Raw genomic sequence first — 54,362 nt, 5'->3', positions numbered from 1 at the left:
AGGTGTCCCTCCTTTACTAAGATGGTAAAAGAATAAGGTTGCGCAACAAATGTACAACTCAATAAATATAAAATGTATATTTATACGAAACGTATTTTAAAACCTAAAAACGTCGTTTGTATATGAGATAGGGTTTTCGACAAAAAAAGCAAATGTGGACAACTATTTACCCACATGTGATTAAAACTGTCCACATGTTATACACAAATTGTGGATAAGATAAAGGTGTGGAAAACTTATTCAAAGTGAAAACACAACTATAATATCAAAAAAAAGTGGCTATAGCAATGAATTTAAGAAAGTTATCCACAAAATCAATACCTTGTGGAATAAACTTGTCCACAACACGATATACTGTGTAAAAGTGTGAAAAAAGTTTGTGGATATAAAAAACGTGAAAAAACATTTATCCACAAGGAAATATAGATGCTGTGAAAAAGTATGTGAATAGGTTCAAAATGAATATTTGATGAAAATTTCTAGAACCATTGACATTTTCCTAGTTGATTAACTATAATTTATAGGACTGTCTTTAACAGATATTCCTCAGGGAGGTGTCATATAATGAAAAGAACTTACCAACCAAATAAACGTAAGCGCAGCAAAGTACATGGTTTCCGCAGCCGTATGAGCACAGCGAACGGACGTAAAGTGCTAGCAGCTCGTCGTCGTAAAGGAAGAAAAGTATTATCTGCGTAGACCACTGATCGTTCAGTGGTCTTTTTTTCTAATAATAGTGAATTTCCGCTGATGAAATACAGGAGTGTCAATTGATATGAAGAAAAAACATCGTATAAAGAAGAATGATGAATTCCAGGCGGTTTTTCAAAAAGGAAAATCAAATGCGAATCGTCAGTTTGTTGTATACCAATTAGATAAAGAAGAACAGCCAAACTTTCGCATCGGCCTTTCTGTTAGCAAGAAAATAGGAAATGCAGTAGTTCGTAATCGAATTAAGCGCATGGTCCGTCAGGCTATTACAGAGTTAAAAGATGAGATAGATTCTGGAAAAGATTTTGTTATAATAGCAAGGAAGCCTTGTGCAGAGATGACATATGAAGAAGTAAAGAAAAGCTTAATTCATGTCTTTAAACGCTCTGGTATGAAAAGAATAAAAAAGTAGCGTAAGGAAATGAATTACACTATATACATACCGATACAAGGAGGAGTAGGCTTTGAAAAAGAAATTAGGTTTACTAGCCATGGTCGTTGCATTAATGGCGATTGCCACCGGTTGTAGTGAAACGGGTCAGCCGATTACATCGAAAAGTACTGGGATTTGGAATGAATATTTCGTATATCCGCTTTCTCAGTTAATCACGTATTTTGCCGACTTATTTAACAGTAATTACGGTTTAGCAATTGTTATTACAACTCTTATCATTCGTTTTGCATTATTACCATTAATGATTAAACAAACAAAGAGTACAAAGGCAATGCAAGCGTTACAACCAGAAATGGTGAAGTTAAAAGAGAAATATAGTTCTAAAGATCAAGCAACACAGCAAAAACTACAACAAGAAATGATGCAGTTATATCAAAAGAATGGTGTAAATCCATTGGCAGGATGTTTACCGATATTTGTTCAGATGCCTATTTTATTCGCGTTTTATCATGCGATTATGAGAACAACAGCAATTAGTGAACATACATTTTTATGGTTTGATTTAGGACAGGCAGATCCGTTCTATATCTTACCGGTTGTTGCAGCAATTACGACATTTATTCAGCAAAAGCTTGCAATGGCAGGAACAGCTGGTCAAAATCCGCAAATGGCAATGATGCTTTGGCTTATGCCGATTATGATTTTAATCTTTGCAATTAACTTCCCAGCTGCATTATCACTTTACTGGGTTGTTGGTAATATCTTTGGTATTGCTCAAATGTACTTTATCAAAGGGCCAGAGATTAAGGCTAGCAAAGCTGGAGGCTCAAGCAAGTGAGTATAATTACTGCTAAAGGACAAACAGTCGAGCTGGCAGTAGAGGATGCTTTAAGGCAATTAAATACATCAAAAGATCGAGTAGATATAAATATTGTCGATGAGGGTAAAAGAGGGTTCTTAGGTTTATTTGGGAATCGTCCTGCAGTAGTAGAAGTTGTATTGAAGAAAGATCCAATTCAGGAATGTGAAGAATATTTAAGAAATGTTATTCACAATATGGGTGTGGAAGTTGAAATTAGTAAAGTTGTAAAAGGACGCGAGATCGAATTTACAATTTCTGGTGATGATGTAGGAGTTTTAATTGGAAAAAGAGGTAATACATTAAACTCTTTACAGTATTTAACAAAACTTGTTGCAAATCGTAACACGAAGCAGTATATCGGTATTACACTAGATGCTGAAAATTATCGTAGTAAAAGAAAAAGTACGCTAGAATCACTTTCTTATCGATTAGCGAAACAAGTATCTAATACGAAAAAAAGAGTTATTTTAGAACCGATGCCATCTTTTGAACGAAAAATTATTCATCAGGCATTATCAAATCATCAAGGTATCAAAACAACTTCTGAAGGAAATGAACCACATCGGCATGTTGTAATATCTCCTAAATGACCGGTTGCTCAAATGAGTGCCGGTTTTTTTTGAGCGAAAAATAGATGTGGATAACTAAAAAACACTAAACTTATCCACTGTGAATAAGTTTAGTGTTTTTTACATGGGGATATAATAAAATGAGTTATTCTTCTTTTGTAGATAGGTTCGTTATGGTATCCTAATAATTTAGTGAAAGAAATAATCATGTTGAAATAGAGATAAATAAGCAAGTGAGGTGAAAGGACATGGAATTTGATACAATTGCTGCGATTTCCACAGCGCTTGGAGAGGGTGCAATTGCCATTGTTCGAGTAAGTGGGGATGATGCGGTTGAGAAAGTTGACCGTATTTTTAAAGGGAAGGATTTAACAGAGGTTCCTTCTCACACTATTCATTATGGTCATATCGTTGATTTAGATACAAATCAAGTTATTGAAGAAGTTATGGTGTCTATTATGCGCGCACCAAGGACTTTTACACGTGAAAATATAGTGGAAATTAACTGTCATGGCGGACTTGTTTCAGTAAATAAAGTATTGCAACTTATTCTAGCGCAAGGAGTACGATTGGCAGAACCGGGCGAATTTACAAAACGTGCTTTTTTAAATGGACGTATCGATTTATCACAAGCAGAAGCTGTTATGGATTTGATTCGAGCAAAAACAGATCGTGCGATGAATGTAGCAATTAATCAAATGGAAGGGCGATTATCTAAATTAATTGGTCTTTTGCGTCAAGAAATATTAGAAACATTAGCTCATGTTGAGGTAAATATAGATTATCCAGAATACGATGATGTAGAAGAGATGACACATAATATTTTAATTGAGAAAGCGACGCATGTTCGTTCGGAAATCGAAAAAATATTAGAAACATCAAAACAAGGGAAAATTTTACGTGAAGGTATTGCTACAGCAATTATCGGTAGACCTAATGTTGGGAAATCATCGTTATTAAATAGTCTTGTTCAGGAGAAAAAAGCAATTGTAACTGATATTGCAGGAACAACTCGTGATGTTATTGAAGAGTACGTTAATGTGCGTGGTGTACCTCTTAAACTTATAGATACAGCCGGTATTCGTGAGACAGAAGATGTTGTTGAACGAATTGGTGTGGAGCGTTCAAAAGAAATGATGAGCCAAGCAGATTTAGTATTAGTTGTTGTCAACTATAGCGAGGCTTTAACAAATGAGGATGAAGATCTATTCCATGCGGTACAAGGAAAAGACTTTATTGTTATTGTGAATAAGACTGATTTACCGCAAGCGATTGATATGGAACGTGTTACAGAGTTAGCCGCGGGAAATCGTGTTATTACAACATCCTTAATTGAGGAACAAGGAATAGATGAACTCGAAAAGGCAATAGCTGATTTATTCTTTGAAGGAACAATCGATTCTGCAGATATGACATATGTTTCTAATGCGAGACATATTGGATTATTAACACAAGCGGGACAAACAATCGGTGATGCAATTGAGGCAATAGAAAATGGTGTACCAATTGATATGGTGCAAATTGATTTAACAAGAACGTGGGAAATACTTGGTGAAATTACTGGTGACACAGTCCATGAAAGCCTAATTGACCAGTTATTCTCTCAATTTTGTTTAGGAAAATAATATAGTGATGTTTTAGAAAGATAGAGATTATTAGGAGGAATAAACAATGGGATACAATGCCGGTTCATACGATGTCATAGTAATCGGTGCAGGTCATGCAGGATGTGAAGCTGGTCTTGCGGCAGCACGAATGGGCTCAAAAACATTAATGTTAACAATTAACTTAGATATGGTAGCATTCATGCCATGTAACCCTTCTGTTGGTGGACCAGCAAAAGGGATTGTTGTTCGTGAAATTGATGCATTAGGCGGAGAAATGGGACGTAATATTGATAAAACTCATATTCAAATGCGTATGCTAAATACAGGTAAGGGGCCAGCTGTACGTGCACTTCGAGCGCAAGCTGATAAATTCTCTTACCAACATGAATTGAAGAAAACAATTGAAGAAACACCAAACTTAACGTTATTCCAAGGAATGGTAGAGCGTTTAATCGTTGAAGATGGTATATGTAAAGGGGTAGTTACACAAGCTGGTGCAGAATATACAGCAAAAACCGTTGTAATTACGACTGGAACATTTTTACGTGGCGAGATTATCATGGGCGACTTAAAATATTCAAGCGGTCCAAATAATCAGCAACCGTCTATTACATTATCTGAGCATTTAGAGGAGCTTGGGTTTGATCTAGTTAGATTTAAAACAGGGACACCTCCGCGTGTAAACAGTAATACAATTGACTACAGTAAAACAGAAATTCAACCAGGTGATGATAAGCCACGTTCGTTCTCTTTTGAAACAACGAAATTTATTATGGATCAAATTCCATGTTGGTTGACATATACAAGTACAGAAACACACCGTTTAATAGATGAAAATTTACATCGTTCAGCTATGTATTCTGGTATGATTAAAGGAACAGGCCCTAGATACTGTCCTTCTATTGAAGACAAAGTAGTAAGATTTAATGATAAACCACGTCATCAAATTTTCTTAGAGCCAGAAGGGCGTAATACACAAGAAGTATATGTACAAGGTTTATCCACAAGCCTACCAGAAGATGTACAACGTGACATGCTTAGAACAATTCCAGGCCTAGAAAATGTTGAAATGATGCGCACAGGTTATGCAATTGAATATGATGCGATTGTGCCAACGCAACTATGGCCAACACTTGAAACGAAAAAGATTAAAAATTTATATACAGCAGGACAAATTAATGGAACTTCTGGTTACGAAGAGGCGGCAGGACAAGGGCTTATGGCTGGGATTAATGCAGCATGCCGTTCTTTAGGTAAAAAAGAAGTTGTTTTAGGTCGTGAGGATGCTTATATTGGTGTCTTAATTGATGATCTTGTAACGAAAGGTACAAATGAACCATATCGTTTATTAACATCTCGTGCAGAATACCGTCTATTATTACGCCACGATAATGCTGATCTTCGTTTAACTGAAGTTGGTCGTGAAATTGGATTAATTAAAGAAGAGCGCTATGAGCGATTTACAAATAAAAAATTACAAATTGAACAGGAAAAGGAACGTTTAAGCAGCATTATTATTAAACCACGTCCTGAAGTTCAAGAATTAATTCGCAATATTGGTGGAAGTGAATTGAAAGATGGAATACGTGCAAGTGACTTATTACGTCGTCCAGAGATGACATATGAGCATATTCATCTTTTAGTACCAAGTGAAGTAGAATTAAGTGATGAAGTTACAGAACAAGTTGAAATTCAGATTAAGTACGAAGGATACATTGAAAAATCTTTACAGCAAGTAGAGCGTATGAAGAAAATGGAGAGTAAAAAAATACCTGTAGATATTGATTATGATGCGATTTCTAGCCTTGCCTCAGAAGCTAGACAGAAATTGAAAGATGTTCGTCCACTTTCAATGGGGCAGGCTTCACGTATTTCTGGCGTAAATCCAGCGGATATTTCCATTTTACTTGTTTATATAGAACAAGGAAAAATTGCGCGCGTATCGAACCAATAAATAGTAAGGAGATATTGCTAGATGAACATAGAACAATTTCAATCTATGCTAGAAGAGAAGGGAATCCCCCTCTCTTCTAGACAGTTAGAGCAGTTCAAAATCTACTTTGAAACATTAGTAGAGTGGAATGAGAAAATGAACTTAACGGCTATTACAGAAAAAGAAGAAGTATACTTAAAACACTTTTTTGATTCTATTACAGCTGCTTTTTATTATGATTTTTCAAAACCGTTCTCAATTTGTGATGTTGGTGCAGGGGCTGGATTCCCAAGTATTCCTTTAAAAATCTGTTTCCCGCACTTAAAAGTAACAATTGTAGATTCATTGCAAAAACGTATTAATTTCTTAAATCACTTAGCACAAAAGTTAGAATTAAGTGATGTTGCATTTTGTCATGATCGTGCTGAAACATTTGGGAAAAAAGAAGGTGTACGTGAATCATACGATATTGTAATGGCACGTGCAGTTGCACGTCTTTCTGTATTAAGTGAGCTATGTTTACCACTTGTAAAAGTTGGAGGAACATTCATTGCAATGAAAGGTGCAGCAGCAAACGAAGAAATCGAAAATGGTAAGTATGCTTTAGAGGTGCTAGGCGGAGAGTTAAAAGAGATGTCTACGTTCCAATTACCGTTTGAAGAGAGTGAACGTAATATTTTATTAATCGAGAAAAAGCGCAAGACACCAAAGAAATATCCACGCAAACCGGGAACGCCCAATAAATTACCTATTGAAAAATAAATCTTATTAGACGTAAGATTAAATTATATAAATGAAAACGTAAATGTTTCATAGGAAACATTTTATGGAGAATAGTCAATAGGCCTAAAAGGTGGTGGAATATGTATGAAAAATACGTTTTCTCGTTTATTTGGCTTTGGAGATAAAGAGAGCGAATTCGAATTACAAGACGAAAGCCATGAAGAAATAGATAAAAAGGTATATGAAGAAATACAAGAAATTCCGATAGTAAATATTACCCCTAACCGTTATCAACCAAGAACAGTTTTTGATGATGCGCGTATTGATGAGCTAGCATTAACGATTCGTACACATGGACTTATTCAACCGATTGTTGTAAGGCAATATGAGGATGATAAGTACGAGATTATTGCTGGAGAAAGACGCTTTCGCGCAGCAACAAAGTTAGGTTGGGAAAAGGTTCCTGCAATTATAAAGAACTTAAATGATACAGAGACAGCTTCTGTAGCTTTAATTGAAAACTTGCAACGTGAGGAACTAACGGCAATCGAGGAAGCTGTGGCATATCAAAAGCTGATTGAGTTACATAATTTAACACAAGAAGCATTGGCACAACGACTTGGAAAAGGACAATCTACAATCGCAAATAAGTTACGATTGTTAAAGTTGCCTGAAGAAATAAAAAGTGCATTATTAGAGAAAAGCATTACAGAACGTCACGCCCGCGCTCTCATTCCTTTAAAAAATGAGGAATTACAACTGAAGGTTTTACAGGAAATTGTGGAGAAACAACTGAATGTAAAGCAAACAGAAGAACGAATTGCGAAGTTACTAGAGGAAGCAAAACCGAAGCGTAAGGCAAAGCAAAAAGCAGTAAGTCGAGATACGAGGATTGCTATGAATACAATTAGACAATCTTTACAAATGGTTACTGAAAGTGGTTTGAATGTTAATTCTGAGGAAGAAGAATTTGATGAGTACTATCAAATTACAATTAAAATTCCAAAGAAAAAATAATAATGACGTGTTAGAGACCTTATCCTATTGGAGAGGTCTCTTTTACTATATTTTCTTGTTAAATGAAGAAGGAGTTTAGAAATAAATTTTGAAGTTTAATAAAGGACGTAAAAGAAAAAGTTTTATTTCATGTTACAATAAACGTAATTGTTACTAGAATAAGATAGAAAGGTTGAAAGTAGGTGACATCATGGGAAAAATCATTGCTATTGCTAATCAAAAAGGCGGTGTTGGAAAAACCACAACATCTGTTAATTTAGGGGCTGGATTGGCGCAAGTAGGTAAAAAAGTCCTTCTTGTAGATATTGATGCTCAAGGAAATGCAACGACTGGTGTGGGAATTGAAAAATCTGAATTAGATCAATGTATTTACAACGTTCTTGTGGAAGATGCAGATGTTCAAGGGGTTATACAGAAAACCGCAACGGAAAACTTAGATGTTCTACCCGCTACAATTCAATTGGCTGGTGCTGAAATTGAATTGGTACCGACTATTTCCCGGGAAGTACGTTTACAAAGAGCATTACAGCCAGTCCGTGATGAATATGATTATATTATTATCGACTGTCCCCCGTCTTTAGGGTTATTAACGATTAATGCATTAACAGCAGCAGATTCTGTTATTATTCCTGTACAGTGTGAATATTACGCACTAGAAGGGTTAAGTCAGCTATTAAATACAGTTCGACTTGTACAAAAACATTTAAATAAAAATTTAGCAATTCAAGGTGTATTGTTAACGATGTTGGATGCCCGTACAAATTTAGGGATCCAAGTTATAGATGAAGTGAAAAAGTATTTTAGGGATAAAGTATATCGCTCGATTATTCCGCGTAATGTACGCTTGAGCGAGGCTCCAAGTCATGGGAAACCTATTATGCAGTATGACGCTAAATCAAGAGGAGCAGAAGTATATATAGATTTAGCAGAGGAAGTGATTGCAGGTGGCTAAAGGATTAGGAAGAGGAATTAATGTGTTTTTTCCTGATTTAGATGTGAAAGAAGAGGAAACAATTCAGGAGATTCTTGTAACTGAATTAAGGCCGAATCCATATCAACCGCGTAAACACTTTAATAAAGAGGCGATTCAGGAATTAGCAATTTCGATTAAGGAACACGGTATTCTACAACCATTAATTGCTAGGAAGAGTATTAAAGGATATGAAATTGTTGCAGGTGAAAGACGATTTCGTGCTGCAAAAGAGGCTGGTTTAGAAAAAGTACCTGCGGTTGTAAGACAATTAACTGAACAGCAAATGATGGAATTTGCTTTGTTAGAAAACTTACAACGAGAAGATTTAAATCCTATGGAAGAGGCAATGGCATACCAGATGTTAATGAATGAGCTAAATGTAACGCAAGAACAATTAGCGAAACGTCTTGGTAAAAGCAGACCTTACATTGCAAATTATACTAGGTTATTAAGCCTACCTTCTTTCGTACAAGATATGATTGCAAATGGTCAACTTTCAATGGCTCACGGGAGAACTTTACTTACGATAAAAGATGAAGAACAATTGAAGTCCTTATTGAAACGCATTGAAAAAGAAGGATTAAATGTTCGTCAATTAGAGAAAATCGTCCAAGAGATTAATCAACACGTTTCACGTGAAACAAAAAAAGTGAAAAAAGAGCGAAATATATTTTTCGTAGAACGTGAAACGTTCTTAAGAGAAAAGTTTGGCACAGATGTGAAAATTAAAGAGACGAAAAAAGAAAAAGGTAAAATCGAAATTGAATTTTTTAACAAAGAAGATTTAAATCGTATTTTAGAACTATTAGCACAGAAAAATTAAAGAGCAAACCATCTTATTATTTATAGATGGTTTGCTTTTTTTAATGCGGATAATTTTTGATCCGTCTCTTTTATACTTTGTGCGATTACATCAGCCATTTTCATGACTAAACTTAATCTTGTATTTTGAAGAACGAAAAACTCCATAAACCCATTTAGATTGACGATACCGTGTATGTGCAAATCACCAACTGCAGGTAATTTCTTATTCATAGCAGCTCCAGGTTTACTAGGTCCCTTTCCAGTAGTGATTGATCCGATATTTTGGGACTTTCCTAAACATGCATCAACAGCAATTATAAATGCAGTAGGATGTTCTTTCTGTATATTCCGAATTTTCTCTTCTAAATTTAGCGCATGTACTGGCTCATCTAGTGTACCGAATACTTGGAGGTTTTGGATGTCTATTTGTTCAAGTTTTGTACCAACTAACGGGCCGAGTGCGTCACCTGTAGAGCGATCTGTTCCGATACAAACGAGAATGAGTGGTATATTAGTTTTAATAGGAATATGGGTAAGTAAGAAATTACTGATTATCTCAGAGGCTTCTAGATCTTGGTGCATAACGTTTTGAGTTTCTTTCTCAAAAAATGGTAAGCGAAAACTTCCAATATTCATGAAGCACCCATCCTTTTAATAAATTTTCAATATATGTTATATGGTGAGGAAAATGGAAAGTTATAAGTGCGTAATTTTTGCAAAATGTGAATGAAAACGGAAATAATAGTACTAGTATATATATATTCGTTCCATTTTATACCTGGATGTCGGGGATAAAATAGGATTAAAATCATAAAATTTTTTCAGCAATTAGGGGACTTCTGATACAATAATAAGGGTAACTAAAAAGAAATTTTAGCTAGAGAGGTAGAGGTACATGGATTTATTAGCGAAGTGGTTTAATTCTATGAAACAGTATTTATTAGATGCTGATCGTTGGGCTCATATTGGAGTTGCGACATTAAAAATATGTATTATTTTAACAATTGGTGCAGTTGTTGTGCGAATTGCAAGGGCGGTTGTACGAAATGCGTTTCGCATGGGGAGTCGTTCTCCAATTCAAATTTCAGAACGTCGTACAGTTACAGTAGCGAAATTACTTGAAAATATTGTAGCGTACGTTGTTATGTTCATTATGCTAATTGCGATTTTAGGTGTGTTTGATATTAATGCATCAGGTTTATTAGCGGGTGCTGGGGTAATTGGTTTAGCAGTCGGATTTGGTGCTCAAAGTTTAGTGAAAGACGTTATTACAGGTTTATTTATTTTGTTAGAAGATCAGTTTTCAGTTGGCGATTATGTTAAAATCGGTCAATTTGAAGGAGTCGTTTTAGAAATTGGACTTCGTACAACGAAAGTAAAGAGTTGGACAGGTGAAATTCATACTTTACCAAACGGAAGTATTATTCAAGTTACTAACTACTCAGTTAGTAATAGTGTAGCGTTTGTTGATGTATCTATTTCATATGAGGCTGATATTGCGAAAGCAGAGCAGGTTATTGAAGATTTATTAGTAGAGTTACCTTCAAAGTACGAAAAAATGGTAACAACACCTCAATTATTAGGTGTGCAAACGTTAGCTGCATCAGAAGTTATATTACGTGTTATTGCTGAAGTAGAGCCGATGCAACATGCAGTTATTGCAAGAGCACTTCGTAAAGAGATTAAAAATCGTCTTGATTTACATGGAATTGAAATTCCATATCCACGTATGGTTTTATATAATCGTGAAGAATTGGTTAGTGGAAAAGCAATTTAGTATGGAGAGGAGGAGTTTGAAGAGTGGAGCAAAAGGAATATAACTTGTACGATGTTGTGGAAATGAAGAAAGCACATCCGTGTGGCGAGAATCGTTGGAAAATTATTCGTATGGGAATGGATATCCGCATTAAGTGCGAGGGATGTGACCATTCAGTAATGATTACTCGAAGAGAGTTTGATCGTAAGGTAAAAAAAATACTTGTGAAGCACGAAGAATAGAGGGAGAGTAACAGTTACAGTAGGTAACTGTTACTTTTTTTCGTTTGGCGGAAACTTGTCATTTTTTTCGTTACTATCTATAATGATGAAAGATTGAGACATAGGAGTGAAAAATATGGGATTAACGGCTGGGATTGTTGGATTACCTAACGTAGGGAAGTCCACTTTATTTAATGCAATTACACAAGCAGGAGCAGAATCTGCGAACTATCCATTCTGTACAATTGATCCAAACGTAGGGATTGTAGAAGTACCAGATGAGCGTTTAAATAAATTAACGGAATTAGTAGAACCGAAAAAGACTGTTCCGACTGTATTCGAGTTTACTGATATTGCAGGTATCGTAAAAGGTGCTAGTAAAGGTGAAGGTTTAGGAAATAAATTCTTATCTCACATTCGTCAAGTAGATGCAATTTGCCAAGTTGTTCGTTGTTTTGAAGACGAAAATATTACGCACGTTTCAGGGAAAGTAGATCCAATTGATGATATCGAAACAATCAACTTAGAGCTAATTTTAGCGGACTTAGAGTCTGTTGATAAGCGTATCGAGCGTGTTGCGAAATTAGCAAGACAAAAAGATAAAGAAGCTGTATATGAGCATGAAATTTTAGTTCGTTTAAAAGAGGCTTTTGAAGAGGGGAAACCGGCTCGTACTGTTGAATTTACAGAAGAGCAGATGAAGATTGTTAAAGGCCTTCATTTACTTACAACAAAAGAAATGTTATACGTAGCGAACGTAAGTGAAGACGATATTATCGATCCTTCGGAAAATAAATACGTACAAATGGTAAAAGAATTTGCAGAAAATGAAAATTCTCAAGTAATCGTTGTATGTGCAAAAATCGAATCAGAAATCGCTGAATTAGACGAGGAAGAGAAAAAAGTATTCCTTGAGGAACTAGGTATTGAAGAGTCTGGTTTAGATCAATTAATTCGTGCAGCATATGACCTATTAGGACTTGCTACTTACTTCACAGCAGGTGTGCAAGAAGTGCGTGCATGGACGTTTAAACAAGGTATGAAAGCACCACAATGTGCTGGTGTTATTCATACAGACTTTGAGCGTGGATTTATTCGTGCAGAAACAGTTTCTTACGATGACTTAATGACAAACGGTTCTATGACAGCTGCAAAAGAAGCTGGAAAAGTACGTTTAGAAGGAAAAGAGTATATCGTAAAAGATGGAGATGTTATGCACTTCCGTTTTAACGTTTAATTTAATATTTCCTAGGAAAAATAAAGATATGAGCTTGGCGAATATATTATATGTTTGCCAAGTTTTTTATGTATTGGTGAGTTGATTCATATAACTTACTATGATATAATCTAAACTCGTGAGTAATTACTATAAATTAATTGCTCCTTGCCCATTATGGGCCGTTTAGACCAAAAGGAGGTGAAAGTGTAATGAGAAAGTACGAAATTATGTACATCATTCGTCCTGGCGTTGAAGAAGAAGCTCAAAAAGCTTTAGTTGAACGTTTTGCAGGTGTTTTAACAAACAATGGTGCAGAAATCATTAACACGAAAGAGTGGGGTAAGCGTCGTTTAGCTTACGAAATCAACGACTTACGTGAAGGTTTCTACATGATCTTAAACGTGAACTCTAACGCAGAAGCGATTAACGAATTCGACCGTTTAGCTAAGATCAACGAAGACATCCTTCGTCATATCGTTGTTAAAGAAGAAGAAAAATAATTGATATATAAGGGAGAGTGGTTCGATTGATGAATCGTGTTATCCTCGTTGGTCGTTTAACTAAGGACCCTGACTTACGTTACACGCCCAATGGTGTTGCAGTAGCTACTTTTACGTTAGCTGTGAATCGCGCATTTGCGAATCAACAAGGTGAGCGTGAAGCTGACTTTATTAATTGTGTAATATGGCGTAAACAAGCAGAAAACGTAGCAAATTATTTGAAAAAAGGAAGCTTAGCAGGCGTAGATGGACGTCTTCAAACTCGTAATTACGATGGACAAGACGGTAAACGTGTGTATGTAACAGAAGTTCTTGCGGAAAGCGTACAATTTTTAGAGCCGCGTAATGGCGGTGGGGAGCAACGTGGTTCATTCAATCAGCAACCATCAGGAGCTGGTTTCGGTAACCAAAGCTCTAACCCATTTGGTCAATCTAGTAATTCAGGTAACCAAGGTAATCAAGGGAACTCTGGATTTACGAAGAATGACGATCCATTTTCAAATGTAGGTCAACCGATCGACATTTCCGACGACGATTTACCGTTCTAATACAGTAAATTTGTTAGTTTTAACAAAGAATGGAGGGAAATAGACATGGCAGGACGCAAAGGTGGACGTGCGAAACGTCGTAAGGTGTGTTTCTTCACAGCTAACGGCATCACTCGCATTGACTATAAAGATGTTGATTTATTAAAACGTTTCGTTTCTGAGCGTGGTAAAATTTTACCTCGTCGTGTAACAGGGACAAGCGCAAAATACCAACGCAAACTTACAGTTGCAATTAAACGTGCTCGTCAAATGGCACTTTTACCATATGTTGGTGAATAATAGCGTATGAAATGCACAGTAGAGTCGGACTCTACTGTGCATTTTGCTATGCTTTTCTTTTTTGAAAGAGAGGTTAAAATGTGAAACAAACAAAGTTTATTACAGAAGGTGCAGCGTTATTAGCTATATATGTAATTTTATTGCTTATATCTATGTATGTTCCGATTTTGGGTACTGTTGTAACTTTTGCGTTGCCGTTACCATTTATACTATTAACGATAAGGCATAAACTATCTAATGTGCTCATGATTTTTGTAGCGGCACTTTTTGTTACTATTATTGTGAGTCAACCCATGAATTTAGTGAAGACAATTATGTTTGGATTGATAGGGATTGTTTTAGGATATATGTATAAAACAAGAAAAAAGCCAGTAGAAATCTTAATAGCGGGGACGCTTGCATACTTAATTGGTTTTGTACTTATTTATGTTGCGAGTATAAAGTTTTTCAACATAGATATAATGAAGCAAATGCAAAGTATGTTTAGTGAAAGTATGGTGCAAAGTGAAAAGATAGTAAGTGCTACAGGTATGCCGATTAGTAAGGAACAAAAAGAGTTACTTACACAAATGAATGATATATTACAATCGTTATTTCCGAGTATACTTGTTCTAGTTTCAGTATGTTTTTCTTGGATTACAGTGATAATATCAGGTAGTGTTTTGAAAAAGTTAAAACATGACATTATATCTTGGCCTAAATTTAAAGATATACAATTACCAAAGAGTATTGTTTGGTATTACGTTATATTTATTTTGTTAGCAACTTTTATAAAAGTAGAACCAACATCATATTTACATATGGTATTTTCTAACCTATATGTCATATTTGCACTATTGCTTGTACTGCAAGGTCTGACATTCATTTCCTTTTTAGCGTATAGAAAAGGTTTTACTAAAGGGGTTCCTATTATTAGTTTTATTGTATGCATGTTTATTCCGATGCTGTTTCCTCTTGTGACAATCTTAGGTATAATTGACTTAGGGATTTCATTGCGTTCTAAAATAGGGGAATAAAATAATATTCCTTATACTATTTTAATCTGTTTAACTAACTGGAAGGTGAGTTAGTTTTACTTTATAGGAGTTGTATACATGCCTGAATTTGATAAGAAACAGTGGTTTTTATATCCTGTTTATGTATTGGCATTTTTTGTGTTTGTGCTCATTTTAATTCTCTGTTATTTTCATTTAATTATGGGGATAGCTGCTTTTGTCATTTTTTGTATCGTATTCTTTATCGTTATACGATTTGAACTTAATTTTCAAAGGAATTTCGAAAAGCATACGACAGATATGATTACGAGGGTAAAGAAAGTAAGTAATGAAGCATTTAACCAAATGCCGATTGGTATTTTGTTATACAATAAGGATTATGGGATTGATTGGGCAAATCCTTATTTATCTTCATGTCTGGGACAGCATGCATTAGCTGGATGGCACCTTTACGATGTATCAGAAACATTACTTCTTTTCATTAAAGGAGAAACTTCTGATGATATAGTCTCTTTAAATAATCGAAAGTTTCGCGTTTTTGTAAGGAAAGAAGAAAAGTTAATTTATTTCTTTGATGTAACGGAACAAACAGAAATCGAAAAGATGTATGAGGATCAACGCACTGTTTTAGCTGTAATTTATTTGGATAATTATGATGAAGTTACACAAGGATTAGATGATCAATTACGTACGAATATAACAAGTCTTGTGACATCGCGACTAAATGAATGGGCACTTAAGTATGGTGCGTATTTAAAACGTGCATCTTCAGAAAGATTCTTCGTTGTGCTAAATGAAAGTATTCTGACGCAAATGGAGAAAGGGAAATTTAGTATTTTAGATCAGGTGCGTGAAGAAACATCTAAAAGGAATATACCACTTACATTAAGTGTAGGTGTCGGATCAGGTGATTTACCTTTGTCAGAGCTTGGGGCAATGGCTCAATCTGGTTTAGACCTTGCACTTGGGCGCGGGGGAGACCAAGTAGCTATTAAACAAGCGACAGGTAAAGTTAAGTTCTATGGAGGCAAGACAAATCCGGTTGAAAAGCGTACCCGTGTACGTGCTAGAGTCATTTCGCATGCGTTAAAGGATTTAGTATTAGAAAGTAGTAATGTCATTATCATGGGGCATAGGGCTCCTGATATGGACGCAATTGGTGCTGCGATTGGTATTTTAAAAGTGGCTCAATTAAACGAGCGTAAAGGATATATTGTATTAGATGAAAATGATTCTGATAAGGGAATTAAACGCTTGATGGACAAAGTGAAACAAAATGAGGAATTATGGTCTCACTTTATTACTCCAGAGCAAGCGATGGAATTTGCGAATGATGAGTCATTACTTGTTGTTGTCGATACACATAAACCTTCTATGGTGATGGAACAAAAATTGTTACATAAAATTGAAAATGTAGTAGTTATCGATCATCATCGCCGTGGAGAAGATTTTATTGAAGATCCATTGCTAGTTTATATGGAACCATATGCTTCTTCAACGGCAGAACTGGTTACAGAATTGCTTGAGTATCAACCGAAAAATTTAAAGATGACAATGTTAGAAGCAACGGCATTGTTAGCGGGGATTATTGTCGACACGAAAAGTTTCACATTCCGGACGGGGGCTCGTACGTTTGATGCTGCTTCCTATTTACGCTCACATGGTGCAGATACTGTACTTGTACAAGAACTTTTAAAGGAAGATATGGATCAGTATTTACGGGTTGCAAAAGCTATAAAAAATGCGTACATTTATAAAAATGGAATTGCGATTGCTAAAGTTGATAGTGATGATTACTACGATCAAGTGCTTATTGCGCAATCAGCTGACACGTTATTAACAATGACAGGAATTATTGCATCATTTGTTGTTGCGAAACGTGGCGAGAATCTCATTGGAATTAGCAGCAGGTCTTTAGGTGAAGTGAATGTGCAGCTAATTATGGAAAACTTAGGTGGTGGCGGGCATTTGACGAATGCAGCCACACAAATGAAAAATGTTACAGTAGATGAAGCTGAGGAGAAGCTTCGATTTGTTATTGATGACTATTTACAGGGAGGCACACAATCATGAAAGTAATTTTTCTAAAAGACGTAAAAGGTAAAGGTAAAAAAGGAGAAGTAAAAAACGTACCAGATGGCTATGCAAATAACTTCTTACTAAAACAGGGATTGGCTGCTGAAGCAACAAATAGCAGTATGAAAACTTTAGAAGCTCAAAAGCGTAAAGAAGAAAAAGATGCAGCAGCAGAAGTTGAGAATGCAAAAGAGCTGAAAGAAACATTAGAGAAATTAACTGTAGAAGTAAAAGCGAAATCTGGAGAAGGTGGCCGTTTATTCGGTTCTATTACGAGCAAACAAATCGTAGATGCGATGCAAAAATCACATAAAATTAAACTTGATAAACGTAAATTTGAAATGGATGATGCAATCCGTGCATTAGGCTACACAAATGTAACAGTGAAATTGCATCCGCAAGTAACAGCGACAGTAAAAGTTCATGTTAGTGAACAATAAAAATAAATTAAGCAAGGAGGATTGCGTATGAGTGATGTACTTGCTGATCGTACCCCTCCGCATAATATAGAAGCCGAGCAGGCGGTTTTAGGGGCCATATTAATTGATCAAGATGCGTTAACATCAGCATCAGAGTTATTGGTACCTGACTCATTCTATCGAACGAAACATCAAAAGATTTTTGAGGTAATGCTTGGGTTATCTGATAAAGGAGAACCGATCGATTTAGTAATAATGACATCAGCGATGGCTGATCAAGGATTACTAGAAGAAGTTGGTGGAGTGTCTTATCTAGCAGAGTTAGCAGAAGTTGTTCCAACAGCTGCTAACGTTGAATATTATGCACGTATCATCGCTGAAAAGGCACTTTTACGTCGTTTAATTCGAACAGCGACTCATATTGTGTCGGATGGATACGAGAGAGAAGATGACGTAGACGGCCTTTTAAATGAGGCCGAGAAAAAAATATTAGAAGTATCCCATCAAACGAATGCAAAAGCATTTCAAAATATTAAAGATGTTCTTGTAGATGCTTATGATAAAATTGAACTTTTGCATAATCAAAAAGGTGAAGTTACTGGGATACCAACTGGATTTACTGAATTAGATAAGATGACGGCAGGTTTCCAGCGAAATGATTTAATCATCGTAGCAGCACGTCCGTCAGTAGGGAAAACTGCATTTTCATTAAATATCGCACAAAACGTAGCGACGAAAACGGATGAAAATGTAGCGATTTTTAGTTTGGAGATGGGCTCCGATCAGCTTGTTATGCGTATGCTTTGTGCAGAAGGAAATATCGATGCGCAAAGACTTCGTACCGGGTCATTAACTTCTGATGATTGGGCGAAATTAACAATGGCGATGGGTAGTCTTTCAAATGCCGGTATATATATTGATGATACACCAGGAATTAAGGTAAATGAGATTCGAGCAAAATGTCGTAGACTAAAGCAAGAACAAGGTCTTGGTATGGTTTTAATTGACTACTTACAGCTTATTCAAGGAAGTGGGAAATCAGGTGAGAACCGTCAGCAGGAGGTATCTGAGATTTCTCGTACTTTAAAAGGGATTGCGCGTGAATTGCAAGTGCCTGTTATTGCCTTATCACAGTTATCTCGTGGTGTAGAATCTCGTCAGGATAAACGCCCGATGATGTCTGATATTCGTGAATCTGGTAGTATTGAGCAGGATGCTGATATTGTAGCTTTCCTATATCGTGAAGATTACTATGACCGTGAAACGGAAAATAAAAATACGATTGAAATTATCATTGCAAAACAACGTAATGGTCCGGTAGGTTCAGTAGAGCTTGCGTTTGTTAAAGAATTTAATAAATTCGTTAATTTAGAACGACGCTTTGAGGATGGGGCATAAAGGCAGTATAAAAAAGAAACACATTTCTTATAATAAGATGTGTTTCTTTTTTTATGGGATAAAGATAAGGCTTTCATAAGGTGAAAATATAATTCTTACGAACGAAAATGATTTTTAATAAAAAAATGTTCGCTTTTTGGTTGACTTCTTTTTCGGTTTTGGTACAATTATATTGTTTGAATAGATCGTTTGAAAATTGCGGAGGTGCTTTAATAATGTCTTCAGTAGTAGTTGTAGGAACACAATGGGGCGACGAAGGAAAAGGTAAAATCACTGATTTTCTTTCTGAGCATGCGGAAGTAGTTGCAAGATATCAAGGTGGAAATAACGCGGGACATACAATTGTTTTCGGCGGAGTTAAATATAAGTTACACTTAATTCCATCTGGTATTTTCTATAAAGAGAAAATTTGTGTAATCGGAAATGGCTTAGTAGTAGATCCGAAAGCATTACTTGAAGAGTTAAAATACTTACACGACCGTGGTGTAAGTACTGATAATTTACGTGTAAGTAACCGTGCACACGTTATTTTACCTTATCACTTAAAACAAGATGAGTTAGAAGAGGCTAGTAAAGGTGATAACAAAATCGGTACAACGAAAAAAGGTATCGGTCCTGCATATATGGATAAAGCTGCTCGTATTGGTATCCGTATGGCTGATCTTTTAGACCGTGAAGCATTTAAAGAGAAGCTTGAGCGCAATTTAGTAGAGAAAAATCGTTTGTTTGAAAAAATGTACGATACAGAAGGTTTCAGCGTAGAGGAAATCTTTGAAGAGTACTTCGAATATGGACAACAAATCGCACAATATGTATGCGACACATCTGTTGTATTAAATGATGCACTAGATAACAATCACCGTGTATTATTTGAAGGTGCACAAGGTGTTATGCTTGATATTGACCACGGTACGTACCCGTTCGTTACATCTTCTAACCCGATTGCGGGTGGTGTAACAGTTGGAACTGGAGTTGGCCCTGCGAAAGTTACTCGCGTTGTAGGTGTATGTAAAGCATATACAAGCCGTGTTGGTGACGGTCCATTCCCTACTGAACTTAATGATGAAATTGGTCATCAAATTCGTGAAGTTGGTCGTGAGTACGGAACAACAACTGGTCGTCCGCGCCGCGTAGGTTGGTTCGATAGCGTTGTTGTAAGACATGCGCGTCGTGTTAGTGGTTTAACGGATCTATCATTAAATTCTATCGACGTTCTAACAGATATTCCAACTCTTAAAATTTGTGTTGCTTACAAATACAATGGCGAAGTTATCGATGAAGTTCCAGCAAACTTAAACATTTTAGCGAAATGTGAGCCTGTATATGAAGAGCTTCCAGGTTGGACAGAAGATATTACTGGTGTAAAATCATTAGACGAGCTTCCTGAAAATGCAAGAAAATACGTAGAACGTGTTTCTGAGTTAACAGGAATTCAATTATCTATGTTCTCAGTTGGACCAGATCGTAACCAAACGAATATTGTTCGTAATGTATACGAAGCTTAATTGATATTTTTAGAAAAAACTCATGTCCGCATGAGTTTTTTCTTATCTTTTATAAAAAAATGAAAAAAAGTATTGCGAAGAATACAGAATACATGTTATGATACATCTTGTCGTCACGAAAATATGACGTTGGTGAGTATGAGCCATTAGCTCAGTTGGTAGAGCATCTGACTTTTAATCAGAGGGTCGAAGGTTCGAATCCTTCATGGCTCACCATTTTATTTTTCGTGGCCCGTTGGTCAAGTGGTTAAGACACCGCCCTTTCACGGCGGTAACACGGGTTCGAATCCCGTACGGGTCATGTTTTTTTATGCTTATTTTTGGTCCCGTGGTGTAGTGGTTAACATGCCTGCCTGTCACGCAGGAGATCGCCGGTTCGACCCCGGTCGGGACCGCCACTTTTGTTTATACCACCATTAGTGGTTTTATATATAGTTTTGGCTCGGTAGCTCAGTCGGTAGAGCAGAGGACTGAAAATCCTCGTGTCGGCGGTTCGATTCCGTCCCGAGCCACTCTCAGGATATTAAGTGGGCCCACTTAATATCCTTTTTATTTATGTAATTTTACAAAACTGAGTAGTTATTTTAAAATAGAACGAGGAGCCTCTAGCAGTTGAAGCTAGAGGTTTTTCTATAGATCGTATAGGATTCCGTGTAAAAGTGGATCATACATGAGTCTATGAGAATAGAGGAGAAAATACTTAAACAAAGGATGCGGTCATATAGGACATACTATGTAAACATCAATATGTTTAGGGATTATTGACCATATTTTTATAAGGAGGAAATAGACGATGATGGGAAAGAAAATTTTAGTAGTTGATGATGAAAAGCCGATTGCAGATATTTTGAAGTTTAACCTAGAAAAAGAAGGTTTTGAAATAGTAATGGCGCATGATGGTGATGAAGCAATTGAAAAAGCTAATGAAGAACAACCAGATATGGTTTTATTAGATATTATGCTACCAGGTAAAGATGGATTAGAGGTTTGCCGTGAAATACGTAAAAGTTCAGAAATGCCGATTATTATGCTTACAGCAAAGGACTCTGAGATTGATAAAGTATTAGGGCTTGAGCTTGGGGCAGATGATTATGTAACGAAGCCATTTAGTACGAGGGAATTACTTGCTCGTGTGAAGGCGAATTTACGCCGTCATCAACAAGGTGGTTCTGCAGAAAAAGATGAAAATACAGAAATGGTTATTGGACCAATTGTTATTAATCCAAATGCATATAGTGTAACGAAGCGCGAGGAAAATATCGAGCTTACACATCGTGAATTTGAGTTGCTACATTATTTAGCGAAACATTTAGGACAAGTTATGACACGCGAACATTTATTACAAACAGTTTGGGGTTATGACTATTTTGGAGATGTGCGCACAGTAGACGTAACAGTACGTCGTTTGCGTGAAAAAATTGAAGATAATCCAAGCCATCCTACTTTAATTGTAACTAGACGTGGAGTAGGGTATTACTTGCGTGACCCAGAGCAGGAATAGTATATGAAGAAAGTTGGTTTTTTTCAATCTATTCATTTAAAATTTGTGCTTATATATATGCTATTAATATTAATAGCGATGCAAGTTATTGGGGTATATTTCGTAAGGGAATTAGAGAAGAGCCTAGTACAAGGTTTTAGGGATTCTTTAACGCAGCAAACAAACTTATTATCATATAACTTGAAACAAGAGTTTAAAAAAAGTTATACAAAAGCAGAAACAGAGTCAACAGATGAAACCATTAAAACTTCTATTCGAAAATTTGCCTCTGATCAAAAGAAAGTTATACAAGAGGTAAGTGTATTTGATTCGCATAGAAAGTTATTGGCTATTTCAGATGAATCAAAGCAGAATAAGGTAAATAGAACATCAACTGATATAGCTGTTCAGCGAGTGTTAGTGCAAAAAAAGCCAGAAGTGAAAATTGAGAAGGATGGTAGTACAGGCCATCGTGTTCAAGTTATGCTTACTCCGATTCTAGATGATAATGGCAAGGATGCGCTTGGTGTTATATACATCGTTGCATCTATGGAAGATGTATATAAACAAATGAAGGATATAAATCAAATTTTTGCTACGGGAACAGTAATTGCCTTATTAGTAACGGCCGTACTTGGGATTTTATTGGCTCAAACAATTACAAGACCAATTTCAGATATGCGGAGACAAGCAATCGAAATGGCAAAAGGAAATTATTCGAGAAAAGTAAAAGTGCATAGCCATGATGAAATTGGACAACTGGCATTATCCTTCAATAATTTATCAAAAAAATTACAACAAGCTCGTTCTTCTACAGAAAGTGAAAGGCGTAAATTATCATCCGTTTTATCACATATGACAGATGGAGTAATTGCTACTGACCGAAAAGGGGATATTATTTTACTAAATGACCCTGCGGAAAAGATGTTAAATGTTTCTCGTGAAACAGCGCTCGATCAATCTGTTTTAGAGGTATTAGGGATACAGGAAGAATTTACACTTGATCATTTATATGAAGAGCCAGATTCTGTGTTATTAGATTTTAGTACGAGAAACGAACCATATATTTTACGGGCTAGTTTCTCTGTTATTCAAAAAGAAACAGGGAAGGCAAATGGTTTAATTGCTGTACTATATGATGTAACAGAGCAGGAGCGTATAGAACGGGAACGCCGTGAGTTTGTGGCGAATGTCTCTCATGAATTAAGGACGCCATTAACGACGATGCGCAGTTATTTAGAGGCACTTACAGATGGAGCGTGGCAGGATCCGAATATTGCACCACAATTTTTAACGGTTACACAAGAAGAAACAGAAAGAATGATTAGACTTGTAAATGCGTTGTTACAGCTATCTAAACTTGATAGTACAGAGCACCGTTTAATGAAAGAATGGGTCGACTTTACTGATTTCTTTAATAATGTTATTGATCGCTTTGAAATGTCTAAAGAGCAAAATGTAAGTTTCAAACGATCTTTCTCTAAGAAGTCTAGGTTTATTGATATGGATACTGACAAAATTACTCAAGTGCTGTATAACATCATTTCTAACGCATTAAAGTATTCACCAGAAGGTGGAACAGTAACATATCGCTTACGTGATCGCGGTGATTTATTAGAAATTAGCGTAAGTGACCAAGGAATGGGTATTCCAAAAGAAAACGTTGATAAAATCTTTGAACGTTTTTATCGCGTAGATAAAGCTCGTTCAAGACAAATGGGTGGTACGGGACTTGGATTAGCAATTGCAAAAGAAATGATCGAGGCACATGGTGGCTCTATTTGGGCGAAGAGTGAAGAAGGAAAAGGGACAACTATTTATTTCACGTTACCGATGGCAGCAGATGAAGAGGACGATTGGGAATGAGTATGGAAAACTTTAAAACAATAGTTTTAATTAACCTAGTTGTAATTAGCCTATTTCTTACTTTTAACCTATGGACGTATGTGCCAGATTCTACATCCATGCAAAACGCGAAATTTGTACAGGGCAATGAAGGAACGAATCAAACTAAAATTTCCGATGTTGTCCGTCCTACTTCTATCATCGTGCATAAAGATAAAAATCATTATGGGAGCAGAAGAGAGGCAGATATAGAATCAATCTATAAGCCTCTGGAAGTAGGGGAACTACATGAATTTAGAGAGATATCAATCACTAAGGGTGATTTCCTGTCCTATGTGCATGGTGAAGGGAAAATTGAACTTGTTTTCCCTACTGATATCCCATTTGATGCAGTTAAATCCATGTTTAACATGAAAGAGAAAAGTACAGATAAGCCTAAACATTTTAATCGTATTCTCCTTGATCCTTCTAGGAGTAAGGATCAAGAAATTAAAATTAACTTTGTTTCTGATGGTGATAACTTAAAAATATATGAGGCAAAATTAAGTGGTGTGTATTTAAAAGATATTGTAAATGCCCAAAATCAATTTATAGTATCAGCAAAGCCCTATTTTGATTATCAAATCAATGATATGAAAAAGTTATTTTTACCAGATGGAACGACAGAGTTAAACAATATAACATATATTTCATCTAATTTAGCAGTTGATACGTTTAAGAATGCTCTGTTTAGTGATCCTCGTTATTTAAGTCCGATTACTGAGATATCGAAAGAAACATTTACAGATGGTATTAGATCCATGGAAATTGAAAACGATCGTCACATGCTAAAGTATAAAAATTCTTCTGTCTTAACTGAGAAAACGATAGATAATTTAATGCTGTTACAAAAAAGCTTTGAATTCGTAAGTGGTCACAGTGGAAGTTTGGATTCATATCGTTTGGACTATATGAATAAAGGAGAGACAGTATTTCGCTTACATGAAGATGGATATTCCGTATTCAATACAGATGGATTAGCTGAATTGAGACAAAAATGGGGATCAGAAGAAGTAATGGAATATGAAAGACCGTTGCTGTCTTTAAATACTAAAGGCATAGAACAAAAAGTTACTCTTCCGTCAGGGCATGTTGTAATAGCATCCCTAGAAAATAATCCAGAGATAAAGAAACAAGTAATTAAGGATATTGGTATTGGATACAAGTTATCACTAGATGGGCAAGTAGTTCGACTACAACCAATTTGGTATGTAAAGCTTGTTGAAGGTGAAACGGGTAAACAGAAAATCTATGAGTGGAGTGAGGGAGGACTAAATGGATTGGGATCGAATTAAAACCATATTTATTGTGACCTTTTTTGTTTTGGATCTCTTTCTCATTTTTCAATTCATTCAAAAGCAAGATAGTAATCAATTGGAGCTTATTGCAGAAACAAAGATAGATCAAGAATTAAAAGCAAACAAAATTACTATAGGGAATATCCCTAAGGAACCGAAAAAAGAGTCATTTATTAGAGCAGAAAATAAAGCCTTTAAAGAAGATGATATACAGTCTTTGAAAAATCAAACGGCGCATATACAAAATATGTACAAGATAGAAAGTAAGCTAAAAGAGCCTTTTTTAAATACGAAATCATTATCAAAAGATAAGTATAATGAATTTTTGAAGAACAATGTATTGGATGGACAAAAGTATGAATTTGGAGCGGTGAAAGACTCTAAAATTTATTTCTTCCAAAAATATAAAGATAAGCCTATTTTCTATAATAATCAGGCGATGATTGTTGTGGAATTAAATGAAAAAAATGAACTTGTTTCATATACGCAGACAATGCTAACTGATTTAAAAGAAATGGGCGAAGGTGAAAAAACGAAAGAGCAAGAAATTATTACGGCTCAAACAGCTTTAGAAAATTTGTATTTAAAAAATAAAATTCATGGAAATACGCATGTTAAAGAAGCACAAATTGGTTATGCCACTCTTACCGCATCTACTTCTAATAACCAAGTACTTGCTCCAACGTGGAATTTAAAAACGGAGCAGAAGCAGGACTTCTTTGTGAATGCAATTGAAGGACAAGTTATGGAATTAGGGGAAAAGGAAAATCAAGTGGTTGATGAACATACTGGAGTGAGAAATAATGGGGTTGCATTTTAGCGTACTTGCAAGTGGAAGTACAGGAAATATGCTATACGTAGGAACCGATGAAAAAAAATTACTAGTCGATGCAGGTTTAAGTGGTAAAGCGACAGAGGCTTTATTTAAACAAGCAGAACTGAATATAAATGATGTATCAGGTATTCTTGTAACACATGAGCATAGTGATCATATTAAAGGGTTAGGTGTATTGGCACGAAAATATGATTTACCCGTTTATGCGAATGAGAAAACATGGAATGCAATGGAACATTTAATAGGAAATATCCCAACTGAGCAAAAATTCATTTTCTCAGTTGGGGATGTGAAAGCATTTGGTGATATTGAAGTCGAATCATTTGGAGTTTCTCATGATGCGGCAGAACCGATGTTTTATGCTTTCCATAACAATAATAGGAAATTAGCGCTTATTACAGATACGGGATACGTAAGCGACCGTATGAAGGGCGTTATTAAGGGAGCTAATGCTTTCGTATTTGAAAGTAATCATGATGTGGAAATGCTCCGTATGGGACGTTACCCATGGAGCATTAAACGACGTATTTTAAGCGACGTTGGGCATGTTTGTAATGAGGATGCTGCATTAGCAATGGCAGATGTAATTACAGATGAGACAAAGCATATTTATTTAGCCCATTTAAGCTTAGATAATAACATGAAAGAACTAGCTCGTATGTCAGTATCACAAGTACTAGAGGAAAAAGGATTTGGAGTGGGTGAATCCTTTGAAATTCACGATACAGATCCAAAAATGCCTACAAAAATTAAATACGTATAATTCTTCATTTTAGTAAACAATAAAGGTGAATATAGTTGTTTTCAGGAAGATGGGTGAACAAATATGTCCTTTATTGATGAAGAAAATTATCGTATGAAACGTGCAGGGAAAAAGAAGCATAAAGGTATAGTTCTTTCTAGTATAGCGGGAACAATTGTAGGAGCTTCTTTATTTGCGTTTGGAGCTCCTTTATTTTCAAATTCTGCTGATACGCTTCCGCAAGCTGAAGCAAGCGGAAGTAATATGGCCGAAGCTCAAGGAATTAAACAGATTAGCTTTGTAGATGCTGTTGACCGTGCATCCGAAGCTGTTGTGGGCGTTATTAACATTCAACGAGATAACTTTTCAGAGGCAGATTCAGAGGCTGGTACAGGATCAGGAGTAATTTATAAAAAGACAAATGGTCAAGCTTATATTGTAACGAATAATCATGTTGTAGCTGGAGCGAATCGTATTGAAGTAAGTTTAAGTGACGGTAAGAAGGTTCCTGGAAAAGTATTAGGAACCGATGTAGTCACAGATTTAGCTGTATTAGAAATAGATGCAAAGCATGTGAAAAAAATAATTGAAATCGGCGATTCTAATACTGTTCGCAGAGGAGAGCCAGTCATTGCGATTGGAAATCCACTCGGACTGCAATTCTCTGGAACTGTTACACAAGGTATTATTTCAGCTAATGAACGTATTGTCCCTGTAGATTTAGATCAAGATGGACACTATGATTGGCAAGTAGAAGTGTTACAAACGGATGCGGCGATTAATCCGGGGAATAGTGGCGGTGCGCTTGTAAATGCAGCAGGACAATTAATTGGTATTAATTCAATGAAAATTGCTGCAAAAGAAGTAGAAGGAATCGGACTTGCTATTCCGGTGACTAGGGCTGTTCCGATTATGAATGAACTTGAGAAGTATGGAAAAGTAAGAAGGCCGTATGTTGGGATTGAACTTAGGTCATTAAATGAAATTCCAAACTATTATTGGTCAAAAACATTACATTTACCAGGTACTGTAACAGAAGGAGTTTGTATTTTGGATGTGAAAAGTCCTTCGCCAGGCGCAGATGCTGGTTTAAGAGAACATGATGTTATTGTGGCAGTAGATGGAAAACCGATTCGCGATATTATTGGATTCCGCACGGCCTTATATGATAAGGAAATTAATGATAAAATGACTCTTACGTTTTATCGTGGTACAAAAAGAGTAACAACAACAGTGAAATTAGGCATTCAAAAGTATTAAAAACAGGAGGGCCTACCTCCTGTTTTCTATTGTAGAAAAGTGAGGTGAAGAAAATGAATTTACCTTGTTGTTTAGAACATGTTGAATTAGCGTTAGATATTATTGTGGATGAGTGTGAAGTTGCGCCGGTTATCAACAATGTGGATAACTCAGAAAAAGAGAAAAAAACATGTGAATTTTGTCAAAATGAGGCGACATATGTTGTATCGAACACAGATTCTCACACAATATGTGGGTAGTGTTTGTGGATATGTGGATAAGTTTTGTGGATAACATGTTTGTAAGGTGGATGATACGTGTGAATATCTCGATTATTTCAATTGGGAAATTAAAAGAAAAATATTTGAAACAAGGTATAGCAGAATACTTAAAACGATTATCAGCATACGCAAAAGTAGAAGTAATTGAATTGCCCGATGAAAAGGCGCCAGAAAATTTAAGTGAAGCAGAAATGTTAATTGTAAAGGAAAAAGAAGGTATACGTATACTGGATAAAATTTCTGATGACACGCATGTGATTGCATTAGCTATAGAAGGAAAGCAAAAGTCATCAGAAGAATTTGCGGTAAGTCTAGATCGCCTTGCTACATACGGAAAGAGTAAAGTCGCATTTGTAATTGGTGGATCACTCGGACTAAGTTCAGAAGTGATGAAGCGTTCAAACGAATCACTTTCTTTTTCAAAGATGACGTTACCACACCAATTAATGCGATTAGTGTTGCTTGAGCAAGTGTATAGAGCGTTTCGGATTAATCGTGGAGAACCGTACCATAAGTAAGATATTCTATGTAAAATAAAGGTAAGACACCGATATTATCATATTTATTTTATTATGCCTATAACTGGAGGCTATGTGAATGGTAAGTGATCAGACGAGATATTCTAGGCTCGCGAATATAACAAAAATAATAAATACGAAATTAGAACTACGTGAAGTATTGCAGCGTGTAACAATGGCGATATCAGAGGAGATTGTTAGTTGTGATGCTGTTGGAATTTATTTACCCCAGGAAGATGGAACATTTAGAGGGTTTGCAGGAAAACCAGAGACTATAAATGGCGTAACGCTTGATACTCAGGTAATTGATCCTGAAATAGACTTACTGGCAAAAGAAGTTATTGAAACGAAAAAAACCATCTATATTCCTGATACCTCAAAGGATCATCGACCAGATCCGATACCAGTTGATGCGTTTAAAATTAAGTCCTTATTAGCTCTGCCTATCTCATTTAGGCAAGAGTTATTTGGTCTGGTTTTTTTATTTGATTATGGAATTCCGATGAACTTAACAGATTCAGAAATTCAAAGTGTTGAAGCTTATGTAAATATGGCTGCGGTGGCAATTCAAAACGCCAATAATTTAACACAAAAGGAAAACCTTATTGCTGAGAAGCAGTTGTTACTAAATGTTACACGTGATTTATCAATGTGTTCCTCGATACAGGAGAGTTTTGATAAATGCTTTTTTTACTTAAAACAGATTTTAGAGAGTAAAAATATGGCTGTCCATCTTCTAGATCCGCTAGACAAAACAACGATTAAAACAACGAAATTAAGTAAGGGCTGTGATTGGACAGAAGCGGATTGGACAGAGAAAAGCTATGAAGCCAAGATCCAAGAGGTTCTTCGAACAAAAAATATAGATAGTAAGGATCTATTGATGATTCCATTGGTTTCAATGGGAGAAGTATTAGGGGTAATCGTCGTTGGCAAAGAAGGAAAAGCTCACAATTACGATAATTCTCAAATTCAACTAGCAAAATCTATCGTTGATGCCACAGCCCCTACGTTTTCAAATGTGTTATATATGGATCAACTAGAAAGCATAGTGGAAGAGCGAACGGGAGAGCTAGCTGCTGCTAATGAAAAAGTTACAAGTGTGATTGAATGTATTACGGATGGATTCTTTACTTTAAATAATAAATGGAAATTTACGTACGTAAATAAGTATCAATATTTTCCGCAAAGAAAAACAGCAAAAGATGTATTAGGAAAGAATATATGGGATGTTTTCCCGAGTGACATCGACACAGTTATGTATAAGGAATTTCATCGTGCGATGTCAGATCGAACTACAGTTCATTTCGAATTTTTTTCTACTGCAGATGAATATTGGCACGAAGTTATTGCATACCCGTATGATGATGGTATTTGTTGTATTTTTAAAAACATAACGGAAAAAAAGAAATATGAACAGGAATTGAAAAGATTATCTAACATTGATTTAATAGGGCAAATGGCAGCAGGTATCAGCCATGAAATTAGAAATCCAATGACAACGGTACTAGGATTTTTGCAGTTATTAAAAGAAGAGAATACCTATGAGAAACATAATAAGTACTTTCATTTAATGATTGAAGAACTTAACCGTGCCAATTCTATTATTACTGAATTTCTCTCAATGGGTAATACAAGGAAATTGGATTTGCAGATGTTAGATTTAAATTCAATTATCCGCGATATTATTCCTTTAATAAAGATTGATACGTATAATCAAAATAAATATATTCAAGTCGATACAAATGACATTCCGGAATTACTTTTAAATCGTAATGAGATACGGCAATTATTAATGAATCTATATCGTAATGGCTTAGAAGCGATGAATACAGGGAAGGTTCTAACCATTAGCACCTACAAGGAAGGTCAAAATTGTGTGGTGCTTGCAGTGCGGGATCAAGGAAAAGGTATCAGGCCTGAAGTATTGGAGAAACTGGGTACGCCATTTTACACGACCAAAGATAATGGAACTGGGTTGGGGTTAGGTGTATGTTATGCTATTGCTGCCCGCCATAATGCAAAAATAGAAATTCAAACAGGGTCGGAGGGCACTACCTTTTTCGTTAAATTTAATTATAAAAATAATAAAAAATAACCTTATTTATATTAGTTACGGTGAACTGTATCATAAATATTGATCCGAAATTAATCATGCCTCGTGTATTAACATGAAGTATTATTGGCTGTATATTGAATAAAAAATATAATCAAGAAAAAAGCACTTATCTTTACAAGATAGAGTGCTTTTTTATACGCATTTTATTATTTTAGATTTAACCGATATGTAATGAAGTGGGGTATGCAAGTGCCTGGTGAAATCAAGTATACTCAATATAGGAAAAAAGAAGTATTAGATGTACTTAGGGGGGGATTAACATATTTAAGGAAGATATGAAAAAAATATTGGTATCATTAATAAAAAATCCATTAGTAATAATCGTATACTGGATTTTTTGTTATGAATTAGCTTTATTATGTATGTATGGGAGAATGAATAATAATATTTATATTTGGTTATTATCTATAGTATTTCTAATACTTATTATTATATTTACTACAATTAAAATTGTGAAAAATAGGGAACGCGAATCATCCAAATTATTAAATGTAAAGGGATGGAAATACATTTCTGTTATAATTCTTATCCTTATAACGTCTTTTTATGGGATAAAAATTTATAAAAGTGCAACGAATTATGGCGGTAAACTAGCATGGTTTATAGAAAGCGTAAAAAACGAAAGATCAGTTAAACTTGAGCGTGATAATATATATAAGTATGGTGTAGAGGGCATTTTTGAAGATATAAATAAGAAATATACTTTGCCAAAGAAGTTATATATGTCGGATGATTTTACTTTGGAATTTAAATCAGATGGAACAATTACATCATTTGATACTTTTCTTTATGGGAAAAATGCTGCTGGAAAAGAGGAAAGCTACTTAATATCTTATAATAAAAATAAATCAAAAGATATTTTTGTAGGATTAAATGGGTATGTTAACGCTGATTATAATGAAGATAAATTAGTAAAACCTTTAATTAAAACAGTTCAAGCCATTCCAGTTAAACAAACTGTAAGTAAGTGGAATGAAGATAAGTATGGGCTGGTCTATTATGGGAAAAGGAACTGGGGTTACAACAGAGAAGGAATTATTAATATTAATAAAGATGGGAAATTAGAGAAGCTTGAAGAAGCAAAGTCCGAAATAATTGGATATACGGTATCTATATTTATCCCTGGAAAAGAGAAAGAGGTAGTACCTGCTAGATATAATTTACTAGGTGACCCAAATTGGAGTAAGGAAAGTAGTTCTAAAAAGAAAAAGAAGGATTTAACTAATAATAATGAGCAATTCTACTTTTCAAAAGAAGTTGGTTATAAACTAGATGTCACAGATAAAGCATTAGGGAGCACCTTTTATTCACTAAGCAAGACAATTGATGGAGGGGAAACATGGGGAGTTATAAATGAAGACCCTTTCAATGAAGCGGTCGGTAGTGCATCAGGAATCATCTTTTTTAATGAAAAGCTCGGATTTTTAAGGGTAGCCAGACCCTCTGGAAATGAAGGGGGGTTATACCGTACAGATGATGGTGGTATAACTTTTAAAAAGTTGAGCTATACAAATTATGAAGTGAAACTAGAAAGTGGACAGGTAATAAATCCGTTTGATTTTCCTAATCTGCCTTATGAGAAGGATGGAGTTTTTAACATGCTAGTAGGGCAAGGAGCAGATGGAGACTACAATGGTAATAGTAGTATACTTTATCAATCAAAAAATCAAGGTGAAACATGGGAGTATGTAAAAGAGGTTAAAGATAATTAATAGTGGGAAAGACCATTGGACAAAAATTACCGATGGTCTTTTAAACATTATTAGATGGTATGTAGATTTCCTAAAATAAGTATGTTTCTATTTCCATAAAAATATGCTGTAATATGAAGAGGAAAAAGTATAAGTAGTTAGAGAAGTGAGGAATTAAAGGTGAAGAAGTTTAAGAAGTTTTACTTGGAGATTACGAGTGTGTGTAATCTTGCGTGTAGCTTTTGTCCGCCGACGGAAAGGCAGAAGCAATTCATTTCTGTAGAGGATTTTTCTAAAAGATTAGACCAAATTAAACCTCACACAGACTACATTTATTTGCACGTGAAGGGTGAGCCGTTGCTCCATCCAAAAATAGATCAACTATTAGACTTAAGCCATGAAAAAGGGTTTAAAGTTAATATTACAACGAACGGAACGTTAATTAATAAGAGAAGGCATAGACTGTTAAATAAGCCTGCGTTAAGACAAATGAATTTTTCACTGCATAGTTTTGATGGACACCCAGGTTCGCAAGATAAAGAGGGCTATGTAAGGAGTATACTTTCCTTCATTAGGGAAGCAACGAGTCAATCAGATTTAATTGTATCGTTAAGGTTATGGAATTTAACTCAGGATAATAAAACAAATGCTGAAATCCAGAAAAATAGAGAGTTATTATCCATAATTGAAAATGAATTTGATCTATCTTATCAAATTGAAGAGAAGCTTACACCAGGAAAAGGTATAAAAATTGCAGAACGTGTCTTTATTAATCAAGACTATGAATTCCAGTGGCCAGCATTACATGAAGAAGAGGATGATGGGAAAGGATTCTGTCATGGACTTCGTAATCAAGCGGGTATTTTAGCGAATGGAACAGTTATTCCTTGCTGTTTAGATGGTGAAGGGATTATTAACCTTGGGAATATTAATAATGATTCATTTTCTAACATTATAGAAGGTGAAAGAGCAACAAATATTGTCGATGGATTTTCGAAAAGAGTTGCAGTTGAAGAGCTTTGCAGGAAATGTGGATATCGCAAAAGGTTTGGAAAATAAATATGAAATAAGCCCTCATAAAGCGAGGGCTTATTTTTTATCCTTGATAAGAATGCTCTAATTCATCAATTAATGAGCCAACGTAAGAAACGGCTTTACGGATTGCATCTGGTTTTGACATATCTACTCCGGCATGTTTCATTAGTTCAAGTGGTTTCATTGTACCACCAGCGCGAAGCACATCTAACCAGCGATCAATAGCAGGTTGTCCTTCCTCTTTAATCATTTGAGCTACTGCAGTAGATGCAGTGAGGCCTGCGGAATATGTGTAAGAATATAGACCCATATAATAATGAGGCTGACGCATCCAAGTTAAGCCCGCACCTTCATCGATTTCTACAGAATCTCCCCAGAATGTCGAAAGGACATTTGTTTTAATTTCAGTTAAAGTTGTAGCTGTAAGGGCCTGTCCTTCTTCTGCTAGAGCATATACTCTACGTTGATATTCACCCTCAAGTAAATGAGTAACAAAGTTGTGATAATATGTGCCGAGTAGTTGTAGAATGACCCATCTGCGCATTCTCTTATCGTCAGTAGTCGCTAGTAAATGCTGAGCTAATAGTAATTCATTCATAGTTGATGGTGCTTCAACAAAGTACATAGATGGGCGTACATTCATAATGCGCTGGTTGTTATTTGCAAAATAAAAATGACCGGCATGTCCAAATTCATGCGCTAATGTGAAGCATCCACGCATCGTATTTTGCCATGTAATTAAAATATAAGGATGAGAGCCGTATGGACTTGAACAAAATGCCCCTGTTGATTTGCCTACGTTATCTGCAAGATCTACCCATCTTTCTTTGAATCCTTTTTCAATTATGGAACTATATTCATCGCCTAATACTTTTAAAGAATCTTGAATGAGCATGCCTGCTTCTTCATAAGTAATAGTTGGATTAAATTCAGGATCTAAAGGTGCATGTAAGTCGCAGAAAAGCATTTGATCGAGTCCTAATACTTTCTTTTTTAAATCTGCAAAACGGCGCATATGAGGTGCTAATTCTTTATAAATAATATCAAGTTGGTTGTTATACATTTCAAGTGGAACTCTTTGTGGTTCTAATAGCATATGGGTAACGGATTCATATTTACGTAAATGAGAAAGTGTTACTTGTTTTTTTACTTCAGTAGCATATGTTGTGGCAATTGTATTTTTATATCGTTTTAGTGTGGAAACAAATGATGAATATGCTTTTCGACGTATATATGTGCTTGAAGAAAATTCATATTTGCTTTCAAATAATGAGAATGAAACAGGAAGTTCGTTTCCTTGTTCGTCTTGTATAGAAGTGAAATCCATATCGGCTAATTTAGTCATGCCGTAAATTTTGTATGGAGAACTATGAACTTCGCCAAGTGCAGCAAGTGCTTCTTCTGTTTCAGGAGAGAGAGTGTGCTGCCTTTTTTGTAGTATTTCTAGTAACGATTTACGGAAAGGTTCAAGTTTTGTTTCTTCGGTTAAATATTTTTCAATTGTTCCTTCTTCAAGTGAGAGAATTTCATTATGGATAAAGGATAGTGCAGTATGTACTTTCGTCCATAAAGCAGAGATTTTGGAAGAGTTCGCTTGAATAACTGGATTTGTACGATCAGTAGATTCTTTTAAATTTGCATATGAGTACAGTTTTGTTAACGTCATTAAAAGCTCTTCTTCTAAAAGTAGGCAATTTAATAAAGTTGTGGAGTTAGTATGTAAACGTCCTTTAAATGTATCAAGTTTCTGTATATCATTTTCTAATACGTTTAATGCGGTATGCCATTCGGCATCAGAATTATACAAATCGGATAAATCCCATGTTAGTTCAGCAGGCACCTCTGCGCGATTAAGGCGATTTTCCATTACATTTTTCAAGTCGTATCTCCTCCTTATTAAGACTATCTAAAAACATGATACTAGAAAATTCAGTAAAATAAAAATATTTTATATTTTTATATATGAAAAAGAAGGACAAGCACTTCTATGCTTGTCCTTCTTTTTAAATTTAAGGATTAATATACTTTATCGCCGTTGAAAATCGAGTTTTTCACGACAACATAATCTACAGTACGAATAGCATCTAATTTTGTTCCACCAGCGTAAGAGATAGAAGATTGAAGATCTTGTTCCATTTCGATTAACGTATCTTCTAAAGAACCTTTATGCTCAACGAACATTTTCTTACCTTCAACGTTTTTCTTCTCACCCTTTTGGAATTCAGAAGCAGAACCGAAGTATTCTTTATAAAGTTTGCCATCTCTTTCAATTGTTTCCCCTGGAGACTCTTCGTGACCAGCGAATAGAGAACCGATCATGACCATAGTTGCCCCAAATCGAATAGATTTAGCTACGTCGCCGTGTGTACGAATACCACCATCAGCGATAATTGGCTTACTTGCAGCTTTCGCACACCAGCGAAGTGCAGCTAGCTGCCAACCACCAGTTCCGAAACCTGTTTTAATTTTAGTAATACAAACTTTACCAGGTCCAATACCAACTTTTGTTGCATCAGCACCAGCATTTTCTAATTCTCTTACCGCTTCTGGAGTTCCAACGTTTCCAGCGATAACGAAGCTCTCTGGTAAATGTTTTTTAATATGTTGAATCATGTTGATCACAGCATTAGAATGACCGTGTGCGATATCAATCGTGATATATTCAGGTGTAAGTTGCTCAGCAGCTAATTGTTGTACGAATTCATATTCGTCCTCTTTTACACCAACGCTGATAGAAGCGATTAATCCACGTGATTGCATATCTCTAATGAATGAGATTCGTTTCTCTGGTTGGAAACGATGCATGATATAGAAGTAATTGTTTTCAGCTAAATAAGTTGCGATTCTTTCATCAATAATCGTTTGCATATTTGCAGGCACGACAGGTAATTTAAATTTATGTTTTCCTAAAGTGACAGTTGTATCACATTCAGAGCGGCTATTTACAATACATTTTGCAGGAATTAATTGAATATCTTCATAGTCGAATACGTTTTCCATCATTTACACCCCTAAAATACGAATATTTTATTTTTATTAATCAAAAATGTTCGTCCATAGGATAATTTACATTATTTTTATTAAGAAGTCAAAGGATTTCTTAACGTTTTTTGAAAAAGTAGATTTTATATCTAAAAAATAACGTTAAAAACGAATTTAAAATGTATTTTTATTTATATTGTTCGTTTATGGTAAGGGTTGAAAAATTGAGACAATTATAAAAGGTTGTATGTATTCTTTTTATTTTTTGGAGTGGGATGGAGGATACTATAAAAGGGTTAATGCTAACAATACGAGCAAAAGATGTTATCAATTAGTTGAACAATATATGAAATGATAAGGTTTATTTCTATATAAAAAGATGAATCTGGCATGAACCACCTTTTTATGTAAGGTTTCAAGTATAATAAGTAGGGTGATAGTAACGTATACAAAAGATAAAAAAGAAAATAATACATAATAAAATGAGGTTAATATATGAGTAAAAAAAGTTTTTCTGATTATAAATTAAGTAAGGAAATTGTAAGGGCACTTACTGGGTTAGGATATGATCATCCAACAGAAGTACAAGGTGAGGTTATTCCAGTCGCATTACAAAAGAAGGATCTTGTTGTGAAGTCTCAGACTGGAAGTGGAAAAACAGCTTCATTTGGTATTCCACTTTGTGAAATGGTGGAGTGGGAAGAGAATAAACCACAAGCATTAGTTTTAACACCAACGAGAGAGCTTGCGGTGCAGGTAAAAGAAGATATTACAAATATAGGTCGATTCAAAAGGATTAAGGCTGCGGCAGTTTATGGGAAATCTCCATTTGCACGTCAAAAATTAGAGTTAAAGCAAAAGACACATATTGTAGTTGGGACTCCTGGTCGTGTGTTGGATCATATTGAAAAGGGTACCCTTTCTTTAGAGTGTTTGAAGTATTTAGTTATTGATGAAGCAGATGAGATGTTAAATATGGGCTTTATCGATCAAGTAGAGGCAATTATTGATGAATTACCTACAAAAAGAATGACAATGTTATTTTCAGCAACACTCCCAGAAGATGTTGAAAAATTGTCTCGTACATATATGAATTCACCAACTCATATTGAAATTAAAGCAGCTGGGATTACAACGGATAAAATTGTACATACTCTTTTTGAGGTAATAGAAGACGAGAAGCTTTCACTACTTAAAGATGTAACAACGATTGAGAATCCTGATAGTTGTATTATTTTCTGCCGTACACAAGAAAATGTAGATCATGTATATAGACAGTTAAAACGAGCTAATTATCCTTGCGACAAAATACATGGTGGTATGTTACAAGAAGATCGTTTTGAAGTCATGGATGATTTTAGAAAAGGGAAGTTCCGTTATTTAGTAGCAACAGACGTGGCTGCGAGAGGAATTGATATTGATAATATTACACATGTTATTAATTATGATATTCCACTTGAAAAAGAAAGCTATGTACATCGTACTGGAAGAACGGGACGAGCTGGAAATAGTGGAAAAGCTATTACATTTATAACACCATATGAAAATAGATTTTTAGAAGAGATTGAGGAGTATATTGGTTTTGAAATTCCAAAGGCAATTGGACCTTCAAAAGAAGAAGTTATGAAAGAGAAAGCTGCATTTGAAGAAAAGATACATGCTAAACCAATTATAAAGAAAGATAAAAATGCGGACATAAACAAAGGCATTATGAAGCTGTACTTTAATGGCGGGAAGAAAAAGAAAATTAGAGCGGTAGATTTCGTCGGTACAATTGCTAAAATTAAAGGTGTTACAGCAGAAGATATAGGTATTATTACGATACAAGATAACGTTTCTTACGTTGAAATATTAAATGGAAAAGGACCACTTGTCTTGAAAGTCATGAAGACTACAACGATTAAAGGGAAACAATTAAAAGTTCATGAGGCAATTAAGTAAATAAAAAACTATCCACTTCAAATAGGTGGATAGTTTTTTATTTATGATTTTTTCAAATCATCAACTAGTTGCTCTGCTAAACGTCTATACATATTACTCATAGTCACGAAGGATGTTAGTAGTAGAAATTTTTCTAGCTTTGTATCTTCTAAGGAAGAAATCTCATTTACTTCTGTAACACGTTTATTTACGTCTTGTTTAAAGCTTTCGACATTGCTTTCAGTAAGAGCAAGATAATTTTTATATACCGCATTTAATTCAAATGAATCATCGTTTAATAAGGAGTCATTTATATTTTCTAATGAACTTTTTATGTCGTTAATGGAGAGAGCTCCTTTTAATTGGTAAATTAGGCTAATTAAAATCATATGCTCTTTTGAATACTTTTTATTTTTGATAGGGATGAATAGTTTTCCTTTTGCGTAATTATTAATCATTGTTTTTGTTAATACTTTTTCATCATCAGTTCTCGTTGTATCTGCATAAGTATTCTCAAATAGTTGGACAACTTGGTCTACATATAAGTCAACATTTGGAATATCCTCAAGTTTAATATTTTTTTCTAAATGTAATGTCTCAAGTAATTCATTTATATTTTCCACGTAGAATCCCTCACTTTTATAACTTAGTGGAACTTAATGTTTAATATATCTTTAAATATGGTATTACGAAACAAATGAATTGTAAATGTTGACCTCAAAAAGAAATGTGTATATAATTACATGTAGTTATTAAAACTACATGTAATTATATGAGGGGTGTTATTATGAATACTTATGTAAGGGAACCAGTTAACGCATTTACTCACTTAGGTGGAGCGATATTATCATTTATTGCCTTATTAGCCATGCTTGTGAAAGTTTCTATTAAGATGCCATCATTTGCTGCAATTACAGCTGTTATTTTGTTTGGTATTGGAATGATGGTCCTTTATACGGCGTCAGCTGTGTATCATAGTGTTGTGGCCAATGAACGTGTTATTTACTTCTTTAGGAAGCTAGATCATTCTATGATTTTTATATTAATTGCAGGTACATATGCACCCTTTTGCTTAATTACATTAAATTCAGTAAGTGGTTTGCTATTATTTTGTTTAGTCTATGCAACTGCGATTTGTGGTATTGTGTTTAAAATGTTTTGGTTTAATTGTCCAAGATGGTTATCGACAGCAATTTATATTACGATGGGTTGGTTAATTGTTTTGTTCTTTGCACCGTTAGCTGAGAATTTAAGTACAGGAGGTATTGTTTTCTTAGTACTTGGGGGCATTTTTTATACAATTGGTGGATTTATTTATGGCACAAAGCCAAAATGGCTAGAGTTTAAATATATGGGACATCATGAAATTTTTCATGTTTTTGTATTATTAGGTAGTCTTGCGCATTTTCTAAGTGTATATTGTTACGTAATTCAATAAAAAAACGCCACATAATTTTTATTATGTGGCGTTTTTTATTACCTGATTAGAATCGTATATGTTATAAAATTATTATGGGATAAAATGTAAGTTTCTGTGTTCGCATGTTAAACATAGGATAAGAAATATGTGATATACTTTGAGAAGTTTATAATGAATGAAATATGGAGGACTATAATTATGGCAATACTTGTAACAGGTGGAGCAGGATATATTGGTAGTCATACATGTGTAGAATTACTAAATAGCGGTTACGAAGTTATAGTAGTGGATAATCTTTCGAATAGCTCGGTAGAATCCATAAATCGAGTGAAAGAAATAACAGGAAAACAATTTAAGTTTTATAAAGAAGATGTTTTAAATCGCGAAGCGCTTGACGCAATTTTTGAAGAAAATGTAATTGAAGCAGTTATTCACTTTGCAGGATTTAAAGCTGTAGGGGAGTCAGTAGCGATTCCATTAACATATTATCACAACAACATTACAAGCACGTTAGTGCTATGTGAAGTAATGCAGAAACATAATGTAAAGAAGATGATCTTTAGTTCATCTGCAACTGTATATGGTATCCCGGAAACGTCACCGATTACGGAGGAGTTTCCATTAAGTGCAACAAATCCATATGGTCAAACGAAATTAATGATTGAGCAAATTATGCGTGATGTAGCATTTGCAGATGCAGAATGGAGTATCGCATTACTTCGCTATTTCAATCCATTTGGTGCACACGAAAGTGGGCGTATCGGAGAAGATCCAAATGGAATCCCAAATAACTTAATGCCATATGTAACGCAAGTAGCAGTAGGTAAGTTAAAAGAATTAAGTGTATTCGGAAATGACTATCCAACGAAAGATGGAACAGGAGTCCGTGATTACATCCATGTTGTGGACTTAGCAAATGGTCACGTAAAGGCGCTTGAGAAAGTACTGAGTACAACAGGAGTAGATGCTTATAACCTGGGCACAGGCATGGGCTATAGTGTACTAGAGATGGTTGAAGCATTTGAAAAAGTTTCGGGCAAGAAAGTTCCTTATAAAATTACAGAGCGTCGCCCAGGTGATGTGGCAGTATGTTTTGCTGATGCATCGAAAGCAAAGCGTGAATTAGGCTGGGAGGCAATACGCGGATTAGAAGAGATGTGTGCAGATTCTTGGAAATGGCAATCAAATAATAAAAATGGCTATTTAGAAGTTTAATGATGAATAAAAAAATGACCTTTGCATAAAAGCAAGAGGTCATTTTTTATATTCATTTTCTATTAAGTTTATTACCTAACCTAGAAAAGAACGTTCGCTGTTTTATAGGAATATTTGACTGGCAAAACGTGTAGGAATCGATATTTTCAATGTCAGTAAAGGTATTGTTATAAATAAGGAAAATTATCGGAAAGGATATAGATGAGGGATCAACTGCCTGTAAAACCCCAACTGATTAAGGCTTTACTTTATGATCAGCCAGCAACACAAGAGCAATTTCAACAAGCATATGTAAATTTATTAAAAGAAATTAAAGGTTTTGATTCAAGCCTATTCCTTATACAAAATTGAGGATTTGAAACAATCAAAAACTGTTAAGGGGTACTATCGCGCTTTAGGTCCGTAATACAATTTTCTCATAAGAAAGAATGTATTACGGACCACCACCTATTACATAATAGGAGGAATTAATGAATTCGAACAAGTTGTTTGTGATATACTGTGTTTCCCTCTTGACTTGTATATGGTGGGAGACTTCGTCCGAAACAATTTGCAATAATATTGGAGTGAGCGGGATAAGAAATACGTATTTCATACAAATCAATAGTCTCATCTAAATTAGCATAAAAGACTGCGAGATGATTGCCTTGTAAAACATATGGGAATTCTACTTCTGTATTTTCACCAATTAATACAGGTAACTTTACAGGATTAGAATAATTAGACCAATCCCACACTTCTATATTTACATAGTGAGCGTAATATGCATCTAAATTTACAATGTTTATGACTGCTGAAATAGTTGCAGGCTCTCTTGTTAACACACCTGTAGAGTGAAAAACAGAATGATTTGGATAATGAAGAGGCATAAATATCAAACCTTTCTTAAAATGATATGATTTTACAATATCTTATGCTAGAAGGTAGTAGAATGAGATAGAGGAATGTATTATTTTATTCATTTTTTATGGGAATTGAAAGCGTATTATTGAAATGTATTCCAACACTTGTATCATCGCTAGAGTCCGTTTATAATCAAGGCATCCTAGTTCATGTTTTGATAGGATTATTTATTATTGAAAGCGTTTTAAGTTCGCTCCTTTTTTGAAGTAGGAGGTCTGACTTATCCGGATGAAAAATTATGTATGTAGTTTTAAATGGGAAGAAAAATAATATAAGTATCACTTTATAGTGTGGGGAGGTTAAAAGTGTGAAAGGTAAAGATTTTCACACGAATATATATGGGTTATGTAGGATTATTACTTTCAGGGGCAGCTTTATTTTTAAATAGTTTTGTTATATTAGGGAAAGCAGAGATGAAAAGTGCGGGTGTTTTTAATTTATTTGTGGGTGCACTACAAATTATTATTCCGTTTTATTTGATCATGATTTCTGACCAAAGCAATTGGACAGTGTATTCATATGCGGCTACTTTCTTATTTGGATTAACCTATTTATATGTAGGTGTTACTTTTATAAAGGGAATGGATAGTAGTGGTCTAGGATGGTTTTGTATTTGGGTAGCAATTATAGCCTTATTCTATATGGTTGTTTCATTTGTTCAATTTCATGATGTTGTTAATGCGTTAACATGGTTTATGTGGGCATTACTTTGGTACTTATTCTTTGTGCTAAATACACAAAAAAAGAATATTAATCAATATCTCGGAAGAATCGCCTTCGTACAATCATGGGTAACATTGACTTTACCTTCACTATTTTATTTTATGGGAGTGTGGGGAGAGGGATTTGTATATGAACTATGGGTTTATGTATCAGTAATTTCTATTTTGTACTTTTGTTATTGTATTTTTAAATATAGAGTCCGTTAATATATTATCTGCATAAAAGCATGGAATCGTTAAACTGATTTCATGCTTTTTTATATAGTAGCCTTTTATAATAAAAGAAGTAGTATTTTATAAATTGCAAAAATGGGGATGATGAAATTGAAGAAAGTGTTGGTGCTAGGAGGAACAAGATTTTTTGGTAAACATTTAGTAGAGTACCTTTTGCAAGCTGGACACGATGTAACAATTGCCACGAGGGGAGTTACTGAAGATTCTTTTGGTAACGCAGTAAAAAGAATAATTGTCGATAGAGAAGATGGAAAACTACTAGAAGAGCGTCTAGAAGGAAAAAGTTATGATATTGTATACGATAATTTATGCTATAGTTCAAATGCAGCGAAAATGGTATGTGAAGTTTTAAAAGGAAAAACGAAGAAGTATATTATGACATCTTCAATGGCTGTCTATGAACCTGCATTAAGCTTGTTAGAAGAGGACTTTAATCCATACGAATATGCAATTACATATGGAGATAGGAATGATTTTAATTATAGTGAAGGAAAGCGATTAGCCGAAGCGGTTTTATTTCAATATGCAACATTCCCAGTCGTTACAGTGCGTTTTCCAGTTGTTATTGGAGAAAATGATTATACGAAAAGGTTACAATTTTACGTTGAATGTGTTGTGAACCAAAAACCTATCGTTGTGGATCATGTAGATGGAACTTTGTCATTTATACATGAAAAAGAGGCAGGAGAGTTTCTAGCTTGGTGCGGAATGGAAAATGTGAAAGGACCAATTAATGCCTGTAGTAACGGGGGAGTTTCTATGGAAGAAATTATTCATTTCATAGAAGAGAAGACGGGAATAAAAGCACTTATCCAGGAAGCTGGGGAAAATATAGCTCCTTATAATGAGGTAACTAACTGTACGTTACATAATGGAAAGGCTCGTGAATTCGGATTTTTGTTCCGAGAGCTGAAAATAGAAATAAAAAATGTTTTAAAACATTATATAAATACAATGAAGTAATCATAAATCCCCCGGTGGCAATCCGGGGGATTCTGGAGGATTTCGACAATACTGATTTTACATTACCAAATTTACCTTATACGTACGACTAATGTTTTTGCAATTGAATTGCTTGTAAATACTTCTCGTTTACTTGGTCCCAGTTTACTGTATGCCACCAGTTGGTAACAAACTCGGGGCGCCGATTTTGATACTTTAAATAATAAGCATGTTCCCATACATCAATTACGAGTAAGGGGATTTTCCCTTCTTGCAAAGGCGTATCTTGATTTGGTGTACTCATAACAGAGAGTTCCTCACCGTCAAGAACAAGCCATCCATAGCCACTTCCAAAACGACTAATAGCTGCTTTGGAAAGTTGATCTTTTAAGTTGTCAAAGGTATTGAAATAATAATCAATTACTTTTGCAACGTCTCCATTAGGCTCACCGCCACCTCGTGGGCTCATCACTTCCCAAAAAAGACTATGACAATAGTGACCACCACCGTTATTTCGTACAGCTGTAACAATTTCCTTCGGTAAAGCATCTAAATTACATAGCAATTCTTCTAAAGATTTATTATGTAATTCAGTATAATTTTCTAAAGTAGCATTTAAATTGTTTACGTATGTCGCATGGTGCTTTCCATGATGAATGGAAAGTGTATTGCTATCGATATGTGGCTCTAGTTCATCATAGTCATATGAAAGCTTTGGCAATTGAAATGAAGACACAACATTACCTCCTTTCTATCTAAAAAGTTGGTCTAGGTAAAAATACTTTACCTGAGTCAAAAATACACCCGTTTTTCATATAAGTCAATAGTAAGTTTATTAATTTTCTGAAAAATATTACAATAAAAGTAACACTCTCACTTTCATTTGTGACTCCTATCCTTTTTGCTTATACTGTAAAGTAGCAGGGTTTTGTTGAAATAGAAGGAGATTGTTTATGAGTAAAACGAAACAATTAATAGAGGAAGCAAGTAATTTTATTACGATTTGTTATAAGGAGCTTCATAAAGAACAATTGATAGAAGAACGTATAAAAGAAATTCAAATTGAGGTAGAGAAGACAGGGACATATGAGCATACATTTGAAGAACTTGTTCATGGTTCACGAATGGCATGGCGTAACAGTAATAGATGTATTGGGAGACTATTTTGGAGTAAGATGCACATATTAGATGCGCGCGAAGTAAATGATGAAGAGGGTGTATATAATGCATTAATTCATCATATTAAATATGCAACGAACGACGGGAAAGTTAAACCAACCATTACGATTTTTAAGCAATATCAAGGTGAGGAAAATAATATACGAATTTATAATCACCAATTGATTCGATATGCAGGATATAAAACAGAAATGGGAGTGATTGGTGACTCTCATTCCGCTACATTTACGGACTTTTGTAAGGAGCTTGGCTGGAAAGGAGAAGGTACGAATTTCGATGTATTGCCACTTGTGTTTTCTATAAACGGGAAGGTGCCTACATATAAAGAAATTCCGAGAGAAGAAGTAAAAGAAGTGCCGATTGAACACCCAGAATATCCTATTTCATCACTTGGAGCAAAATGGTATGGGGTTCCAATGATTTCAGATATGTGCTTAGAAATTGGTGGTATTTCTTATACAGCTGCTCCGTTCAATGGATGGTATATGGGAACAGAAATTGGGGCGCGCAACTTAGCGGATCATGATCGTTATAATTTACTTCCGGCTGTTGCGGAGATGATGGATTTAGATACATCGAGAAACGGTACGTTATGGAAAGATAAGGCGCTAATCGAGTTGAATATTGCCGTACTACACTCCTTTAAAAAACAAGGAGTTAGTATCGTTGACCACCATACTGCTGCACAACAATTTCAGCAATTTGAGAAGCAAGAAGCTGCTTGTGGTCGAGTTGTAACAGGTAATTGGGTGTGGCTTATTCCACCATTATCTCCAGCTACCACTCACATTTATCATAAACCGTATCCCAATGAAATTTTGAAGCCGAATTTCTTTCATAAATAATATTTAGTGTAGGTTTTTTTGCAAAATATAATTTTTTTTAATTACTGTTATGTAGCAAATGGAAGCCTTTACTCTCGGTTATTTTTGGAAGAGGCTTTTTGAACCAAGGAGTTCCTTATGTTATAATCAAATTTCTGTTTCGAAGACCTTATAGAAATATAAGGTCTTTTGTTTTGCTTTTTTATGTAAGAGAAAGAGATTTTTTCTTTTTAATAAGGGATTTGGCATATTTTTAGGGACAACATAAGTATGTGGGAAGTCGATAAAATGTTATGCATATATAATTATTGTGTTTTGGGTTTAAACAATAAAACATAATAAAGTTGTTTTTTTAGATTGCTGAGGAAGGAGGAAGTATAAATGAGGATGAAGAGTCGAAAAACTGATTGGCCTGTATTTATTATTAGTGGTGGTTCACTTTTATTATTTGTAATTGCAGTTTTTTTGAACAAGGATTATGTAGAGAGTACGATTAATAACAGTTTCGCTTTTTCAATTAAATATTTCGGTGCATTCTGGCAAGTTTTATTATTAGGTACATTTGTTGTTGCAATGTGTATGGCGTTCTCGAAATATGGGAGAGTTAAACTTGGGGGATTAGAAAAACCTGAGATTAGTACGGCAAAATGGCTTGCTATTATTATGTCTACATTACTTGCCGGAGGTGGCGTTTTTTGGGCAGCAGCAGAGCCAATGTACCATTTGATGACGGTGCCACCAATACATGATGGTATATCTGCTGGAACGAAAGAAGCAGTCATGCCTGCTTTAGCACAAAGTTATATGCATTGGGGATTTTTAGCATGGACGATTTTAGGCACAATTAGTGCGGTAGTTATGATGTATGGACATTATCATAAAGGTATGCCGCTAAAACCTCGAACGCTTTTATATCCTATTTTTGGGGAAAAATTAAGAAAGAGCCTGCTTGGAACGATAATTGATGCAGCTGCAATTATTGCAGTAGCTGCAGGTACAATTGGCCCAATTGGATTTTTAGGTTTGCAAGCAAGTTATGGATTACAAGAATTATTTGGAATTTCTGATGTGTTTACTACTCAATTAGCAATTATTGTTTGTGTAGTGGCCGTGTCTACCATATCGGCAGTAACAGGTATTGATAAAGGGATTCAAATTATAAGTAATTTAAATGTTAGATTGGCAATTTTATTAATGGCATTCATATTACTATTTGGGCCAGGTGGATTTATTATTGATTCGTTTGTTTCTTCGTTTGGATTTTATGTAAGTGAGTTTATACCGATGAGCACATACCGTGGTGATACAAGTTGGTTAGGATCTTGGACAATCTTTTTCTGGGGATGGTTTATTGGATACGGACCAATGATGGCAATTTTAGTGAGTCGAATTTCAAGAGGGAGAACGATTCGAGAAATCATCGTTGCAATTGGAATTATCGCACCTATTATTACAACGTTTTGGTTTACTATATTAGGTGGATCAGGTGTGTTTTATGAGTTAATGAATCCTGGGTCTATCTCGGACGCATTAAGTGAATCTGGTATGCCGGCAGCTATGATTGCAATTACAGGGCAACTGCCACTTTCTAATATTATTGGACCAGCATTTCTTTTATTAACAATTTTATTTGTAGTGACAACAGGAGATTCAATGGCGTATTCCATTTCAATGGCAGTGACTGGAGACGGAGATCCTAGAATTAGTTTGCGAATTTTTTGGTCGCTTATTATGGGAGCAGTTGCAGCAATTCTTTTATATATGGGTGAAGGAAGTATTAATGCGCTACAATCGTTTATCGTAGTGACGGCAGTTCCGGTATCAATTTTGTTATTCCCAATGCTATGGTTAGCGCCTAAAGTTGCAGGAGAATTAGCATTAAAACAAGGTATTGTAAAAGAAGAAGATAAAACTGCATTCTTATTTCAGAAGGCTAGTAAATAAAAACGTAAAAGAGGAAGCATCTTAAATGAGATGCTTCCTCTTTTATGTTTAGTCTAATACTTTTCCCTTTGTTTCTGGTACACATAGTAGCATTGTAATTAACCCGATTGGATAGATGATAAAAATCAGGGACAATGCTCCAAGCAGGTTGCCACCTGTAGCGAGTAAGCCAATAATAACAGGTCCAAATCCAGCTAACCCACGTCCTGTACCGAAAATAAAGTTTTCTGCGGTAGAGCGAGCTTCAGCAGGATAGTTTTCAGCTAAAATTGCCCCAAATCCTCCCATCATTCCATTTGCAAAGAATCCAAGCAATGCACTTCCCCATAATAATAATGTTGAATCTGTGAATAAGAAGAAATAAATGAGACAGTATACTGTACCGCCAATATAATAAATTGCAAAAGTTTTACGACGACCAATTTTATCAGCCAAAATACCAAAGATTGCAATTCCAATTAGCATACCGATGGTAGAAATGAACATCCAGCCACTTGCTTTTGCTAATGTATAGTTATATTTATTTGCTAAAATAGTTGGCATCCATGTGAAGATTCCGTAATATCCGAAGTTCTGGATAAATGACATAATAATAAGACCGATTGTTGTGATTGTTACTTTTTTATTGGCAAATAACTTTCGAAGTGGGAATTTTTTTATATGTTTTAGTTGTTCTGCTTCAGTAGTTGTTAATTTACCTGAAGCTTCTTTTTGCAATAGTTCCTTTTTGTAGCGTTGTTTTTGCTCCCATATTTTCGGTTCACTTAAACTTTTACGTACATAGACAGCTAGTAAAGCTGGAATTAATCCAAATAAGAAAACGGCTCTCCATCCAAAGTACGGGACAATAAATGCTGGAAGGAGTGAAGCAATCAGTACACCAAATTGCCATCCAAGTGCAACAACAGATGTCGCTTTAGCGCGCATTTCTTTAGACCATGTTTCTGTTACAATGGCCATTCCGATTCCGAATTCACCACCAACTCCCATTCCAACTAAAAAGCGAAGAATTAATAATTGCGAGTAGTCTGTTGCGAAATAAATGAGTGCGGTTGCTAGTGAAAACAGTAAGATTGTGAAGGCCATTGTACGAATACGACCGAATAAATCAGCAATAAATCCAAATAAATAAGAACCAATTAACATCCCTATTGTGGTAGCTAATGTTAAGTTTCCACCTTCAACAGGACTTAAGTGAAACTCTTTTAAAATATAGACAAGTACGAAAGATAATAGCAACATATCTAAACCTTCTGCTGCATATCCTAGCGCAGAACCAAATAATGTTTTATACCTTTTCGCTTTCGTCTCCTCTGTTGTTTGTTGTACATCAGTAGTGACGTTCATTATTACTCCTCCTTATTTTCTACAGTCGCTATGGAAGAATAACAAAAGGCCTTCTCACCTGATATGATGAGAAGGCCAAAAAAGCATACGTATCCCCAAAAAAGAACATACGTATATTGTATTCCGACTTCCTTCTCAACCTCACGGGGTTGGGTTAAAGGACTGTATTATATTACTTTATTTTTAGCACTCTTCTATTGGATTGTCAAATAAAGAGGAAGTTATTATGTGTAAAATATTTCAAAAAACATTTCGTTCTTCTTGACGTCGACTTCATTATTTTCCCATAATAAAACTAACTAAATAAAAAGGAATGAATCAAAGATGCTAAATTTAGTACTCATGATGATTGAACGAGTCGGACTTATAGTTATTTTAGGATTTTTACTCTCTCATATTAAAACTTTCAGGCGCCTCCTTCATAAACAGGATGGCTATGTAGATAAGCTTAAGCTTATTTGTATTTTTTCGGTATTTACAATTGTAAGCAATTACACTGGGATTGAAATAGCGGGAAATACAATTATGAATGAAAATTGGTTACAAGGTGTTTCTTCGTCAAGTACAATTGCGAATACGCGTATTATGGGGGTTGGTATTAGCGGCTTACTTGGTGGCCCTATCGTAGGGGTTGGAGTGGGGTTTATTGCTGGTATTCATCGTTATATGCTTGGTGGTACGACAGCGCTAAGCTGTGCAATTTCTTCTATTTTAGCCGGGATTATAACTGGTTATATCGGATATATTTTCAAAAAATATAACCGTACAATTACTCCTAAGTTTTCAGCAGTTTTAAGTGTTTTTATCGTATCTTTAGAAATGCTTATGATTTTATTAATTATAGAGGATGGAATTAGCGTTGTGAAAACAATAGCGATACCCATGATTCTTGTAAATAGTTTTGGAAGTTTTATTTTACTTTCTATGATACAAGCTATTTTGCGTCAGGAGGAGAATGCAAAAGCACTTCAGACTCATAAAGTATTGCGTATTGCTGATAAAACGTTACCGTATTTTCGTCAAGGCTTAACAGAAGAATCGTGTAAGCATGTGGCACAAATTATTCACCGCTTTACAGGAACGGATGCGGTATCTTTAACAGATACAGAGAAAATATTAGCGCACGTTGGATTAGCATCAGATCACCATATTCCTTCACATAGTTTAATAACTGGTTTATCAAAAGAAGTTTTACATACAGGGCAAATAATGAAGGCGAAATCACGTGAGGTTATTAATTGCCAACATGAAGGCTGTCCCTTACAAGCCGCTATTGTTATTCCACTAACTTCACATGGAAATACGATAGGGACATTAAAACTGTATTTCAAAAATTCTAACCAGTTAAGTCGCGTTGAAGAAGAATTAGCAGAAGGGTTAGCAAAAATATTCTCCACGCAGTTAGAGTTAGGCGAAGCTGAGTTGCAAAGTAAATTACTTCAAGATGCGGAGATAAAAGCATTACAAGCGCAAATTAACCCGCACTTTTTATTTAATGCGATTAATACAGTATCAGCTTTATGCCGAACAGATGTAGAAAAAGCAAGGAAGTTATTATTACAGCTTAGCGTGTATTTCCGTTGTAATTTGCAAGGAGCACGTCAGTTATTGATTCCACTAGAACAAGAATTAAACCATGTACAGGCATACTTATCACTAGAACAAGCAAGGTTCCCAAATAAGTATGAGGTAAAGATGTATATTGAGGATGAGCTAAAGACAACTTTAGTACCACCATTTGTTCTTCAACTATTGGTTGAAAATGCATTGCGACATGCTTTTCCGAAGAAGCAACCAGTATGCGAAGTGGAAGTGCATGTTTTTGAAAAAGAGGGTATGGTTCATTTTGAAGTAAAAGATAATGGACAGGGAATTGAGGAAGAACGTTTAGAACAATTAGGAAAGATGGTAGTTTCGTCAAAGAAAGGGACTGGAACAGCTTTATATAATATTAATGAACGTCTTATTGGGTTATTTGGGAAAGAAACGATGCTTCATATCGAAAGTGAATTAAATAAAGGGACGGAGATTACCTTTATTATTCCAAAAAAAGTAGGGGAGGAAGAGCCAGGTGTTAAAAGTATTAGTAGTTGACGATGAAATGTTAGCACGTGATGAACTAAAGTATTTATTAGAGAGAACGAAAGAAGTTGAGATAGTTGGTGAGGCTGATTGTGTGGAAGACGCATTAGAAGAACTAATGCAATGTAGACCAGATATTGTGTTTTTAGATATTCAATTATCCGATGATAACGGATTTGAAATCGCGAATATATTAAAGAAGATGAAAAATCCACCTGCAATTGTATTTGCTACTGCCTATGATCAATATGCGCTGCAAGCATTTGAAGTAGATGCGTTAGACTACATTTTAAAACCATTTGATGAAGAGCGTATTGTGCAAACATTAAAGAAGTATAAAAAACAAAAACAAGCGCAAATAGAAACGAAGCACGAAATAAAGGGGACAGATGTAACAGCAGAGATGCATAAATTAGCATTACCAATTGAAGAATCAATCGTACTTGTGAATATTGAAGATATTATATATGTAGGGCTTGTAGATGGGAAAGTAACAGTAAAAACAATGAGGGAAACATATGTAACACATGATACACTTGTAATTTTAGAGAAGAAGTTACCACAAGCAAGCTTCATGCGCGTCCATCGTAGCTTTATTACGAATATTAATCATATTACTGAAATTCAGCCATGGTTCAATTCTACTTATAATTTAATCATGAAAGAAGGATCGAAAGTACCTGTTAGCCGTACATATGCCAAAGAACTCAAGAAGCTGCTTCGTATTTAAGAAGCAGCTTTTGTATTTCATCCTTTTATATTTGCAACTGATTCTGTATATTTGACGTTCTGATATGTAAACGCTTACTTAGGCGTTTATATCCTATACAATAAAGGTACCAAATCGAAAGAGGTGGCCAAAATGAGTACGAAAAAAGTATATAGTTTCTTATCACAAGCATTCATATTCTCAGCTATTATGTTAATTTCTAATATTATTGCAACACATTTACCAATTCCGATGCCTTCATCGGTAATCGGGTTAGTTATTTTATTTAGTCTATTATGTTTAAAAGTTATTAAATTGGAGCAAGTTGAATCACTCGGAACAGCTTTAACAGGTATTATCGGATTCCTTTTCGTCCCATCAGGTATTTCAGTTATTAATTCTCTTGGTGTAATGGGACAATATTTTGTACAAATTGTAACTGTAATTGTTGTAGCAACAGTTATTTTACTCGCTGTAACAGGATTATTTGCACAATTTATTTTAGGAAAAGACGAAAAAGAAACAGAAGATACAAAAGAATTGAAAGTAGTAAATAAAGGACGCAAGCACGGAAAGGTTGCGTAACCATTGCATTTATATATTGTTAGGAGGTAATGAATATGGCAAGCACAATGACTCCATATTTCGGAATCGTCGTTTCATTAATCGCATACGGGATCGGAACATTATTATTCAAGCATTCAAAAGGATTCTTCTTATTCACACCATTATTTGTAGCGATGGTATTAGGGATTGTCTTTCTAAAGGTAGGTAACTTTACATTTGAAGAATATAATACTGGCGGAAAAATGATTAGTTTCTTCTTAGAACCAGCAACAATTGCATTCGCTATCCCACTATACAAACAAGTGGATAAGTTGAAAAAATATTGGTGGCAAATTTTATCGGCTATCGTGGTTGGATCTATTTGCTCAGTAATTGTCGTGTTCATTGTTGCAAAAGCAATCGGTTTAGATACAGCAGTAATGAATTCAATGCTACCACAAGCAGCAACAACAGCAATTGCGTTACCAATCTCAGAAAGTATTGGTGGTATTCCAGCAATTACATCGTTTGCAGTTATTTTCAACGCAGTTATCGTATACGCATTAGGGGCATTATTCTTAAAAACATTTAGAGTTAAGCATCCAATTGCAAAAGGTTTAGCACTTGGAACAGCGGGCCACGCATTAGGAGTTGCAGTAGGAATTGAAATGGGTGAGGTAGAGGCAGCGATGGCAAGCATTGCTGTAACGGTAGTTGGGGTTGTAACAGTAGTTGTCATCCCAATGTTTATGCCGTTCATTGGATAGTAAAACTTACTTAAAAAATAAGAAAAGCAAGCTATTTGTAGGACAGATTTCTACTGATAGCTTGCTTTTTATGTTACAGTAGTGGTAAGACCTATTTAAAAAAATGTAAGTTTCCTTAAATCTTCATTAATACTATGTAGAATACGTTTTGAATTAGGTCATTGTATTGTAAAATAAGAAGTAAGCTACTATATACCTGTTAAGATAGGCATATAATGAGTTTATAAAAATCTTAATATGAATGAATAATTAAAAGTAGAAAAGAGAGAGAAATCTACTTATTAACGTTTTAGTTTATAGGACAGGAGAGAGTATTCGTCGATTATGCAAATAAAAAACCTGTTTCAAAGCAAAGGATTTCAGAGGTTACTCGTATTAGTAATACTTGCTCTCGTGTTATACGGGCTGCAAAGTATGTTGAATTTAATATTAATTACGTTTATTCTCACGTATTTAATGGATCGATTCCAAAAGTTTATTTCCCGCAAATTAGATCATTTCATGCCTATTAATCGAAAAATTATTATAGCATTTCTATATGTAATGTTAATTGGTGGAATTGCTATTACGCTATTTAAATATTTACCAGTATTAACGATACAAATTTCACAATTGATTTACCAATTCAATGTATTTTTAAGAAACCCACCAGATAGTGAACTAATTAAGTATGCAGTTAATGCTGTCAATCATATGGAGCTTTCTAAATATGTAGGACAAGGCGTAGACATTTTGTATAAATCGATTACGAATGTTGGTAAATTTGGCCTTCAAGTTTTACTTTCTTTAATTTTAAGTTTGTTTTTCTTACTAGAAAAATCTCGTATTGTTGGTTTTACTGCAAAGTTTAAAGAAAGCAGGCTTGCAATTTTCTATACTGAAATTGAGTACTTCGGAAAGAAATTTGCACGTTCATTTGGAAAGGTAATCGAAGCGCAATTTTTAATTGCTGTTGTTAACTGTGTTCTTTCAGTTATCGCATTATGGATATTAGG

52 protein-coding genes and 4 tRNA genes (1 of these 56 cut by a window edge) are annotated in these 54,362 nt (G+C 35.0%); 49 read left to right on the top strand and 7 right to left on the bottom strand.

From position 1 onward, the window contains the following. Positions 1 to 564 precede the first annotated feature (564 nt). The 10 genes from rpmH (at position 565) to spo0J (ending at position 9,612) form a co-directional block, all read left to right on the top strand. Complete coding sequence (gene rpmH / locus MHI26_RS28225) at positions 565 to 699, top strand: 50S ribosomal protein L34 (RefSeq protein WP_000831901.1); 135 nt, start codon at positions 565 to 567, stop codon at positions 697 to 699. A 76-nt stretch (positions 700 to 775) separates the two neighbouring features. After that, on the top strand, positions 776 to 1,123 hold the full coding sequence (gene rnpA, locus MHI26_RS28220) for a ribonuclease P protein component (protein ID WP_000726621.1): 348 nt from the start codon (positions 776 to 778) through the stop codon (positions 1,121 to 1,123). A gap of 52 nt (positions 1,124 to 1,175) precedes the next feature. After that, positions 1,176 to 1,943, top strand: a complete 768-nt coding sequence (gene spoIIIJ / locus MHI26_RS28215; protein ID WP_000727741.1) for a YidC family membrane integrase SpoIIIJ — start codon at positions 1,176 to 1,178, stop codon at positions 1,941 to 1,943. Continuing rightward, the gene (jag, locus tag MHI26_RS28210; RefSeq protein ID WP_000022797.1) at positions 1,940 to 2,557 is read left to right on the top strand and encodes an RNA-binding cell elongation regulator Jag/EloR; all 618 of its coding nucleotides are present in this window, start codon (positions 1,940 to 1,942) and stop codon (positions 2,555 to 2,557) included. Before spoIIIJ ends, jag begins: the two co-directional genes overlap by 4 nt. 227 nt (positions 2,558 to 2,784) lie before the next feature. After that, positions 2,785 to 4,161: a tRNA uridine-5-carboxymethylaminomethyl(34) synthesis GTPase MnmE gene (mnmE, locus tag MHI26_RS28205; RefSeq protein ID WP_061667496.1), complete on the top strand. Its 1,377-nt coding sequence runs from the start codon at positions 2,785 to 2,787 to the stop codon at positions 4,159 to 4,161. Positions 4,162 to 4,207: 46 nt separating this feature from the next. Further along, positions 4,208 to 6,097 carry a tRNA uridine-5-carboxymethylaminomethyl(34) synthesis enzyme MnmG gene (mnmG, locus tag MHI26_RS28200; RefSeq protein ID WP_000541044.1) on the top strand — a complete coding sequence of 630 codons (1,890 nt, stop codon included), beginning with the start codon at positions 4,208 to 4,210 and terminating at the stop codon, positions 6,095 to 6,097. Between the two features lie 21 nt (positions 6,098 to 6,118). Further along, positions 6,119 to 6,838: a 16S rRNA (guanine(527)-N(7))-methyltransferase RsmG gene (gene rsmG, locus MHI26_RS28195; RefSeq protein WP_001019617.1), complete on the top strand. Its 720-nt coding sequence runs from the start codon at positions 6,119 to 6,121 to the stop codon at positions 6,836 to 6,838. Positions 6,839 to 6,943: 105 nt separating this feature from the next. Then, positions 6,944 to 7,816 (top strand): nucleoid occlusion protein, encoded by an 873-nt coding sequence (noc, locus tag MHI26_RS28190; RefSeq protein WP_000799016.1) that lies wholly within the window; start codon positions 6,944 to 6,946, stop codon positions 7,814 to 7,816. Positions 7,817 to 8,006: 190 nt separating this feature from the next. After that, positions 8,007 to 8,768: a sporulation initiation inhibitor protein Soj gene (soj, locus tag MHI26_RS28185; protein ID WP_000516114.1), complete on the top strand. Its 762-nt coding sequence runs from the start codon at positions 8,007 to 8,009 to the stop codon at positions 8,766 to 8,768. After that, a complete protein-coding gene (spo0J, locus tag MHI26_RS28180) occupies positions 8,761 to 9,612 on the top strand; it encodes a stage 0 sporulation protein Spo0J (RefSeq protein WP_001051832.1) in 852 nt (283 codons plus the stop codon). Before soj ends, spo0J begins: the two co-directional genes overlap by 8 nt. Positions 9,613 to 9,632: 20 nt before the next feature. Here the strand turns inward: spo0J and yyaC are convergent, their stop codons facing one another. After that, positions 9,633 to 10,229, bottom strand: a complete 597-nt coding sequence (gene yyaC, locus MHI26_RS28175; RefSeq protein WP_001020716.1) for a spore protease YyaC — start codon at positions 10,227 to 10,229, stop codon at positions 9,633 to 9,635. Between the two features lie 259 nt (positions 10,230 to 10,488). Between yyaC and MHI26_RS28170 the strand changes: the two genes are divergently transcribed. From MHI26_RS28170 to MHI26_RS28045, 26 genes are all read left to right on the top strand, one after another. Continuing rightward, on the top strand, positions 10,489 to 11,370 hold the full coding sequence (locus tag MHI26_RS28170; RefSeq protein ID WP_000364814.1) for a mechanosensitive ion channel family protein: 882 nt from the start codon (positions 10,489 to 10,491) through the stop codon (positions 11,368 to 11,370). Positions 11,371 to 11,393: 23 nt separating this feature from the next. Then, positions 11,394 to 11,591: a DUF951 domain-containing protein gene (locus MHI26_RS28165; RefSeq protein ID WP_000435486.1), complete on the top strand. Its 198-nt coding sequence runs from the start codon at positions 11,394 to 11,396 to the stop codon at positions 11,589 to 11,591. A gap of 115 nt (positions 11,592 to 11,706) precedes the next feature. Then, positions 11,707 to 12,807, top strand: a complete 1,101-nt coding sequence (gene ychF / locus MHI26_RS28160) for a redox-regulated ATPase YchF (RefSeq protein WP_000524658.1) — start codon at positions 11,707 to 11,709, stop codon at positions 12,805 to 12,807. A 191-nt stretch (positions 12,808 to 12,998) separates the two neighbouring features. Beyond that, the gene (gene rpsF / locus MHI26_RS28155) at positions 12,999 to 13,289 is read left to right on the top strand and encodes a 30S ribosomal protein S6 (RefSeq protein ID WP_001233781.1); all 291 of its coding nucleotides are present in this window, start codon (positions 12,999 to 13,001) and stop codon (positions 13,287 to 13,289) included. A 26-nt stretch (positions 13,290 to 13,315) separates the two neighbouring features. Beyond that, positions 13,316 to 13,837, top strand: coding sequence for a single-stranded DNA-binding protein (ssb, locus tag MHI26_RS28150; protein ID WP_000981963.1), 522 nt, complete (start codon positions 13,316 to 13,318; stop codon positions 13,835 to 13,837). Positions 13,838 to 13,882: 45 nt separating this feature from the next. Then, positions 13,883 to 14,116: a 30S ribosomal protein S18 gene (gene rpsR, locus MHI26_RS28145; protein ID WP_000918873.1), complete on the top strand. Its 234-nt coding sequence runs from the start codon at positions 13,883 to 13,885 to the stop codon at positions 14,114 to 14,116. Between the two features lie 80 nt (positions 14,117 to 14,196). Beyond that, on the top strand, positions 14,197 to 15,132 hold the full coding sequence (locus MHI26_RS28140; protein ID WP_061667497.1) for a YybS family protein: 936 nt from the start codon (positions 14,197 to 14,199) through the stop codon (positions 15,130 to 15,132). Positions 15,133 to 15,210: 78 nt separating this feature from the next. After that, complete coding sequence (locus MHI26_RS28135; protein WP_001113778.1) at positions 15,211 to 17,184, top strand: DHH family phosphoesterase; 1,974 nt, start codon at positions 15,211 to 15,213, stop codon at positions 17,182 to 17,184. Then, positions 17,181 to 17,627, top strand: coding sequence for a 50S ribosomal protein L9 (gene rplI / locus MHI26_RS28130; RefSeq protein ID WP_000864237.1), 447 nt, complete (start codon positions 17,181 to 17,183; stop codon positions 17,625 to 17,627). The genes MHI26_RS28135 and rplI overlap by 4 nt, the downstream gene beginning before the upstream one ends. Before the next feature lie 27 nt (positions 17,628 to 17,654). After that, positions 17,655 to 19,004 carry a replicative DNA helicase gene (gene dnaB, locus MHI26_RS28125; RefSeq protein WP_001286147.1) on the top strand — a complete coding sequence of 450 codons (1,350 nt, stop codon included), beginning with the start codon at positions 17,655 to 17,657 and terminating at the stop codon, positions 19,002 to 19,004. A 215-nt stretch (positions 19,005 to 19,219) separates the two neighbouring features. Continuing rightward, positions 19,220 to 20,509: an adenylosuccinate synthase gene (locus MHI26_RS28120; RefSeq protein ID WP_000100230.1), complete on the top strand. Its 1,290-nt coding sequence runs from the start codon at positions 19,220 to 19,222 to the stop codon at positions 20,507 to 20,509. Between the two features lie 140 nt (positions 20,510 to 20,649). Further along, positions 20,650 to 20,725, top strand: a tRNA-Lys gene (locus tag MHI26_RS28115). A 13-nt stretch (positions 20,726 to 20,738) separates the two neighbouring features. Further along, a tRNA-Glu gene (locus MHI26_RS28110) sits at positions 20,739 to 20,810 on the top strand. A 21-nt stretch (positions 20,811 to 20,831) separates the two neighbouring features. Next, positions 20,832 to 20,907, top strand: a tRNA-Asp gene (locus MHI26_RS28105). 41 nt (positions 20,908 to 20,948) lie between these two features. Continuing rightward, positions 20,949 to 21,021: transfer RNA gene (locus MHI26_RS28100), tRNA-Phe, on the top strand. Between the two features lie 281 nt (positions 21,022 to 21,302). Then, positions 21,303 to 22,010: a cell wall metabolism DNA-binding response regulator WalR gene (gene walR, locus MHI26_RS28095; protein WP_000971868.1), complete on the top strand. Its 708-nt coding sequence runs from the start codon at positions 21,303 to 21,305 to the stop codon at positions 22,008 to 22,010. A gap of 3 nt (positions 22,011 to 22,013) precedes the next feature. Further along, entirely contained in the window at positions 22,014 to 23,855 is a 1,842-nt protein-coding gene (gene walK, locus MHI26_RS28090; RefSeq protein ID WP_000755369.1) for a cell wall metabolism sensor histidine kinase WalK, read from the top strand. Continuing rightward, entirely contained in the window at positions 23,852 to 25,168 is a 1,317-nt protein-coding gene (locus tag MHI26_RS28085) for a YycH family regulatory protein (RefSeq protein WP_000061570.1), read from the top strand. Before walK ends, MHI26_RS28085 begins: the two co-directional genes overlap by 4 nt. Then, positions 25,149 to 25,991, top strand: coding sequence for a two-component system regulatory protein YycI (locus tag MHI26_RS28080; protein ID WP_000383717.1), 843 nt, complete (start codon positions 25,149 to 25,151; stop codon positions 25,989 to 25,991). The genes MHI26_RS28085 and MHI26_RS28080 overlap by 20 nt, the downstream gene beginning before the upstream one ends. Beyond that, positions 25,975 to 26,769 carry an MBL fold metallo-hydrolase gene (locus MHI26_RS28075; RefSeq protein WP_061667714.1) on the top strand — a complete coding sequence of 265 codons (795 nt, stop codon included), beginning with the start codon at positions 25,975 to 25,977 and terminating at the stop codon, positions 26,767 to 26,769. The genes MHI26_RS28080 and MHI26_RS28075 overlap by 17 nt, the downstream gene beginning before the upstream one ends. A 63-nt stretch (positions 26,770 to 26,832) precedes the next feature. Next, positions 26,833 to 28,008: a S1C family serine protease gene (locus MHI26_RS28070; protein WP_000008032.1), complete on the top strand. Its 1,176-nt coding sequence runs from the start codon at positions 26,833 to 26,835 to the stop codon at positions 28,006 to 28,008. A 53-nt stretch (positions 28,009 to 28,061) separates the two neighbouring features. Then, entirely contained in the window at positions 28,062 to 28,247 is a 186-nt protein-coding gene (locus tag MHI26_RS28065) for a CxxH/CxxC protein (RefSeq protein ID WP_001052827.1), read from the top strand. Positions 28,248 to 28,306: 59 nt separating this feature from the next. Beyond that, on the top strand, positions 28,307 to 28,786 hold the full coding sequence (rlmH, locus tag MHI26_RS28060) for a 23S rRNA (pseudouridine(1915)-N(3))-methyltransferase RlmH (protein WP_001027003.1): 480 nt from the start codon (positions 28,307 to 28,309) through the stop codon (positions 28,784 to 28,786). Positions 28,787 to 28,865: 79 nt separating this feature from the next. Continuing rightward, positions 28,866 to 30,884 (top strand): GAF domain-containing sensor histidine kinase, encoded by a 2,019-nt coding sequence (locus tag MHI26_RS28055; protein ID WP_000253128.1) that lies wholly within the window; start codon positions 28,866 to 28,868, stop codon positions 30,882 to 30,884. 296 nt (positions 30,885 to 31,180) lie between these two features. Next, positions 31,181 to 32,617: a WD40/YVTN/BNR-like repeat-containing protein gene (locus tag MHI26_RS28050; RefSeq protein WP_061667715.1), complete on the top strand. Its 1,437-nt coding sequence runs from the start codon at positions 31,181 to 31,183 to the stop codon at positions 32,615 to 32,617. Positions 32,618 to 32,776: 159 nt separating this feature from the next. Next, positions 32,777 to 33,655, top strand: coding sequence for a radical SAM/SPASM domain-containing protein (locus MHI26_RS28045; RefSeq protein ID WP_042972880.1), 879 nt, complete (start codon positions 32,777 to 32,779; stop codon positions 33,653 to 33,655). A gap of 37 nt (positions 33,656 to 33,692) precedes the next feature. On the opposite strand, the gene pepF is transcribed toward MHI26_RS28045, so the two are convergent. Beyond that, a complete protein-coding gene (pepF, locus tag MHI26_RS28040; RefSeq protein WP_061667716.1) occupies positions 33,693 to 35,510 on the bottom strand; it encodes an oligoendopeptidase F in 1,818 nt (605 codons plus the stop codon). Positions 35,511 to 35,647: 137 nt separating this feature from the next. Further along, complete coding sequence (gene guaC, locus MHI26_RS28035; protein ID WP_000432447.1) at positions 35,648 to 36,631, bottom strand: GMP reductase; 984 nt, start codon at positions 36,629 to 36,631, stop codon at positions 35,648 to 35,650. A 477-nt stretch (positions 36,632 to 37,108) separates the two neighbouring features. On the opposite strand from guaC, the gene MHI26_RS28030 reads away from it, so the two are divergent. Then, positions 37,109 to 38,554 (top strand): DEAD/DEAH box helicase, encoded by a 1,446-nt coding sequence (locus tag MHI26_RS28030; RefSeq protein ID WP_061667717.1) that lies wholly within the window; start codon positions 37,109 to 37,111, stop codon positions 38,552 to 38,554. Between the two features lie 41 nt (positions 38,555 to 38,595). On the opposite strand, the gene MHI26_RS28025 is transcribed toward MHI26_RS28030, so the two are convergent. Then, positions 38,596 to 39,156: a DUF1836 domain-containing protein gene (locus MHI26_RS28025; protein ID WP_000427876.1), complete on the bottom strand. Its 561-nt coding sequence runs from the start codon at positions 39,154 to 39,156 to the stop codon at positions 38,596 to 38,598. A 164-nt stretch (positions 39,157 to 39,320) separates the two neighbouring features. Between MHI26_RS28025 and trhA the strand changes: the two genes are divergently transcribed. The 3 genes from trhA to MHI26_RS28010 all read left to right on the top strand — a co-directional run bounded on the left by trhA (position 39,321) and on the right by MHI26_RS28010 (position 41,519). After that, positions 39,321 to 39,971 (top strand): PAQR family membrane homeostasis protein TrhA, encoded by a 651-nt coding sequence (gene trhA / locus MHI26_RS28020; RefSeq protein ID WP_061667718.1) that lies wholly within the window; start codon positions 39,321 to 39,323, stop codon positions 39,969 to 39,971. A gap of 180 nt (positions 39,972 to 40,151) precedes the next feature. Then, positions 40,152 to 41,168 carry a UDP-glucose 4-epimerase GalE gene (galE, locus tag MHI26_RS28015; protein ID WP_086407104.1) on the top strand — a complete coding sequence of 339 codons (1,017 nt, stop codon included), beginning with the start codon at positions 40,152 to 40,154 and terminating at the stop codon, positions 41,166 to 41,168. Between the two features lie 201 nt (positions 41,169 to 41,369). Then, positions 41,370 to 41,519: a hypothetical protein gene (locus MHI26_RS28010; protein ID WP_170959329.1), complete on the top strand. Its 150-nt coding sequence runs from the start codon at positions 41,370 to 41,372 to the stop codon at positions 41,517 to 41,519. 116 nt (positions 41,520 to 41,635) lie between these two features. Here MHI26_RS28010 and MHI26_RS28005 read toward each other — a convergent pair whose 3' ends face one another. Beyond that, positions 41,636 to 42,037 (bottom strand): hypothetical protein, encoded by a 402-nt coding sequence (locus tag MHI26_RS28005; RefSeq protein ID WP_001128271.1) that lies wholly within the window; start codon positions 42,035 to 42,037, stop codon positions 41,636 to 41,638. A gap of 372 nt (positions 42,038 to 42,409) precedes the next feature. Between MHI26_RS28005 and MHI26_RS28000 the strand changes: the two genes are divergently transcribed. Both MHI26_RS28000 and MHI26_RS27995 read left to right on the top strand, forming a co-directional pair. Beyond that, positions 42,410 to 43,000 (top strand): AmiS/UreI family transporter, encoded by a 591-nt coding sequence (locus tag MHI26_RS28000; RefSeq protein ID WP_061667944.1) that lies wholly within the window; start codon positions 42,410 to 42,412, stop codon positions 42,998 to 43,000. Between the two features lie 102 nt (positions 43,001 to 43,102). Continuing rightward, positions 43,103 to 43,990, top strand: coding sequence for an NAD-dependent epimerase/dehydratase family protein (locus tag MHI26_RS27995; RefSeq protein ID WP_061667943.1), 888 nt, complete (start codon positions 43,103 to 43,105; stop codon positions 43,988 to 43,990). An 88-nt stretch (positions 43,991 to 44,078) separates the two neighbouring features. On the opposite strand, the gene sodA is transcribed toward MHI26_RS27995, so the two are convergent. Continuing rightward, positions 44,079 to 44,705, bottom strand: a complete 627-nt coding sequence (gene sodA, locus MHI26_RS27990) for a superoxide dismutase [Mn] (protein ID WP_061667942.1) — start codon at positions 44,703 to 44,705, stop codon at positions 44,079 to 44,081. Between the two features lie 217 nt (positions 44,706 to 44,922). Here sodA and MHI26_RS27985 point away from each other — a divergent pair, with 217 nt between their 5' ends. Next, a complete protein-coding gene (locus MHI26_RS27985) occupies positions 44,923 to 45,993 on the top strand; it encodes a nitric oxide synthase oxygenase (protein WP_000047629.1) in 1,071 nt (356 codons plus the stop codon). A 360-nt stretch (positions 45,994 to 46,353) separates the two neighbouring features. Then, a complete protein-coding gene (locus tag MHI26_RS27980) occupies positions 46,354 to 47,916 on the top strand; it encodes a BCCT family transporter (RefSeq protein ID WP_061667941.1) in 1,563 nt (520 codons plus the stop codon). A 48-nt stretch (positions 47,917 to 47,964) separates the two neighbouring features. On the opposite strand, the gene MHI26_RS27975 is transcribed toward MHI26_RS27980, so the two are convergent. After that, a complete protein-coding gene (locus MHI26_RS27975) occupies positions 47,965 to 49,263 on the bottom strand; it encodes an MFS transporter (RefSeq protein WP_001103409.1) in 1,299 nt (432 codons plus the stop codon). 324 nt (positions 49,264 to 49,587) lie between these two features. On the opposite strand from MHI26_RS27975, the gene lytS reads away from it, so the two are divergent. The 5 genes from lytS to MHI26_RS27950 all read left to right on the top strand — a co-directional run. Continuing rightward, the gene (gene lytS / locus MHI26_RS27970) at positions 49,588 to 51,357 is read left to right on the top strand and encodes a two-component system sensor histidine kinase LytS (protein ID WP_000933588.1); all 1,770 of its coding nucleotides are present in this window, start codon (positions 49,588 to 49,590) and stop codon (positions 51,355 to 51,357) included. Next, positions 51,335 to 52,075 carry a LytR/AlgR family response regulator transcription factor gene (locus MHI26_RS27965; protein ID WP_061667940.1) on the top strand — a complete coding sequence of 247 codons (741 nt, stop codon included), beginning with the start codon at positions 51,335 to 51,337 and terminating at the stop codon, positions 52,073 to 52,075. The genes lytS and MHI26_RS27965 overlap by 23 nt, the downstream gene beginning before the upstream one ends. A 132-nt stretch (positions 52,076 to 52,207) precedes the next feature. Continuing rightward, positions 52,208 to 52,639, top strand: coding sequence for an antiholin-like murein hydrolase modulator LrgA (lrgA, locus tag MHI26_RS27960; protein WP_000104903.1), 432 nt, complete (start codon positions 52,208 to 52,210; stop codon positions 52,637 to 52,639). A gap of 35 nt (positions 52,640 to 52,674) precedes the next feature. Next, on the top strand, positions 52,675 to 53,367 hold the full coding sequence (gene lrgB, locus MHI26_RS27955) for an antiholin-like protein LrgB (protein ID WP_000168869.1): 693 nt from the start codon (positions 52,675 to 52,677) through the stop codon (positions 53,365 to 53,367). 324 nt (positions 53,368 to 53,691) lie between these two features. Continuing rightward, positions 53,692 to 54,362 carry the 5' portion of an AI-2E family transporter gene (locus MHI26_RS27950; RefSeq protein ID WP_001166011.1) on the top strand. Its footprint extends 364 nt past the window's final position, so only the first 671 of its 1,035 coding nucleotides appear in the window; the start codon lies at positions 53,692 to 53,694; the stop codon falls past the right edge of the window.

Origin of the sequence: Bacillus sp. FSL K6-1218, assembly GCF_038006445.1 — a bacterium.
In the GTDB taxonomy this organism is placed as follows: domain Bacteria; phylum Bacillota; class Bacilli; order Bacillales; family Bacillaceae_G; genus Bacillus_A; species Bacillus_A thuringiensis_S.
This window is presented reverse-complemented; position numbering and strand designations above follow the sequence as displayed.

Bases quoted from the DNA above. Each gene is read 5' to 3' on its own strand.
- rpmH (WP_000831901.1), top strand. From the start codon at position 565: ATGAAAAGAACTTACCAACCAAATAAACGTAAGCGCAGCAAAGTACAT.
- rnpA (WP_000726621.1), top strand. From the start codon at position 776: ATGAAGAAAAAACATCGTATAAAGAAGAATGATGAATTCCAGGCGGTT.
- mnmE (WP_061667496.1), top strand. From the start codon at position 2,785: ATGGAATTTGATACAATTGCTGCGATTTCCACAGCGCTTGGAGAGGGT.
- mnmG (WP_000541044.1), top strand. From the start codon at position 4,208: ATGGGATACAATGCCGGTTCATACGATGTCATAGTAATCGGTGCAGGT.
- rsmG (WP_001019617.1), top strand. From the start codon at position 6,119: ATGAACATAGAACAATTTCAATCTATGCTAGAAGAGAAGGGAATCCCC.
- noc (WP_000799016.1), top strand. From the start codon at position 6,944: ATGAAAAATACGTTTTCTCGTTTATTTGGCTTTGGAGATAAAGAGAGC.
- soj (WP_000516114.1), top strand. From the start codon at position 8,007: ATGGGAAAAATCATTGCTATTGCTAATCAAAAAGGCGGTGTTGGAAAA.
- yyaC (WP_001020716.1), bottom strand. From the start codon at position 10,229: ATGAATATTGGAAGTTTTCGCTTACCATTTTTTGAGAAAGAAACTCAA.
- MHI26_RS28170 (WP_000364814.1), top strand. From the start codon at position 10,489: ATGGATTTATTAGCGAAGTGGTTTAATTCTATGAAACAGTATTTATTA.
- ychF (WP_000524658.1), top strand. From the start codon at position 11,707: ATGGGATTAACGGCTGGGATTGTTGGATTACCTAACGTAGGGAAGTCC.
- rpsF (WP_001233781.1), top strand. From the start codon at position 12,999: ATGAGAAAGTACGAAATTATGTACATCATTCGTCCTGGCGTTGAAGAA.
- rpsR (WP_000918873.1), top strand. From the start codon at position 13,883: ATGGCAGGACGCAAAGGTGGACGTGCGAAACGTCGTAAGGTGTGTTTC.
- MHI26_RS28135 (WP_001113778.1), top strand. From the start codon at position 15,211: ATGCCTGAATTTGATAAGAAACAGTGGTTTTTATATCCTGTTTATGTA.
- rplI (WP_000864237.1), top strand. From the start codon at position 17,181: ATGAAAGTAATTTTTCTAAAAGACGTAAAAGGTAAAGGTAAAAAAGGA.
- dnaB (WP_001286147.1), top strand. From the start codon at position 17,655: ATGAGTGATGTACTTGCTGATCGTACCCCTCCGCATAATATAGAAGCC.
- MHI26_RS28120 (WP_000100230.1), top strand. From the start codon at position 19,220: ATGTCTTCAGTAGTAGTTGTAGGAACACAATGGGGCGACGAAGGAAAA.
- walR (WP_000971868.1), top strand. From the start codon at position 21,303: ATGATGGGAAAGAAAATTTTAGTAGTTGATGATGAAAAGCCGATTGCA.
- walK (WP_000755369.1), top strand. From the start codon at position 22,014: ATGAAGAAAGTTGGTTTTTTTCAATCTATTCATTTAAAATTTGTGCTT.
- MHI26_RS28085 (WP_000061570.1), top strand. From the start codon at position 23,852: ATGAGTATGGAAAACTTTAAAACAATAGTTTTAATTAACCTAGTTGTA.
- MHI26_RS28080 (WP_000383717.1), top strand. From the start codon at position 25,149: ATGGATTGGGATCGAATTAAAACCATATTTATTGTGACCTTTTTTGTT.
- MHI26_RS28075 (WP_061667714.1), top strand. From the start codon at position 25,975: ATGGGGTTGCATTTTAGCGTACTTGCAAGTGGAAGTACAGGAAATATG.
- MHI26_RS28070 (WP_000008032.1), top strand. From the start codon at position 26,833: ATGTCCTTTATTGATGAAGAAAATTATCGTATGAAACGTGCAGGGAAA.
- MHI26_RS28065 (WP_001052827.1), top strand. From the start codon at position 28,062: ATGAATTTACCTTGTTGTTTAGAACATGTTGAATTAGCGTTAGATATT.
- MHI26_RS28055 (WP_000253128.1), top strand. From the start codon at position 28,866: ATGGTAAGTGATCAGACGAGATATTCTAGGCTCGCGAATATAACAAAA.
- MHI26_RS28050 (WP_061667715.1), top strand. From the start codon at position 31,181: ATGAAAAAAATATTGGTATCATTAATAAAAAATCCATTAGTAATAATC.
- guaC (WP_000432447.1), bottom strand. From the start codon at position 36,631: ATGGAAAACGTATTCGACTATGAAGATATTCAATTAATTCCTGCAAAA.
- MHI26_RS28030 (WP_061667717.1), top strand. From the start codon at position 37,109: ATGAGTAAAAAAAGTTTTTCTGATTATAAATTAAGTAAGGAAATTGTA.
- trhA (WP_061667718.1), top strand. From the start codon at position 39,321: ATGAATACTTATGTAAGGGAACCAGTTAACGCATTTACTCACTTAGGT.
- galE (WP_086407104.1), top strand. From the start codon at position 40,152: ATGGCAATACTTGTAACAGGTGGAGCAGGATATATTGGTAGTCATACA.
- MHI26_RS28010 (WP_170959329.1), top strand. From the start codon at position 41,370: ATGAGGGATCAACTGCCTGTAAAACCCCAACTGATTAAGGCTTTACTT.
- MHI26_RS28005 (WP_001128271.1), bottom strand. From the start codon at position 42,037: ATGCCTCTTCATTATCCAAATCATTCTGTTTTTCACTCTACAGGTGTG.
- MHI26_RS28000 (WP_061667944.1), top strand. From the start codon at position 42,410: ATGGGTTATGTAGGATTATTACTTTCAGGGGCAGCTTTATTTTTAAAT.
- MHI26_RS27995 (WP_061667943.1), top strand. From the start codon at position 43,103: ATGGGGATGATGAAATTGAAGAAAGTGTTGGTGCTAGGAGGAACAAGA.
- MHI26_RS27985 (WP_000047629.1), top strand. From the start codon at position 44,923: ATGAGTAAAACGAAACAATTAATAGAGGAAGCAAGTAATTTTATTACG.
- MHI26_RS27980 (WP_061667941.1), top strand. From the start codon at position 46,354: ATGAGGATGAAGAGTCGAAAAACTGATTGGCCTGTATTTATTATTAGT.
- MHI26_RS27975 (WP_001103409.1), bottom strand. From the start codon at position 49,263: ATGAACGTCACTACTGATGTACAACAAACAACAGAGGAGACGAAAGCG.
- lytS (WP_000933588.1), top strand. From the start codon at position 49,588: ATGCTAAATTTAGTACTCATGATGATTGAACGAGTCGGACTTATAGTT.
- lrgA (WP_000104903.1), top strand. From the start codon at position 52,208: ATGAGTACGAAAAAAGTATATAGTTTCTTATCACAAGCATTCATATTC.
- lrgB (WP_000168869.1), top strand. From the start codon at position 52,675: ATGGCAAGCACAATGACTCCATATTTCGGAATCGTCGTTTCATTAATC.